Raw genomic sequence first — 56965 nt, 5'->3', positions numbered from 1 at the left:
GCCACGGCAGCGCCCAGCCCGTGACGAAACCCTCCACCAGGCCCGACAGGAACAGGGCGAAGACGAGCCCGATCGCGACCGTGGCGAGGGCCCGCCCCTCCTCCGCGAGCGCTTCACCGCGCGACCGGCGACCCGGCGCCACCCACGCCCAGAACACGTGCAGCCCGGCGGCGGCTGCGACGAAGATGCAGGTCATCTCGAGCATGCCGTGCGGCAGGATGTAGAGCACCATCAGGTCGGCCTTGTCGTGGGCCGCCATGACCGCGCCCGACGTGCCGAGCCCGAGGGCGTTCTGCAGCAGCATGTAGATCGGCCAGATGCCCGTGACGCCGAACAGCACGCACTGCATCGAGATCCAGGCGTTGTTCGTCCACACCATGCCCATGAACACGGCAGCGGGGTTCTCGGTGTAGTACCCGGTGAAGCTCTCGTCGGCGTACTGCTCCAGGGCGTCGGGCGGGCCGAGCGTCGCCACCAGCGCCGGATCGCTCGCGATCCAGCCCGCGACGCCCACGGCGACCGCGATGAACGCGACCGCGATGATCAGGGTGGTCCAGCGCAGCCGGTAGAGGGCGGCGGGGAGCTGGAGCCCGAAGAAGCGCCCGACCTGGGTGAGGATGCTGTCGGAGGCGCCGGTGAGCCGCAGTCGCGCGCGCACCAGGATCGTCGAGAGGTAGGCGCCCTGCGGCGAGTCGCCGACGGAGGTCTTGAGCTCGGCGAGGTCGGCGGATGCGGCGCGGTAGCGCACGATGAGCTCGTCGACCCCCGCGCCGTCGAGGCGAGCGCGGCTGAGCTGATCCAGCCGCTCCCACTCGGACCGGCGGACGTCGGTCAGGGCATCGGCATCCACCTGATTTACTGTACTCATGTCCGCGCAGATCGACGTCTCCGACGAGGTGCTCTCCGGTGAGGCGGTCGCGATCGACGTGCAGCCGGTCGGGTTCGTGCTCCGCGCCGCGGGAGCGATCATCGACATGCTCGTGGGCTACGGCGTCTTCGTGCTGTGGATCTTCCTGCGCATCTGGCTGCTCGACGCCGGCGTGCTCGACGAGGCGACCGACCGCATCGCCACCGTCGCCGCGCTCGTGGTGAGCTTCGTCGTCCTGCCGATCACGATGGAGGTCGCCCTGAAGGGACGCAGCCTCGGCAAGCTCGCGGTCGGCGGGCGCATCGTGCGCCTGGACGGCGGCGCCGCCGGGTTCCGGCACGCCTTCATCCGCGCGCTCCTCGGCGTGCTGGAGATCTACCTCACGTTCGGCGGCCTGGCGGTGCTGGTGGGCGCGTTCACCTCCCGCTCGCAGCGACTCGGCGACCTCGTCGCCGGCACGTACAGCCAGCGCGTGCGCACGCCACGGCTGACCGGGCACGCGCCCGTGCTTCCGCCGCAGCTCGCCGGATGGGCGCAGATCGCCGACGTCGCCCGGCTGCCCGATCGCCTGGCGCGCCGCATCTCGCAGTTCCTGGAGAGCGCGCCGCGGATGATGCCCGCCGCGCGCGAGCGGGTGGCGCAGGGACTGCTCGCGGAGGCGGCGCCGTTCGTGTCGCCGGTGCCCGCCGCCCCCGCCGAGCTCGTGCTCGTGGGCATCACGGTGCTGCGGCGGGAGCGCGAGCGGCGGGCCCTGGAGAACGCAGACCGCCGCGCCGAGCGGCTGACGGGTCGCCGCGTCGGCGTCTGACCTCGCCTCTCCGCCGCGCTCAGTAGCGGTAGTGGTCGAGCTTGTACGGCCCCTCGACGGGCACCCCGATGTACGCCGCCTGGCTCTCGGTGAGCGTCGTGAGCCGCACGCCCAGCGCGTCCAGGTGCAGACGCGCGACCTTCTCGTCGAGTGCCTTGGGCAGCACGTGAACCCCGACCGGGTACGCCGCCGCGTTCGTGAACAGCTCGAGCTGCGCGAGGACCTGGTTCGTGAACGACGCGCTCATCACGAACGACGGGTGCCCGGTCGCGTTCCCGAGGTTCATCAGCCGGCCCTCGCTGAGCACGAGCACGCTGCGACCGCTCGGCAGGCGCCACTCGTGCACCTGCGGCTTGATCTCGACCTTCTCCGCACCGTCGAGCGCCTCCAGCCCCGCCATGTCGATCTCGTTGTCGAAGTGGCCGACGTTCGCGACGATCGCGAGGTGCTTGAGCGCCAGCAGGTGCTCCACCGTCACCACGTCGCGGTTGCCGGTCCCGGTCACGACGATGTCGACCCCGCCGGCCACGTCGATCAGACGCGCCACCTCGAAGCCGTCCATCGCGGCCTGCAGCGCGCAGATGGGGTCGACCTCGCTCACGATGACCCGGGCGCCCTGACCGCGCAGCGCCTCGGCCGCTCCCTTGCCCACGTCGCCGTAGCCGCACACGAACGCGACCTTGCCGCCGATCAGCACGTCGGTCGCCCGGTTCAGCCCGTCGGGCAGCGAGTGACGGATGCCGTACTTGTTGTCGAATTTGCTCTTCGTGACCGCGTCGTTGACGTTGATGGCCGGGAACAGCAGGTCTCCCGACACCGCGAGCTCGTACAGGCGGTGCACGCCCGTGGTGGTCTCCTCGGTGACGCCGATCAGCCCGGCGGCGACCCGCGTCCAGCGGTCGGGCGACGCCGTGAGGGTCCGACGGAGCAGGTCGAGGATCACACGGTACTCGTGCGGGTCGCCCTCGGCGGCATCGGGGACGACGCCCGCCCGCTCGAACTCGACGCCCTTGTGCACCAGCAGCGTGGCGTCGCCGCCGTCGTCGAGGATGAGGTTCGGGCCGTCGACGCCCGACGACGACCAGTCGAAGATCCGCTCGGTGCACGCCCAGTACTCCTCGAGCGTCTCGCCCTTCCACGCGAACACGGGCACACCGGCGGGCGCGTCCACCGTGCCGTGCGGGCCGACCACGACCGCCGCGGCCGCCTCGTCCTGCGTGGAGAAGATGTTGCAGCTGGCCCAGCGCACCTCGGCACCGAGCGCCACGAGCGTCTCGATCAGCACGGCCGTCTGCACGGTCATATGCAGCGATCCCGCGATGCGCGCGCCCCTGAGCGGCTGCGCCGCGCCGAACTCCGCGCGCAGGGCCATGAGCCCTGGCATCTCGTTCTCGGCGAGCCGCAGCTGGTGCCGTCCGGCGTCGGCGAGGGACAGATCGGCGATGCGGTACTCGAGCTCAGGCATGGGCCCATTGTTCCATCAGGTCGCGGACGCACCGCCCGTGTGTCAGAACCGGATGGCGTCGATCACCTTGACCCGCAGCGCCACGAGCGCGGGGATGAAGCCCGACACCGCGCCGACCACGACCGAGGCGACGAGACCGACCAGTGCCGCCCGCATGGGGAACGGCGGGATGTCCTGGATACCGGGGAACATCGAGCCGATCAGCCACTCGGAGCGCAGCACCGCCACGACGATCGCGATGCCGATCGCCCCCGCCACGGTCGTCGCCACCAGACTCTCCAGGAACACCGCGAAGAACACCCGGCCGGAGCTCGCGCCGAAGGCCCGACGCACCCCGATCTCCCGCACCCGCTGGCGCATCGCGACGAGCTGGATGTTGATCAGGCTGAGCGCACCGAGCGCGAGGATCAGCGACGCGATGCCGCCCGTGACCATCTCGAACGTGGCCTGAGCGTCGGCGGTGCCGGGTTGCGCCGCCCAGTCCGAGCGGCTCACCGACACCGTCTGCCCCTCCGGCAGCCCGGCGCGGAGGTCCATCGCGAGCACCGGCGCGATCGCGTCGACCTCGTCGGGGCCGAGCCACACCTCGTACTGGGTGAACGTCTCCTCCGGCAGCGCGTCGACGCGGTCACGGTAGGCGTCGTACAGCAGGTCCAGACGGAGCTCCTCGTCGCCGAAGCCCTGCCGCGGCACGACCCCGACCACCTGGTAGGTGCCGCCGGCGTCTCCGGTGACGGTGATCGTGGGGTGCTGGGCGACCGGGACCCGCCCGATGCGCTCCCACAGCGGCTCGCTGATGACCACCGCCGGTGCGAGCGCCTCGAGGTCGCCGTCGTGCAGCCACCGGCCCTCGAGCAGCTTCTCCCGGTGGATCTGCGAGTACGCAGGGTCGACCAGCCGGGTGTTCACCGGGGTCACCCCGTCGGGCAGCGCCACGCCGAGCGAGAGGCCCTGGGCGATCCGGGCGGTGTGACTGAAGCCGAAGCGCTCCGAGGCCCTGCGGAAGCGCTCGTCCACCTCGTCCGCGTCGACCGGGGTGCCGTCGTCGGCCGACACCGCCACGACCACGGTGGCCGCACGGCCGCCCCAGCGGTCCGACTGCTCCTCCTGGAACTGGCGCTGGTACTCCGAGATCGCCACGACCGCGGTGAGCGCGCCCACCGACACGGCGATGCCGATGAGGCTGAGCAGCACACGGAGCTTGTGCACCCGGATCTCGGCCCAGGCGTCGGAGAGCGCTCCGAGGAACCCGGTCACGACGCGACCTCCGCGGCCCCGGGCACCGAGGCGGCGAGCGTGGACGCCTCGAACGCCTTCGTGAGGTCGGCCGGCTCCAGCCGCCCGGCGTCCAGGCGGTAGTGGCGGCGCGCGCGAGCCGCGACGTGCAGGTCGTGCGTGATCGTGACGAGGGCGGCGTCGGTCTCGGTCGCGACCTCGTCGAGCAGGGCCATCACGGTCGCGCCGGTGTCGATGTCGAGGGCGCCGGTCGGCTCGTCGGCGAGGATCAGCACCGGGCGGCGTACGAGCGCGCGGGCGATCGCGACGCGCTGCTGCTCGCCGCCGGAGAGCCGGTCGGCGACCTGGTCGACGCGGTGCCCGAGTCCGACGCGCTCCAGCATGTCGGCGGCGATGCGGCGGCGGTCCCAGAACAGCCGTCCGCGCGCGTGGCCGAGCGGCATCATGACGTTGTCCAGCGCGGTGCGACCGGGCAGCAGGTTGAACTGCTGGAACACGAAGCCCACGTTCTCACCCCGGAGACGGTCGAGGCGACCGGAGCGCATCCGGCGGACCTCCCGCCCCTCGAACGACACCGTCCCGGACGTGGGGGCATCGAGCATGCCGAGGATGTTGAGCAGCGTCGACTTGCCCGAACCCGACCGTCCCACGATCGACACGTGGTCGCCCGCGCCGACCTCGAGGTCGACGCTGCGGAGGATCTCCAGGCGTGAGTCGTCGGGCAGGAGGACGCTCTTGGCGACGCCCTCCAGCGCGACCAGCGTCACCAGCTCATCCCGCTGTCGCACTGCTCGACGCCCGGGGAGATCTCGTAGCAGAACTCCTCGACGGGTGCGACGAAGCCCGGGACGAACTGGCGGATGCTGTCGCCCTCCGCGAGCCCGTCGGTCACCTCCACCATCGAGCCGTCGTTGACGCCGAGGGCGACCTCGCGCTCCTCCGGCTCGCCGCCGTCGCCCGCGTCGACCCACACCTTTCCGGTGCCAGCGCCGCCCTGCACCGCCGTGACCGGGATCACCAGCGCATCGTCGACCTGTCCGAGCGCGAGATCCATCGTGGCGGGCAGGCCGGCGAACACGGTCTGATCGGCGGGGATCGCGCAGCGCACGCTCGCGGTGCCCTCCTCGCTCACCTGCACCCGCACGCCCGTGCACGGGAACGGGGCGGGGCCGCCGGTGATGGTCACCGTGGCCTCGGTCGGCGCGTTGACGAGCCGGTACAGCTGCACGGGCTCCACGGTCGCCTGCAGGTGGTAGCGGGCCGGGGTGAGCGTGTACGTCTCCGTGCCCACCGTGGTGGCCTGGCCCTTCACGATCGCGAGCTCCGACACGTCGCCGGCCTCGGGCGCCAGCACGTCGATGTCCTTGCGCGGGTCGTCCTGGCGCACGGTGAACAGCTTCTGCCCGGCCGCGACGCTCGCACCGTCGGCCACGTGCACCGCCGTGACCGTGCCGTTGAGCTCGCTGCGCACCGGATAGCTCTCGTCGCGCGCGACCGTGCCGTCCAGGCTGAGCGCGTTGACGACGGCCCCACGCTCGACCGCGACGACCGGATCGGTGATGCCCGCCTCGGGGCTCACGATCGCCTCAGACCGGTCGGGGAAGAAGGCGATCTTCACGAGTGCGGCGGCGCAGGCGCCGAAGATGACCACGAGCAGCAGGGGCAGGACCCAGCGACGCCAGACGAGCACGGTAGCCTTTCCGGCCGCGCCGCCGTGACACCGCCGCCGTCAGAGTACCCAGGAATCGGCAGGGGCCACGGGGCCTCCGCCCGCGTGTCGGATCAGGCGCGCAGGGCCTCGTGGCGGATCACGAGCCAGCCCGCCGGCACCGAGAGCCGGTCGGCGTGCGGGGCGCACAGGTCGTGCGCCTGCGGGTCGTTCGCCGTTCCGAGCGGTCCGAGAGCGGCCATCTGGTCGCCGTAGTCGTAGGTGAGGGTGGCCACGGCCTCACGCGCGCAGCCGACCTTCGAGCAGAGTCGTCCGTCCATCCCCTTCACGCTACGACCCCCGTCGCGAGCGGAGCGGATGCCGCGCCGAGCGCGAGCGCAGCGCCTAGACTTTCGGCATGCCCCGTCGTCGCGCCCACGCCCCCACCGCCCGACGCGGCGCGAGGCACGGACGCCACGGACGACTCGGGCGCAGCGAGGTCGTCCGCCCGCCGCTCGCACCGCTCGACGGGCGGCTCGACCGGTTCGACCTCACGGTGGGCACTGCGGTGGAGTTCCTCCGCGGCACCTGGCCCGAGCTGCAGGAGGTGCGCTTCGAGATCGGGGCGCTGCCCGCGGCCGAGGGCGACGGGGAGGTGCCGCGCTGGCACCTGGACCGCGAGGGGCGGCGGATCGTGCTGTTCCGCATCCCGATCGAGCGGCTGCTCCCTCCGGGACACGACGACGCCGCGCACCGCCGCATGGCGATCGAGAGCGCGGTGTTCCGGGCCGCCGCCGAGTACGTCGGCCGCGAGCCCTGGGACCTCGGCCACGACCACTGACTGCGCGCCCCGTCCCGGGGTCAGGGGTAGACCGTGATCGACTTCTCCACGCCGGGCGACGGCGGCACCGGCAGCACGCCGAGCGCACCGGCCGCGGTCAGGGTCACCGCGGCGTGCACGGGTCCGGTGGTGCGCAGCAGATAGGTCGTCCGCGCGGTCACGTCGATACCGCGGGTCTGCCCCGCCGGCACCGACACCTCCTGCGGCTGACCGCCGTCGATCCGCTCGACCGTGACGGTCGCGTCCTCGTCGCCCGTGTTGGCGAGCTGCAGCCGCGGGGCGGGACCGGCGGGCACGGCGACCGCGGCCTGGTCGTCGAGCTGGGCGGCCGGAGTCACCCACGCGAAGTCGGTGTCGCGTCCGAAGCCGTCCTGCTGGCGGACGGCGGCGACGACCGGGGCCTCCGCCTCGATCTCCACGGTGTAGCGTCCCGGCTCGAGCCCGCTGAGCGCGACCTGCGCGGGGACGTCGGGGTCGAGCGGGACGGAGAACTCGTCCGTCGTCGGCGAGGAGCCCTCGCTGTGCACCGTGACCTTCGCCATGGCGTCGGCGCCGGGTGCCAGCAACCGCAGCACGGTCATGTCGGCCTCGTCGCCGTCGGACGTGAACGTCTGGACCCCCGTGATGACCACGTTCTGCTGCGCGCCGGCCACGGCCTCCTGCAGGTCGATGCCGGCGGGGTCGAGCACGCGCACGAGCGACGACTGCAGGACGGCGCGCACCGGAGCCCCGACCGCGCTCACCTTGACGACCGGCGCCTCGTTGCCGGCGGCGATCGAGGTCAGCGGAAGAGCGGTCTGCGTGCGCGCCGGGATGATGACGGTGCGGCCGCCGCGCGTCTCACCGTACACGGTGAGGGTGACGGTGGACGGCACCTCGGCCGCGTTGGTGAGGATGACGATGTCCTCGGTGCCGGTGCCCACCGCACCGCCGACGAGCCAGGACTCCAGGCGCGGCACCGTGCACGGGGTGGCCGCGAAGCCCGCCAGGTCGTCCGCGGCGAGGGTGAACGACTCGGCGCCCGCGATGAGCGGAGCCGTGCGGCCCTCCACGGCACCGGTGAGCACGGCGACCTCGTCGCCGTCGGCGAGGTCGGGCGTCGCCACTCCCGACGAGGCCGGGTCTCCCGACGTGCCGCCGGTGGTGAGCGTGGGGGCTGCGGCCGCTGTCATGTCGAGCGGTGCGGACGAGTCGCGTCCGAGCGCCCGGAAGTCGCCGTTGCAGACCAGCACGCTGTCGCCGGGGAGCGGAGTGACCTGCTCCTGCGCGGGCTCGTGCGCCACGGTGGGCCAGGGCGCGTGCACGGCCGCGACGACCCCGATCACGCAGGCGGCGGCCACGGCCACGCCCGTCACGACGCGGGCGCTGGTCGCGGCGACCCGGAATGCGCGGTTGCCGCTCATCGGCGCTCCTCCTCGGGCTGCGGTGCGGGGGTGTCGTCGTCCGATTCCGCGGCGTCCGCGGGCTCGACCTCGGCCTCGGGAACCGGTTCGGCGATGGGCGCCAAGGCCTCGTCCGTCAGAGCCGGTTCGTCCTGCGGATCCTCGACCGCGCCGACGGGCGGGTCCTCCACGACCGCGGCCGGGAGATCTTCGGCGTGGCGCGGCAGCACCATCGGCTCCTCCGGCGCCCGCCCGACGATGCGCGACTGCGCCCTGGCGGCACGCCGCGACGCCCTGGTCGGGATGGACAGCAGCAGCGCGGCCAGCACCACGAGCAGCTGCAGGGTGATCACGAGCCGCGCCGTGCCCTCCTGCGCCGCGGTGAGCGACGCCGGTGCCGCGGCCTCGCCCTCGAGCCGCCACAGCACTCCGCGCTCGGTGGTGCCCGCGTGGACGAGACCCGGGCGCTGGTCGATCGCGGCGATCGAGGCCGTGCGCAGCGCACGGGCCCGGTCGCCCTCGCCCGCGACCTGGGCGATCAGCACGTAGCTGATGCCCTCCGCGGCGAGTTCGGCCGGTGCATCGAAGTCGCGGGCGGAGATCAGGTCGACCGCGAGCGTGCCGGTGTCGGTGCCCTGGGGCTCGACGGCGGTCGAGAGCATGGTGGTCTGGGCCCCGAGGGTCTCGCTGGCTCCGCGGACCACCTCGACCGCGAGTCCGCCGTCGTTCTGCGGGGTGAGGATGAGCGTCGAGATCGCGCGGTCGCCCGCCGCCTGCGCGGCCACGTAGGCGGGCAGCGTCGACTCCGGCCCGTTGGTGAGCACGGATCGATCGGTGTGGAACGCGGTGAGGGCGGGCAGGGCACACACCAGGAGCGCGGCCGCCGTGACGGTGGTCGCCACGGTGCGCAGCCGCGGCAGCGGGAGCGCCGTGTCGAGCGTGACGGTCGCCGCGCCGAGCACTCCGATCCACGCGAGGCTGAGCCCCGTGCCCGGCCAGATCGGCACGGGGGTGCCCTGCGCGAACGAGACGCTGACGCCGACCGCGAGGAAGGCCGTCGCGACACCGGCGACGGCGACCACCAGCAGCGTGATGCCCGCGCGCCACCGCGGTGAGACGGCCGAGGCGAGGGCGAGCAGCGCGAGCGGTGCGCACAGGAGGGCCGCCCACGTGCCGAGACCGCCGGGCGCGACGGTCGCCCAGCCCGCGAGGTCGGTCGTCGGGAAGCCGAGGGCGATCGCGAGGCGGCCGACCGCGTCTGCTCCGGCCTGCGGTGCCGCCCACGTGAGTCCCGGGTCGGCGAGCAGTGCCAGGGGCGTGCCGTGCAGAAGCTGCCAGGAGATCAACGGCCCGAACAGCACGGCCGTGGGCAGCGGGAGCCACAGCAGACGACCGGCGCCGCGGAACTGGGCCGTGCCGATCACGATGCCCAGCGTCACGAGCCACAGCAGAGCGAGCGCGGGGGCGAGCGAGGGCGCACAGGCGAGCACCGCGGCCAGCAGCAGCGAGGCGCTGCCCGCGGCACCCCACGAGCGGTGCGCGACGACCGCGGAGTGGAACAGCCACGGCAGCAGGAGGTGGGCGAGCACCGCGGCGGGGCGGCCGTCGACGAGCGCGGTGAGGAACGTGGGTGCCAGCGCCCAGGCGATCCCGGCGAAGATCCGCAGTCCGGCGCGATCAGTCACACGGGTCGCGGCGAACCACCCGCCGAGCACCGCCAGGGGCAGCGCCAGGATCCACAGCAGCACGAGGGTGAACGAGGGGCCGGCCGGCCACAGCGAGCCGAGCACCGCGACCACGGCGGCGAAGGGATCGGCGGGGCCGACCACGTCGACGCCCAGTCCGCGGGTGCCCCAGGCCGCGTCGCCCCACAGCGCCGCGACGGTCTGGCGCAGCGGCAGCAGGCCACCGCCCCCGATGGCCGGCCAGGCGAGCAGCGTGGTGAAGGAGGCGATGCCCACGACCAGGGCGGCCAGCACGACCCATGCGCCGCCGCCGGAGAAGAAGCGCAGCTCGCTCACCGCGCCGTGCTCGCTGCCGTGCCCGTCGTCGAGCCGTCGGCGCAGTTGCGCCGAGGTCACCCGGAGCGGGGCGATGCTGGCCCAGGAGGACGTGCGGAAGGCCCGGATGCGTGCGCGCGAGCGGGCGACGGCCCCGAATCGCAGCATCGCGGCCAGCGCGGCGCCCCACTCGGGCAGCACGGCCTCGGGTCGCTTGCCGATCAGGTGCGTGATCGACCGCCACAGCGCGAGCGGCAGCAGAGACAGCCAGTGCAGCGGCACGGCCGGAAGGGGCGCATAGGCCAGACGGCGGTGCAGCTGCGCGAGGCGCGTGACGTACGCGCGGCGGGAGCGCCCGGAGGGCAGGGCGGCGGGGCCGTCCGGCGCGGCGGAGACCCGGGCGCTCGGCGCGAGCACGACGCGCCCGCCGCCCAGGCGCGCGCGCACCCCGAGGTCGAGTCCTTCGTCGGCGCCCGCGAGTGCCGGGTCGGGCCGCAGCGCGTCGCGCACCTCCCCGCGGATCAGCAGGCCGCGGATGTCGGCGCCGAGCGCATCGTCCATGCGGTCGTGCTGGCCCTGGTCGAGCTCCCCGGCGGCGAGCTCGACCGATCGGCCGAGCGCGGTCATGCTCACACCGAGTGACACGATCTCCCGGTCGTTGTCGGTGGCCACGACCTTGGGGGCGACGATCGCGGCGGACGGCGAGCGCTCCAGCGTGCCGACGAGTCGTTCGAGCGCCCGCGGGTGGGGGGCGGTGTCCTGGGCCAGCAGCCAGATCGCAGACCCCTCCGGCACCCGAGGCCTGGCGAGATCGATCGCCTCCGCGAACGAGGTCGACGGCCGCGCCTCGATGATGCCCTCCACCGTGTTCGCGACGGCTTCGCTCTCGCGAGCGGTCGCCGCATCCCCGCACAGGACGAGCGTGACGGCGTCGGGGGCGAGCGTCTGGGATCGCACGGCGTCGAGTGTGCGGAGCAGCTGCGCGCGGGCCGAGGGGCCGGGGCGCGCGACGATGATGGCGTGAACTCGGGCTGGCATGACGTGGTCAGCCTATGCGCGCGATCGTCGGCGTCGGGTCAGGGACCCCGGCGCGCCCGCGAAGCCGCGCGGCGTGATCGCCTCAGCTGGCGCGGCGCTTGAGCTTGCGGCGCTCGCGCTCGGAGAGACCGCCCCAGATGCCGAAGCGCTCGTCGTTGCTCAGCGCGTACTCGAGGCATTCGCCACGGACGTCGCACGCGGTGCAGATGCGCTTGGCGTCTCGCGTCGAGCCGCCCTTCTCGGGGAAGAAGGCCTCCGGGTCGGTCTGCGAGCAGAGCGCGTCGCTCTGCCAGGCGAGGGCGTTGTCGTCGTCCGGGTCGGACCGGCGAACCCCGGGAACACCGAGGTTGACCGGATCGACGAACCAGTTCTCCGGCACATCGGAACGGTAACCCGTCATGTCGACCTCCAACCCTTCAAAAACCGCCCCCCTGGCGGGCCGTGCTCACCTAATTACACCGGTGTGATTCGCTCGGGTCAAGTCGCGGATCGTAAACCCTCAACGGATTCTTGAAGGTTCATGGACGCCCGTCGGCGTGTCGCGGTCGTGTCAGCGCCCGGGCGTCGCCACGAACGCCTCGCCCGCACCACCGAGGGTGAGCGTGCGCTCCTCGGCGTCCGCGAACACCGCCGTGCCGACCGCCGCCGTGAGCTCCTCCCCCGTCGCCGTGGCCACCCGCACCGCACCCGAGGTCGCGAGCACCATCGTCGGGCCGTCCACCGCGAGCGTCACCGGCTCGCCGTCCAGCGCGACCCGCCGCAGCGCGAAGTCCGGCACGGGCACCGGGTACTCGGTGATCGCCTGGCCGTCCTGCGGACGCAGCACCGGCACCTCGCCCGTCGTCGTGTCGAGGATGTGCAGCAGCTCGGCGACGTCGATGCGCTTCGGGGTCAGTCCGCCGCGCAGCACGTTGTCGCTCGCCGCCATGATCTCCACACCGAGACCGGAGAGATAGGCGTGCAGCAGCCCGGCCCGCAGGAACACGCCCTCACCGCGGCGCAGCACGACGTGGTTCATCAGCAGCGCCACCACCACGCCGGGGTCGCCAGGGTAGTGCCCCGCGATGCCGGCGACCGCCCGCACCGTCTCGGTCCACTCCCCCGCCTCGCCCGCGGCCGCGGCGATCACGGCGGCCGTGATCTCGTCGACCTCCGCCTGGGCGTCGCCGCCGAGCAGCCAGCCGATCGCGGAGCCCAGCGGGTCGGACTCCTGCTGGAGGAGCTCCCGGAGCCGGGAAACCCCCGGTCCCGGCGCGAGCGTGTCGAGGAGCCGGAGCGACTCGGCGACGGGGCGCAGTCCGCTCAGCGACTCGAAGCGCTCGCTCAGCGCGACGATGAGCTCGGGCTTGTGGTTGTCGTCCCGGTAGTTGCGCTCGGGGTCGTCGAGGGGCCGTGCGCTCTCCTTCGCCCACCCGGCCTTCGCCTGCTCGATCGTCGGATGCACCTGGATCGACAGCGGGCTCCCGGCTGCGAGCAGCTTCAGCAGGTAGGGCAGGGTGCCGCCCGTGACGCGGTCGAGCGTGCCGTCGCCCACGACCTCCGCCGGGTCGCCGGGGTGGTCGCCGAACCACACCTCGGCCTCCGGTGCGCCCGTCGGGGTGCGCCCCTCCAGATCGGCCAGCAGGGTCTCGGATCCCCAGGCGTAGTCGCGGGGGGCGTTCGTGAGCGCGAGCAGCATGCCCCCAGCGTAGAGCCCCGCTGCGGCGCTCAGGATCGCCGCGCGTCCGTCGCGGTAGCCTGAACGCGATGGCCCAGTACACCAAGCACCCGGTGGCCCCCCTTCCCACCGCGCCGGAGCGCGAGTCGACGGGGCACCTGCTGCTGCGCGGGTACGTCATCCTCGTGCTCTTCGTGGCCTTCGCGCACTCCGCCGTCTACAACCTGCTCGGCGTGGTCGGCGCCGCCGCCGTGCTGGGACTCTTCACCGTCGCGACCCTCGCGATCGGCATCCCGATGCTCGCGCGTCGTCGTCCGCAGCCCTTCCGCTGGCGACGCCTGCCGTGGGCCGCGCTGGGCTACACCGCACTCGCGCTGGTGTCCGTGGCATGGTCGCAGTGGCGCGGGCCGACGATCGCGACCGGGCTGCTGCTCGCCGCGGTCACCGTGAACGGCCTCTTCATCGCGCACGTGCTCACCTGGCACGAGATCGTGCGCGCGCTGTCCTCCGCCTTCAAGTGGATCCTCGGACTGTCGCTCGCCCTCGAGCTGTGGGTGTCCCTCGTGCTGCACGGCCCCCTGCTGCCGAACTTCGTCGACCTGCCGGACGGCGAGATCGACCCGCAGTGGTACTGGGTGCGCGACAACCTGTTCGACGGTGGCCGCATCCAGGGCATCGTGGGCAACGCGAACCTGCTCGCGATCGTGTCGCTGTTCGCTCTCATCACGTTCGGCGTGCTGTTCGCGGCACGGGCGCGGTGGCGCACCACCCTCGCGCTGTGGATGATCCTCGCGGCCTACTTCCTGCTGCGCACCTCCTCCGCCACGGCGCTGGTGTGCGCGGGCGCCGCTGTGGTGGTGCTGGTGGTGGCACTGGTCATGCGGCGGGCGTCGACCCCGAGCGCCCGCACGCGCGTGTACGTCGTCGCCATCGGCTCGACCGTGATCGTCGGGGCCGCCGTCTGGCTGCTGCGCGGGCCCCTGCTGTCGCTCCTCGGCCGCAGCGCCGACCTGACCGGGCGCTCGGAGAAGATCTGGACCAAGGTCCTGGAGCGCGCGGGCGAGCACCCCCTGTTCGGCAACGGCTTCTCCAGCCCGTGGGTGCCGAGCGATCCCGCGTTCGACCACTGGATCGTCGACCACGGCATCACGGTGTTCCACGCGCACAACATGTGGCTCGACGTGCTGCTGCAGCTGGGCGTGCTCGGCGTCGTGCTGATGGCCGTCGCCTACGGCAGCCTGCTGTGGCGCTCCTGGTTCTTCGCGGTCGACCGTCCGCGGTGGGACCTCGACGCGCACCGACCGTTCTCGCCGATCACCCTGCTGCCGAGCCTCTACACCATCGTGCTGCTCGTGCAGGGCCTGACCGAGTCCACGCCGATCATGCTGTGGGGCTGGCTGCTGCTGGTCCTGTTGTCGTTCAAGCTGAAGTCCGTGCCGCTCGTGGGCGTGGGTGAGCGCGACCTCGTGTTCGAGCGCGGGACGACGCAGCGGCGGGTGCCGTGACGCCGGGTCGCACGATCACCCGGCTCCTCGGGTCGGCGGAGTTCGCGCGGGCCTTCACGCTTGCGGTGCTGCTGGCGGTGTTCGGCTCGTTCCTGATCGAGCGGATGACGTCTCCCGTCACCCTCGCCACGATCGTCACGCTGCTCTGCGTGCTGGGAGCCGCGATCCTCTGGGTGCGCCGCGAGGAGCTGTCGCTGCTGCGCCTCGCGCCCTCGTCGCTGATCGCGTTCCTCGGCTGGGCACTGGTGAGCCTGGTGTGGACGACCGATCGTTCGGACACGTTCTTCGGCTGGCTCTCCCTGCTGGGCTTCGCGTTCCTCGCCATCACGGTCGGCCACATCCGCGACACCCTCCAGACCGTGCGGGCGCTGGGCGACGCGCTGCGGGTGCTCCTGACGCTCTCGCTGGGCGTGGAGATCCTGTCCGGCGTGCTGCTCGACATCCCGTTCTCGTTCCTCGGCGTGCAGGGCGACCTCGCGCTCGGCGGACCGGTGCAGGGCGTCTTCGGCAGCCGCAACATGCTCGGCTTCATCGCCGTGATCGCGCTGATCACCTTCGTGATCGAGTGGCGCACGCAGTCGGTGGACCCGCCGCTCGCGGTCGTGTCGATCGCCCTCGCCGGCGGGCTGGCGTTCCTGTCCTCCTCGCCGACGGTGCTCGTCCTGGCGGTGGCGGTCGGCATCGTGACGGTGGCGCTCACGATCGTGCGGCACACCTCCCCCGCGCGTCGCACCATGGTCCAGTGGGGCCTCGGGGCGCTGGTCGCCCTCGCCCTGGCGGTGGCGTTCGCGCTGCGGCACCAGATCATCGCGCTGCTGGACGCCGGCTCCGATTTCTCGATGCGGGCGACCCTGTGGAACATGATCCTCGACTTCGTGTCCATCAAGCCGATCACGGGGTGGGGCTGGTTCGGCGACTGGGCTCGCGGGGAGTATCCGTTCACGTTCATCAACTTCCAGCTGGGCGAGCACCACCAGAGCGCGCTGAACGCGTTCTTCGATGTGCTGCTGCAGCTCGGCACGGCCGGCCTCGTGCTGTTCCTGCTGCTGGGAGGAGTCGCCCTCATCCGCTCCTGGCTGGTGGCGAGCGTGCGCCGATCCGTGGTCTACGCGTGGACGCCGATCACGCTCGTGACGCTCGCCGTCGATTCGATGTTCGAGAGCTTCACGCTGGTGGGTGCCGGCTGGTTCCTGCTCGTGCTGTGCGCCCTGCGCGCCGGGCAGTCCCGCTCATGGCGCGAGAACATCGACGCCGCGCACACCGGGGCCATCCCGACCCTCCGCCCCCAGGGCTAGGGTCCGCGCCGGAAGTCAGCGCAGCGAGCGGAGCTTCTCCGACCAGGCCAGTGCATCGCGCACACCGTCGTCGACCGAGCGCTCGGCGCGCCAGTCCAGCACCGCGGCGGCACGGTCGACGATCGCGTACGCGCCCGCCTGGTCGCCCGGGCGTCGGCCGGTCTCGACCACCGGCAGCACCTCGCCCGTGACCCGCTCGAACGCCTGCACGAGCTCGCGCACCGTGACGCCGTCGCCCGTGCCCAGGTTGATCACCTGGTAGGGCTCGTCGGGCGTGGCCACGCGGTCGAACCGCTGCACCGCGGCGACGTGCGCGAGAGCCAGGTCCCAGACGTGCACGTAGTCGCGCAGCCCGGAGCCGTCGCGCGTGGCCCAGTCGGTGCCGGTGATGGTGAAGGGCTCGCCCGAGGCGTGCGCCTGCATGATCTTGCCCAGCGCGTGCGAGGGCGTGGGGTTCTGCAGTCCCGTGCGCAGGCGGGGGTCGGCGCCGATCGGGTTGAAGTAGCGCAGCGCGATCGCCCGGAAGTCGCCGGCGGCCGCTGCGTCGGCGAGGATCTGCTCCACCATGGCCTTGGTGGTCGCGTAGGGGCTCGCGGGCGCCAGGGCACCGCTCTCGTCGACGCCGTCACCCGACTCCCCCGCGTACACCGAGGCCGAGGAGCTGAACACGACGCGCGGGACGCCCGCGTCGCGCAGCCGCTGCAGCAGCACGATCGTCTTGCCCACGTTGCTGTCGTAGTAGCCCAGGGGGTCGGCGACCGATTCCGGCACGACCACGCGCGCCGCGCAGTGGACGACGGCGTCGATGTCGGGGTGGTCGGCCAGCAGCCGGTCCAGCACCGCGTGATCGGCGATGTCGCCGACGTAGAGGTTGCGTCCGTCGCCGAACACCTCGAGCCCCTTGGAGAGGTCGTCGAGCACGACGACCTCGATCCCGGCCTCGATGCATGCCGTCGCCACGGTCGATCCGATGTAGCCGGCGCCGCCGGTGATCAGTACCTTCATCGCGGTCAGTCTAACCAGGCGGGCTGGGCGCGACCGGGGAGGCTCTCCGCGGATCCCGAGGTGACGAACGGTAGGCTACTCACTGCTCGTCGAGTCGCGCGCTGCCCACCGGCGGCGTCCCGCGACACCAACATCGGAGAACCTCCCTGTGGCCCACGTCCTTCAGAATGTCGTCTTCCCGCTCGATCGCGACCCCGACCTGCTCCCGCTCTACGCCGACCCCGAGACCTGGTCCGTGATCGAGAACGAGCCCGTCCGGGTGTCCAACAGGGCGCACCTGGGCAACATCCTCGGCCGTCACCGCGCGCGCATCGTCGCCGGCCGCCGCGTCTCCCTCGGCACCTACTTCAACGCCTTCCCCGCGTCGTACTGGCAGCACTGGACGAGCGTGCGCGAGGTGCAGCTCACGGTCCGCACGACCGGACCCGCCACGATCCTCGTCTACCGCTCGAACGGCAGCGGCGTGCGCCAGCGGGTCGCCACACGCGAGGTCACCGGAGAGGCCACGACGTCGTTCGACCTGGCGCTGACGCAGTACAGCGACGGCGGATGGATCTGGTTCGACGTGGTCGCCGACGAGAAGCCCGCCGTGCTGGAGGGCGCTGAGTGGACCACCGAGCACGAGCCGGCCCGCACCGGCAAGGCCTCGCTCGGGATCACCACGTTCAACAAGCCCGACTACTGCGTCGAGACGCTGCGCGCCCTGGCCGCCTCGCCCGATGCCCTCGAGTTCGTCGACCGCATCTTCCTCGTCGACCAGGGCACGCAGCTGGTCCAGGAGCAGGACGGCTACGACGACGTCGCCGAACGCCTCGGCGAGACCCTGCAGGTGATCCGGCAGCCGAACCTGGGCGGCTCCGGCGGCTTCGCCAGGGCGATGCACGAGACGCTGCAGCGCCCGGAGAGCGACTTCGTGCAGCTGCTCGACGACGACGTGCGCCTGGAGCCGGAGTCGCTGCGCCGGTCGATCGTGTTCGGACAGTACGCGACCACGCCCGTGCTGGTGGGCGGCCACATGTTCGATCTGCTCGACCGGCCCAAGCTGCACGGGTGGGCCGAGGTGGTCGACCAGGCGCCGTTCATGTGGCGCAACCTGTACCAGGAGCAGATGCCGCACGACTTCGGGGTGTCGAACCTGCGCCAGTCGACGCTGCTGCACATGCGCATGGACGCCGACTACAACGGCTGGTGGATGTGCCTCATCCCGGTCGAGGCGGTCCGTGCGGTCGGCCTCGCCCTCCCCGCATTCATCAAATGGGACGACGCGGAGTTCTGCCTGCGCGCCGGGGAGGCCGGATTCCCCACCGTCTCGATGCCGGGCGTCGCCCTGTGGCACGTCTCCTGGGTGAACAAGGACGACACGATCGACTGGCAGGCCTACTTCCATGCCAGGAACCGCATCGTCGCCGGGCTCCTGCACTCGGAGGTCCCGCGCGGAGGTCGCCTGCTCCGGCACAGCCGGCGCGTCGACCTCAAGCACCTGATGATGATGCAGTACTACCCGGTCGCCCTCCGTGCCAGGGCGCTGCGCGACGTGCTGTCGGGGCCGGAGCACATGCGCCGGAACATCCGTACCGCGATGCCCGCCGCGCGGGCCCTCGCCGCCGAGTTCCCCGAGACCGTGGTGCACCGCGACCCGTCGCGCGTGCTCTACTCGCGTCGCGGGCGCCAGGTGTACAAGCAGGTGTCGAAGAACGACCTCGACAACCCGACCGGTCTGCGGCTGCGCTGGTTCACGCTGACCACGCTGGTGTCGCACTGGATGCACCGTCCGCACCCGGCGAACGTCGTGCAGCCGGAGGCCGAGTTCGGCAAGGAGGATGCCCAGTGGTGGCGCGTCCCCTCCTTCGACAGCGTGCTGGTGAGCACGGCCGACGGCTCCGGAAAGAACATCTACACGCGCGACCGCCGCCAGTACCGCCGCATGCTGCGCGAGAGCGTCCGGCTGCACGCCGAGCTCCGGCGCCGGTGGCCGGAGCTGCGGGCGCGCTACCGCGAGGCGATGCCCGATCTCGTCTCCCCCCAGTCCTGGCAGCAGATCTTCGAGGAGAAGGCATGACCGCGGCCCCCGCTGCATTCGACCCCACCGCAGCGACCATCGTCATCGTCACCTTCAACCGTTCGCACCTGTTGTCCGGGCTGCTCACCAGCATCACCGCGATGGACCCGAAGCCGGGCCGCGTGGTCATCATCGACAACGCGTCGGCCGACGACACCACCGACGTGGTCGAGTCGTTCCGTGACGACATCGGCACCGAGATCGTGTACCGGCGCCTGCAGACGAACACGGGCGGGTCCGGAGGCTTCAGCGAGGGCATGCGCACCGCGTACGAGCTCGGGTCCGAGTGGATCTGGATGATGGACGACGATGTGGAGGTGCTGCCGGACGGCCTCGCCAGGATGGGCCGCTGGGCGCCGCGCTTCAAGAGCATCCAGGGCCGCCGGTACGACTACGACGGCAGCGAGTTCTACTGGCAGTACCGCATCGCGGAGCGCATGGGCATCCCGATCCCGTTCGCCCCGGCCGGCTTCGACGAGTCGGGCTACAAGCACATGAACAGCGGCTGCTTCGAGGGCATGTTCATCCACCGCTCGATCGTGCAGCAGATCGGTCTGCCCGACCCGCGGTTCTTCATCTACTGGGACGACCAGATGTACGGCTGGCTGGCTTCGCGCCTGACCACGGCGGTCATCGTGGACGAGTTCGTGCTGCGTCGCACGCGCGAGATCAAGCAGTGGGACATGGGCATCCGGCACATGAACGCGTCGAGCAACGCCTACCGGTACTACATCATGCGCAACCGCGGCTTCATCAAGCAGTACTACCGCGTCCACGGCGTGTACAACCCTGTGCTGTTCGGCCTCGGCACCGCGGCGACGTTCGCGAAGGAGCTCATCCGGCTCGTCTTCGTCGAGCGCACGGTGCGGGGCACGAGCAACCTGTTCCGCGGGATCCGCGACGGCGGCCGCGTGGGCCGCGACCGGTCGTGGCAGCCGATGACCCCTCTGGAGGCATGACGTGACCGATCCGCAGGAACCGCAGCCGGAGCTCCGCTGGGCCCCGCTTCCGCCCACCCCTGAGCGCAAGGGGCGGGTGTGGCTGATCGTCGGCCTCTCGGTGCTCGCCCTCGCGATCATCGGTGCGCTGCTGTTCTTCCTCCTGCCTCGCGGAGACGGGCCGACGCCGGCACCGAGCGCCTCGCCCTCGCCGAGCTCGACCCCCACGCCGACCGAGACCCCGACGCCCACGGCCACGCCGACGGCGGGCCCGCAGCCGAGCCAGACGCCGATCGTGACGCAGCCGCCGGTCGTCGACCCCACCGTGGAGGCTTTCCGCGGACAGGTCTCCGGGCCGCTGGCCGACGCGCTGCGCGGGCTCGACATCGTCGCGGGCGCGAGTGGTCAGGACGCACTGCCCGTGGTGGACACGCTGCAGGAAGACGCGCGACGCCTGTCGGACCTCCCGGCACCGTCGTCGATCGCGGACAGCTGGCGCGACGGCACCGCCTCGTACACGCAGCGGCTCAGCGAGCTGCGGACGGCGATCACCGACGGCGGGAACACCGCCGGCGCGGTCGATGCCGCGCGCACGGCGGCGCAGAGCCTGCGGAGCCTCGTCGGCCTCTGAGCCCCGGCGACCTCGCCCCGACCGTGCGGGCGTGGAGGCTCAGACCGCGTAGTCGGCGTTGTAGCGGTCGAGCACCTCGCCGATCGGTGCGTCCAGCGCGAGCGCGCCCTTGTCGAGGTACAGCCCGCGCGTGCAGAACCGGCGCAGGTCGCGCTCGTTGTGGCTCACGAAGAACAGCGTGCGCCCCTCCGCGAGCAGCTCGTCGATGCGTTTGTAGCACTTGTCGCGGAACGCCTTGTCACCGACGGCGAGGACCTCGTCGACGAGGAGGATCGGCTCGTCGAGCTGTGACACGACAGAGAACGCCAGCCGCACCTTCATGCCGTTGGAGAGGTGCTTGTAGGGCGTCTCCTCGAAGCCGGCGAGCTCGGCGAACGCGATGATGTCGTCGTAGCGGCGCGAGACCTCGTCGCGCGACATGCCGTGGAGACCCGCGGTGAGACGCACGTTCTCCCGCACCGTCAGATCACCGACGAAACCGCCGGTGATCTCGATGAGCGGCGCCACGCCTCCGTTGACATGCACCGACCCCTCATCGGGGAGCAGCACGCCGGCGACCAAGCGCAGCAGCGTCGACTTCCCCTGTCCGTTGCGGCCGACCACACCGATCGACTCCCCCGGCTGCACCGTGAACGAGACGTCGCGCAACGCCCAGAACTCGCCGGGGCGCGAACGGCGCGATGCCCCGCTGAACAGGTCCTTGAAGCTGCGCCGCCCCCTCCGGTTGCGGCGGAAACGGACGCCGAGCCCCTGTACCTCGATTGCCGCGGACATCACAGCTCCCCCCTCGATGAGAGGACGGCGATGGCCGCGAGCGTGTGGGCATCACGGATCGTCCCGTCCTGCACGGCATGCGCCAGTTCCGCGAGCGGCAGCCAGCGCCGGTCGGAGACTTCCCCGTCCGGCACGGTCGCCGGCGCGTCCTGGTCGATGCGGCACTCCACGACGGCGACTTCCTGCGGGAAGATCGACGAGTCGGTCACGTACGACCCCAGCACCTGCGGGTCGCGGCCGCGCAGGCCGGTCTCCTCCCGCAGCTCTCTGAGGGCGGTCTCGGCGGCCGTCTCATCGGCTTCTCCCGCCCCGCGAGGGAGCTCCCAGAGCTCGGCCTCCGCGGCTTCCCGGGCGCTCAGCACGAGCAGCAGCCGATCCGCGTCGCGGGCCACGATCACCGCTCCTGCTCGCCCGTCGGAGACGACGAGGCGGTGGTGCGTGTAGGCGGACCCGTCGGCGGCGCGCCGCGCGGCGGCCTCGAGCCGCACCGGGAGCCCGTCGGAGCTCGCGTACACCGGGGTGAATCCATCGGTCATGAGCGCGCTCCCCTGTGCAGGACGAACCGTGCCTGCGGATCGCGGACGAGAAGCTCCCTGAGGGCACCGAGCGAGTCGAAGGGCACGGTCGTGGCGATGGCGCCGACGAAGGCCACCCAGGTCCAGACGTTGTCCACGGAGCCGAGCCCGAGGCCTGGCACGGCGAGGGCGACCACGCAGAGCGCGATGACGAGCTTCGCGATCGACGTCAGCAGCACGAAGCCCCGCGACGACACGGCCGTCACCTGGGTGGCGGCAAAAGCGAGCCCGCGCATGCGCGACCACGTCGGCCGCTCGCGCAGGCGGTGCCGCTGACGATGAGAGGCGTCCCAGGCGACCGCGATCGTGGCGGGGGTGGACTCCCGCGCCCACGCGACCAGCGTCGTCGACAGCGGCAGCTCCACGTCGTGCGCGGCGCGAGCGAGGTGCCCGTCGGCCTCGGCACCGAACGTCACCCAGTCCGCTCCCGCGTTCTCCGCGATCATGCGCAGGTACGCGTCGCCCCACCAGCGACGCACCGCCTCCCGATCGGCCTCCGCGAGCGGGAGCGCCTCGATGCGCTGCCACGCCACGCTGCGGAACCGTACCTCGTCGAGTCGCGCGTCGGCGATCACGCGCAGCGCCTCCGGCGACGAGGCCGGCGGGGTGCCCGTGCGCAAGGGTGCGTCGCCACCCGTCTGCTGCTCGTACCGGATGATCCCCGTCTCGACGAACCGCAGCCATTCGTCCCACCCGCGGCGGACCTCCGCCGGAATCCCGACCGCACCGCGCAGAGCGGGAAGCGACCAGTGGAACGCGTCGTTCGCGAGCCGAGCATCCAGACCTTCGCGCAGCGTCGGGTGCACGCCCGTGATCGTGAGGGGATACCGTCCCGGCGTCGCGCCGAGCTCCCGCATGACACCGTCCGGACCCAGCGTCAGGAAGTACGCCCCGTCGAGCAGCATGGCGTCGGTCACCAGGATCTCGCTGGAGACGAGCATGCCGATCCGGAGCATCCCCGTCAGCTCGGTGATCGCCTCCCGCGCATCGGCAGCCCCGTCGAAGAGCGCCGCCTGGGCGGGCGCGTCGAGCTCAGCGATGAGCACGCGTGCAGCCGCAGACATCACAGTTCCTTCAGCACCGGGCGCTCGAGGCTCCGGAACGTCCACACGCCGAGCGCCAGGATGACCACGCACATCACGACGCTCACGATCACCGGCATCGGGTCCCACAGATCGGGGAAGAAGCCCACGCGGTAGAGCGTGAAGATCCCGGCGAGCGGGTTGAACGCCCCGATCACGTCGAAGGGCGCCGGGAGGTCTTCGAAGCTGTAGATGACGGGCGAGGCGTAGAACAGCGCGCGGAGGATCAGCGCCGTCGTCCGCTCCAGATCCGTGTACAGCACGCACAGCGGCGCGACCAGCAGACCGAGCCCGACCAGCAGCATGATCTGCAGGAGGAGCGCGACCGGGAACCACAGCAGCATCACGTTCACCGTGGCTCCGCTGAACACCGCGAACAGCACCAGCACGGGGATCGAGAACAGGAACTCGATGCCCTTGCTCAGCACGATGCGGTTGACCCAGATCGACCGCGGGATCGCCGTCGAGCGCACGAGACGCGAATCCTTCTTGAACGCCCTCGTAAAATCCGACACCGAGGTGTTGAACCACACCCACGGCAGCAGCGCCACGATGAGGAACACGATGTACGGGTCCTCGCCCACGCTCCGATGGAACACCTGCGTGAACACGAACCAGTAGATGGCGCTCATCACCAGCGGATCTAGCACCGACCACAGGTAGCCGAGGGCGCTCGTCGCGTACCGCACCTTCAGGTCGCGGGCGGACAGCAGCCACAGCGAATGCAGATAGCGCCGGGGCGTCCCGGGCGCCCCGACAGCAGCGTGACTCACGGTTCCGAGTCTAGGAGAGAGTGTTGTTCCAGAGCGACAGCGCCGACCCGATGGCCATGTGCATGTCGAGGTACTGGTACGTGCCCAGACGCCCCCCGAAGTGCACGTCCTTCTCGCCCTTCGCCAGCTCGCGGTAGGCCAGCAGCCCCTCGCGGTCGGTCGGCGTGTTCACCGGGTAGTAGGGCTCGTCCTCGCGCTCGGCGAAGCGGGAGAACTCGCGCATGATGACGGTCTTGTCGGAGTCGTAGACGTCTTTGCGCTCCGGGTGGAAGTGCTTGAACTCGTGGATGCGCGTGTAGGGCACGTCCATGTCGGGGTAGTTCATGACGCTGGTGCCCTGGAAGTCGCGGACGTTCAGCACCTCCTGCTCGAAGTCGAGCGTGCGCCAGCTCAGGGCGCCCTCCGCGTAGTCGAAGTAGCGGTCGACCGGCCCCGTGTAGACCACGGGCACCTGGCCGACGGTCGCCCTCTTGTTCAGCGGCTGCGCCTCGTCGAAGTAGTCGACGCCGAGCTTCACCTCGATGCGGGGGTGGTCCGCCATGCGCTCGAGCCACGCGGTGTACCCGTCGGTCGGCAGGCCCTCCCACGTGTCGTTGAAGTAGCGGTTGTCGTACGTGTAGCGCACGGGCAGGCGGCTGATGATGTCGCCGGACAGCTTCTGCGGGTCGGTCTGCCACTGCTTGGCGGTGTAGTCGCGGAAGAACGCCTCGAACAGCGGACGGCCGACGAGCGCGATGCCCTTCTCCTCGAAGTTCGCGGCGGACTTCACGTCGAACTCCCCCGCCTGCTCCTTCACCAGAGCCCGCGCCTGGTCCGGCGTGTAGGCCGCCTGGAAGAACTGGTTGATCGTGCCCAGGTTCACCGGCATCGGGAACACCGTGCCCTTGTGGGTCGTGTAGACCCGGTGCACGTAGTTCGTGAAGGTGGTGAAGCGGTTGACGTACTCCCACACGGTCGCGTTCGACGTGTGGAACAGGTGCGCCCCGTAGCGGTGCACCTCGATCCCCGTCTCGGGTTCCGCCTCACTGTAGGCGTTGCCGCCGATGTGGGGGCGGCGGTCGATGACGGTCACCTTGCGGCCGGCTTCCGCGGCACGCTCAGCGATGGTGAGGCCGAAGAAACCCGACCCGACGACGAGAAGATCCATGCCTCAATCGTATCGGCGCGCGGCTGGGAGCTTCAGCCGCGGCGCCCGGTCGCGGGTCGTCAGACCGTGGCGGCGGCGCGGCCGGCGCCGACGACCATGCGCGGCGTGCCGGCCCAGGCCTCCGCGTCGGTCACGGCGCGGCCGTCGACCAGGAGCCGCACGCCCGGCAGCTGGACGGGACGGAGCGTGCGGTACTCGGCGTGATCGGTCTGCACGATCGCGAGGTCGACGCCCTCCCCGAGCGCGTAGGGCTCGAGTCCCAGGGCGCGCAGCTCGTCGTCCGTGTACAGGGGGTCGTGCACGCGCACCTCGGCGCCGCGGCGCCGCAGTGCCTCGACGGTGGGGAAGACACCGGAGAACGCGGTCTCCTTCACCCCGCCGCGGTACGCCGCGCCCAGCACGACCGCCCGGAGTCCGGACAGGTCGCCGAGCATGCCCTCGGCCTGAGCCACCAGGCGCTCTGGCATCGACTCGTTGAACTCGCGCGCCGTGCGCACGATGTCGGCGTCGGGGTCGGTCGACAGGTACAGCTTGGGGTAGACCGGGATGCAGTGGCCGCCCACCGCGATGCCGGGGCGGTGGATGTGACTGAAGACCTGCGAGTTGCACGCCTCGATCACCTGGTACACGTCGATGCCGTTGGCACCCGCGAAGAGGGCGAACTGGTTCGCCAGGCCGATATTCACGTCGCGGTAGGTGGTCTCGGCGAGCTTGGCCATCTCGGCCGCCTCGGCGCTCTGCAGGTCCCACACCCCGTTCGTGCGCGGCAGGTCGGGACGCTCGTCGAAGTCGAGCACCGACTCGTAGAACGCGACGGCGCGGCGGGCCCCCTCGTCGGAGAGCGCGCCGATCAGCTTGGGGTACTTGCGCAGGTCGGCGAAGATCCGCCCCGAGAACACACGCTCCGGGGAGAACACCACGTGGAAGTCCTCCCCCTCGCGCAGCCCGGAGACCTCCTCGAGCAGGGGCTTCCAGCGGCCGCGCGTCACCCCGACCGGCAGCGTGGTCTCGTACGACACCAGCGTGCCGGGGGTCAGGTGCTCGGCGAGCGAGCGGGTGGCCGCGTCCATCCACCCGAACTCGGGCTCCGCGGTCTCCTCGTTCACGAACAGCGGCACGACCACGACCACGGCATCAGCCCCGGGGATCGCCTCCGCGTAGTCGGTCGTCGCCCGCAGCCGTCCGGCCTCGAGCGCCGCCGTCAGCTTCTCCTGCAGCTGCGCCTCGCCGGGGAACGGCTCGACGCCCCGGTTGACGCTGTCGACGAGGGCCGCATTGACGTCGACCCCGACCACGTCGTGTCCCTTGCTGGCGAACTGGACGGCGAGGGGCAGGCCGATCTTTCCGAGGGCCACGACGGCGATACGCATGGGTTCGAGTATATTCCGGCGCGGGTACCCGGCTCCTCGCGGGTGGGCCTCAGCGACGCTCGGACAGCACCGCGATCACGCGCTCGGCGGCGTGCCCGTCGCCGTACGGTGCCGCGTCCGTGACCGCCGGTCGAGGACGCGTCACGGCCGCCGCGATCTCCTCGCGCGTGTTCGCGAGCACGTTCCAGCCCAGCTCCACCGTCTCGACCCACTCCGTCTCGGTGCGCACGGTCGTGCACGGCACGCGCAGCAGGAACGCCTCCTTCTGCAGCCCGCCCGAGTCGGTCACCACACCGGCACTCGCCGCCGCGGCCGCGATCAGGTCGGGGTAGGCGAGCGGCGGGCGGGAGGTGAGCGAGCCGCGGTCGAGGTCGATGCCGTGCGCGGCCGCCTTGGCCACCACGCGCGGGTGGGCCAGCAGCACGACGGGACGGTCGAGCCCCGCCAGGGCCTCGACCACCTGCCGCAGCCGCGCCGGGTCGTCGGTGTTCTCGGCGCGGTGGATCGTCGCCAGGTAGTACTCCCCCTCGGCGGCGTCCAGGCGCTCCCCCTCGTCGGCGGCACGCCGGGCGACACGGTCGCGCACGTCGAACAGCACATCGGTCATCACATCGCCCACCAGCACGGTGCGCTCGGCCAGCCCTTCGCGCGTGAGGTGGTCGACGGCGACCTGCGTCGGTGCGAGAAGAAGGTCGGCGGCGTGGTCGGTCAGCACGCGGTTGTGCTCCTCCGGCATGCGACGGTTGAAGCTGCGCAGCCCCGCCTCCAGGTGCGCCACAGGGATGTGCAGCTTGACCGCGCTCAGCGCCGCCGCCACGGTCGAGTTCGTGTCGCCGTACACCAGCACCCAGTCGGGGCGGTGCTCGTCGAACACCGCGTCGAGGGCACCCAGCATCGCTCCGGTCTGCACGCCGTGCGAGCCGCTGCCCACGCCGAGGTGCACGTCGGGGGCGCCGATCCCCAGATCCTCGAAGAACACGTCAGACAGCAGCGGGTCGTAGTGCTGTCCGGTGTGCACGATCACGTGCTCCACCCCGGCCGCGCGGGCGGCATGGTGGATCGGGGCGAGCTTGACGAACTGGGGGCGCGCGCCGACGACGCTGACGATCTTCACGAGCATCTACTCTACGGAGCCCGGCGGCTCACGCGTCGAGGAACGGCCGCAGCGCCTCCGCCGACATCGTCCCGTCGTGCACCGCGCGCACGAACGCCGGCCCCTCGGCGGCTCGCGTCGCAGAGCGCGCGCGATTCGCGGCGACCTCGCGCAGCACGCCCTCCAGTTCCGTTGCCCTGGCCTGCACCACGGGCAGCTCGTGTCCGCTGGCCGCGCGCACCGCCTCACGGGTGTCGTCCGACACATGGCTGACCACCAGGCGACCGGCCGCAAGCGCCTCGCAGACCGCGACGCCGTAGGCCCCGGCGAGGAACTGGTCGAGGACGACGTCGGCGCCGCCGTACAGCTCCGGCATCCGCTCGGCGGGGACGCCCCTGACCTCGGTGTACTCGATGAGCCCCTCGGCCTCGAGCCGCTGCACGGCTGCGGCGATGCGGTCGCTGCCCTTCAGGCCGGCGCTCGACGGGGCGTGCACGACGCGCAGTGGCCCGTCGCCGGAGAGCGCAGGGCGGTCCCCCGCCGCGGCCCAGGATCGCGGATCCACCACGACGGGGAGCCAGGTGGCACCCGGCGCGAACGGCAGCAGATCCGGAGTCGAGACGAACACGGGCACCCCGGCGGCCTCTGCGAAGCGCGCGTGCCGCTCGGCGATCTCCTCCAGCACGGCTGTCCCGGCGTAGCGATCACCGTGGAAGGGCGAGTCCGGCTCGCGCGCGGCGTGCGCACTCGGGAGACGGATGTCGCTCCCGTGCCACACGAGCGCCACGCGGACCCCCGCCGCCTGCAGCTCTCGCACCAGCTCCAGCGGGTCGCCGTCGAGCTCGGAGAGGTGCCGCCCGGATTCGATCAGCACGTGCGTGAAGCCTTGAAGGATCGCACGGTGCTGCGCCCGGCGCCAGCGAGCGTTGCCGACCAGTGCCGTCGCGGGGATGAGGTGATCGGCGTGGAACCCGAACACGTCGTCACCCCCGCGGAACATGGCGCTGGCGGCGGCGACGCCGGGCAGCGTCTCGGCGGCGCGCGCCCACGCGTACCCCTGCCCCGCCGAGTTCACCGGCGCGATGAGCAGTCGCCGCGGGGCGTCGCTGGCCACGGTGACACCGGTCTCGCGGAACTGGCGCACGTGCCCGGGGAGCACATACCCCGCGACCGACGAGGGCACCAGCTTCTGCGCGAGGCGATACGCCCGCGCTCCGAGGTCAGGCACGGCCCGCCGAGCCGGCGACGATCTCCTCCACGGCCCGCGCCCACACCTCGACCTGCCGCTCCGCGGAGAGCGCATCGGCCGCCCGCATTGCGGCCTGCTTGAACCCGTCGACGCGCTCGGGGGTGAGCGCATCGATGGTCGCGGCGATCGATGCCTCGTCGAAGCCGTCCGTGACGACGCCGAGGCCATGGTCGCGCACGATGCGCGCCATCTCGACCGACGGGCCGACCACGATGCCGAGGCGCGCCTGGACGTAGTCGAAGAACTTGTTCGGCAGTGCCATCACGTTGTTGGTGCTCACCGGCTGCAGGATGTGGATGCCGAGGTCGTACTCGTTGAGCGTCTCGATGAGCACGGACTGCGGTACGGGGTCGTGCACCGTGATCCGCGGCCCCAGCTCCTCGGCGAGCGCCACGAACTCGGAGCGCGTCTTCTCGGGCTGCCACGTGAGGTAGAGGTCGAAGGTGACCTCGACCGGGGACGCCGCCACCGCACGCATGATCTCGCCGAGGCTGCGCTCGTGGAACGGGTTGCCGCTGTGCACGAGCCGGATCGCGGAACCCACGGGACGGTACGGGAGGTCGCGCAGGTGCGTCGAGTTCGTCACCACCCCGGGCTGGAGGCCGTACTCGTGGTACCGCTTGGCGATCTCGCCGCCGACCGTCGTGGACGAGTGCGCCTGCGACACCAGGTGCTTCGTCATCCACGACCAGTAGCGCTGGTGCCGACGGCCGAGCGGCGTGTCCTCGAAGCCCATGTCCGGGAAGAACTCGTGCAGGTCGGCGTGCACGCGCTCGGCGCCGAAGAGCCGGCACGCGACGCCCACGGTCTCGGCGTCGTTGGCGATCACCGCGTCGAAGCGCCGCCCGCGCAGCAGGTGGATGGTCTCGAGCACGCCGGGCGACTGGAAGTACATCCGGCGGAACCCCTCGGTCCGCCGCGCGAACTCGTCGCGCACCCTGGTCACGATGTCCTGCTTGGGCGGGAGGTCGCCACGGATCTCGACGTGCGTGACGCCGGGGTGCGGCGACGGGCCGGGCGAGCACGTCGTCACGTCGTACTCGTCGACGAAGCGGCGCACCTGCTTGATGACGCGCGGGTCACCGTCGATCGGCACGAAGGACAGGATGAGGAGCGTCGGGCGCGGGGCGGAGGCGCTCACCACGTCGCGACCAGCCCACCCCAGGAGAGACCGACACCGAAGCCGAGGAGCATCACGCGCATACCGGGCACCAGGGCGCCCTGGCGTTCGGCGTCGGCGAGCGCGATCGGGATGGTGGACGACACCGTGTTGCCGGACTCGGCGAGCGACACGAAGAACTTCTCGGCGGGCACCTTGAGCTTCTTGCGCAGGTGCTCGAGCATGAAGGCGTTCGCCTGGTGGAACACGAACAGGTCGATGTCATCCTGCTCCAGCTGCGCCTTGGCGAGGATCTCCTCGACCGTCTCCGGCACCACGCGGAGGGTGAAGTTGAAGATGTCGGGGCCGTCCATGTACAGGTCATAGCCCGAGGCGACGAGCTCCCGCACGGCCGTGTCGGCCTTCGGCTGGAGCGCAGCGCCCGCGCGCAGACCCCCGTTCGGGACGATGAGGCTCTTGCCGCCAGAGCCGTCCGTGCCGTACGTCATGGCGGTGAGCGAGGTGTCGGAGCCGTCCGCGGTCACGAGGGTCGCGGCCGCGCCGTCGCCGAAGATCGTGCGCACGGACTTGTCGGCCGGGTTGATGAACTTCGTGTACGTGTCGGCCGTGACGACCAGGACGTTCGCCGCCTGGCCCGACTCGATCAGGCCCTTGGCGAGGCCCAGGGCGTAGATGTAGCCGGAGCAGCCGAGCGTGATGTCGGTCGCGCCCGCCGAGGTCGGGATGCCCAGGGCGTCCTGCACGATGCAGGCGGTCGAGGGGAGGTAGTAGTCGGGGCTCTGCGTGCAGAGGATCACGTAGTCGATCGACTGGGGGTCGATGCCGTCGCGCTCGAACAGACGTCGTGCTGCCGCGATGGCCAGGTCGGACGAGAACTCGTCGGGACCGGAGATGTGGCGGCGGTCGATCCCGGTCTTGCCGGAGATCTTCTCGACGCTCCACTCCGGGAACTCTCGGGAGAGATCCTCATTGCTGAGGACGGCCTCGGGCAGGTAGTAGTCGACGGCAGCGATGCGGGCACCCATGCCCCCAGTCTACGGGCCGGGAGCGGTCACCTCGCGGTGTACCCGCCGTCCACCACCATCACCGAACCGGTGACCCAGCGCGAGACCGGGGAGAGCAGATACAGCGCCGCCCCCGCCACGTCTTCCACGGTGCCGAGGCCGAGCGGGTGCGCCGCCTCGATCTCGTCCCAGGCCGCGGCACCCACCGAGGCGCGCAGCCGTTCGGTCAGCGCGGTCTCGACGATCCCGGCGGCGATGCTGTTGACGCGCACACCCTCCCGCGCCAGCTCGAGCGCGAGCGACTTGCCGAGGGACGCCACGGCGGCCTTGCTCGCGGCGTACGCGCTCACTCCGGCTTCCCCGACCAGGCCGACCGCCGACGACAGCAGGACGATGCTCGACGACTCGGCGCGCACCTTGGGGTGACGGAACGCCTTCGCGAGCATCAGCGCGCTCGTGACGTTGATGTCGAACACGGCCGAGGTCTGATCGGCCGTCGCGATCCGCAGCGGAGCGGTCACGTGGACGCCCGCCGCGTGCACCAGGCCGTCGAGCGGTCCGAGCTCGGCGGCGATCCCGCGGAGCAGCGCCGCGACGCCGGCATGGTCGGTCAGGTCGAACGGCGCCAGCAGGTGCCCCTCGCCCGCGAGCAGGTCGCGGGTCTCCTCCAGCTCGACCTCGCGGCGTCCGATCAGCGCGACCCGGGCGCCCTGACGCGAGAGGTGGATCGCGGTCTGCCGACCGATGCCCGAGGTTGCGCCCGTGACGACGACCGCGCGGCCGTCGAGGTGCAGGTAGTCGGAGGTCTCAGGCACCGGCACGGGTGAGTGCGTGCAGGTCGGAGACGGTCTTCGCGTTCGCGAGCTCGTCCGCATCGATCGTCACGCCGATCGCCTCGTCGACCTCCGCGATGAAGCTGATGTTCGCGAGCGAGTCCCAGCCCACCGCGTCCAGCTCATCGGTCAGTGCGACCTCGTCCACCTCGACCTCGAGGATCTCCGCCACCAGCTCCAGAAGCGCCTTCTCATCCATGCGTCGATCATATCGGCCGCCCCTCGCACCGCCGGGGCGCCCCGCCGTTCGCAGTAGGGTCGGAGCATGAACGCGCCCCACGTCACCGCCTCCGCCCTCGCCCAGCAGCTGTCGGGCGAACTCGTCGGCACGGATCGCTCCGTCACGGGTCTCGCCCCGCTCGGCGAGGCCGGCGAGGGAGACCTGACGTTCGTGGTCGATCCGGTCGCGGCGGCGGCCGCTGCCGCGAAGGCGCTGGAGGCCGGAGCCGTGCTCCTCGCCCCCGCCACCCTCCCCGACGACGCCCGCTCGGGGACGGCGGTGCTGGTGGAGAACCCGCGCGCCGCCTTCGCCCTGGCCGTCGCCGAGCACTTCGCCCGCAAGCCCGTTCCCGGGATCGCACCGACCGCTCGCGTCGACCCGACCGCCGAGGTGCACCCCGGCGCCCACATCGGGGAGTACACCGTCGTCCGTGCCGGCGCCGTGATCGCCGACGGCGCCGAGATCCGCGATCACGTGGTGATCGGGCACGACGTCCGCATCGGGGCGCACGCTCTCATCAAGAGCCACGCCGTGATCGGCGAGGAGGGCTTCGGCATGGAGCGCGACGCCGACGGCGACAACATCCGCATCCCGCACCTCGGCTCGGTCGTCATCGAGGACCACGTCGAGGTCGGCAACTTCACCACGGTCTGCTCCGGCACCATCGCCCCGACGCGCGTCGGCGATCACACCAAGATCGACGACCATGTGCACGTGGCCCACAACTGCCGAATCGGCCGCAACGTGATCATCACGGCCTGCGCGGAGATCTCCGGCAGCGTCGTGATCGAGGACGACGCCTGGATCGGCCCCAACGCCTCCGTCATCCAGGGCGTCACGCTCGGCCGCAACTCCCTGCTCGGCATCGGTGCGGTCGCGGTGAAGTCGGTGCCCGACGACGAGATCCGCATCGGCAACCCCGCCCGTCGGCTCGGCGACAACAAGCGCTGAGCCGGGGCGGCCGGCTGCGGACTCCGTCGTTCCGGCCGGATCAGTAGTTCTCGGCCGGAACCTTCTCGAACCACCAGAACGGGTGGGTGAGCACCTGCACCACGGGCACCTTGCCGACCCACTCGGCGAAGTGGCCCTCACGCCAGTTGCCGCTGCTGTCGCTCAGGTACTTCATGTTCGGCATCATGAACCGCGGCTCGTAGGCGTGGTAGCGCACCGTGTCGGACCAGCGGTCGAGGAGCTCCGCCGCGAACTCGAATCCGCCCAGTCGCGCCGGCTCGTGCAGGCTGAACCCGCCGACCGGTCGGCCGACCGCCGTCTCGAAGACCGTGCGCTGACGCTCGGCCCACTCGAAGTTGTCACCGCCGAGCACCTCGCCGATGCCGCCCTCGAGGTGCAGCTGGACCTCGTGACCCAGCTCCTCCATCTCGCGGATCATCATGAGCGACGGCAGACTCATCAGGCTGTAGCCGCGGGCGTGCACGCGCAGGAAGATGCTCGACGAGCACCCGGCCTCCGCGTCGACCCGCGCGACGCGCATGGCCTGCTCGATGCTGTTGTCGATGTCGTGCCGGAGGATGAGGTGCTTCTCCTGCGGGGCATCGAGGTACTTGTCGAAGCTCGTGACGGCGTACCCGTCGTCGAGATAGGCGTGAAGCGTCTCCGCATAGTCCTTGAGCGAGAAGCCCTTCTTGCCCGGCTCTGACGAGGCCATCGATCCCACCGTTCCATTCGGTCCCGGTCCACCGGAACGGGACCGCGGCAACCCCGCCCATGATAGTCGCCCGCCGTCGGACCGCCGTTGCGCCCCCTCGGTATACTGACGGGATGAGTTCCTGTCCCCCGGAGAATGCACGCACGACGTGAACCGGAACAGACTCCCCCGGTGGGTCAACGCCACGATCGACCGCATCGCCGACTCCCCCACCAGCCCCCTCGGGCGGATCGCCGCCCGCCGCTACGGGAAGCCCGTCCCCGGAGCCGTCGGCACGACCACGTTCGACGACCGACCCGTCCGCGTCCTCATCGCGCCGGTCAACTACTCCGGCCAGGCGTTCGCGTGGAGCAGGGCCCTGGAGCGCCGCTCGCCGCGCATCTCGGCGCGCACCATGGCCATCGAGGTCCCCGGCGGCTTCGACTACCCGTCCGACCTGCTCGTGCCGATCCCGACCTACCACAACGACACCGCGTGGCAGCGTGACCAGTTCGCCGCGGCGACCGCGGCCACGCACGTGCTGATCGAGGCGGAGGAGCCACCCTTCGGTCGCCTCCTCGGTCGCTCGGTGGCCGCGCAGGCGGCAGCGCTCGGCACGCGCGGCGTGGACGTGGCCTACCTCGCCCACGGCACCGACGTGCGGCTGCCGTCGCGGCACATGCGCGACCACCCGTGGTCGCACTACGCCGACCCCGAGGTCTACGCCGCGCGGGACGAGGTGGTCGCGGCGCGCAACATCGCACTCCTGGAGAGCAGCGGACGCCCCGTGTTCGTCTCCACCCCCGACCTGCGCGAAGACCTCCCCACCGCACGGTGGCTCCCGGTGGCCGTCGACGTCGCCCGCTGGGAGCGACCGCGCACGGCGCGCACGCCCGGCGCGCGTCTCCGGGTCGCCCACGCCCCGTCGGTGTCCGTGATCAAGGGCACGCACCTCATCCGCGACACGCTCGAGCGGCTGCAGGCGGAGGGGGTCATCGAGCTCGATCTGATCCAGGGCGTGCCGACCGCGCAGATGCCCGACCGCTTCGCCGCGGCCGACGTGGTGATCGATCAGCTGCGCATCGGCTCCTACGGCGTGGCGGCGTGCGAGGCCCTCGCGTCCGGCTGCGTCGTCGTCGGGCACCTGAGCGAGCGGGTGCGCGCGACCGTCCGTGAGGAGACCGGGCTGGAGCCGCCCATCGTCGAGGCCACGCCCGACACGATCGAGGGCGTCCTGCGCGAGCTCGCCGCACACGACGGCCTCGACGCCCTCCGCGCCACCGGCGACACGTTCGTCCGCGCCGTCCACGACGGCCGTCGCTCCGCCGCCGTGCTCGACGAAGCCTGGCTGCATGCCACCGCCCCTGATCCGCACGAGGAGGACACCGATGCATCCCCGCGTTGAAGCCGCCTGGAAGCTCGTCCCGAAGCCGGTGCAGGACGCGATCGCGTCGACCGTCGACCGGGCGAAGGGCGTGACCCCGCCCCCGCCGCCGCTGCCCGACCTCTCCCGTCCGATCCGGATGCTGGTGGGACCGGTGAACTACGCCGGCCAGGGGTACCGGTGGTCGCGCGCGGCCGAGTCGACGGGTGAGGTGTCCGCGGTCAACTACGTGCACGCGGGCAACAACCTCCTGCAGTACCCCGCCGACTACACCGTGACCTGGCGCACCGCGGAGCACTCCCGCGCATGGCAGCGCTCGATGCTCGATGCGATCGCGACGAACTACACGCACGTGCTCATCGAGGCGTGCTTCCCCATCCTCGGCGGGATGTTCTCCGGCGACCTGCGCCGTCAGACCGCACTGCTGCAGGAGCGCGGTGTGCGCGTGGGCATCGTCGGACACGGCACCGACGTGCGACTGCCGTCGACCCACCTGGAGTCGACGCCGTGGTCGCTGTTCGTCGACAGCGAGGACTGGGTGCCCTTCGACCTCGCGGAGAAGGCCGTGGCCGACAACCTCGCGGCGATCGCCGACCTCGACGTGCCCACGTTCGTCTCGACCGCCGGCCTGCTCGTCGACCTTCCCCGCGCGCACTTCCTCGGCGTGGTGATCGACCAGGAGCAGTGGATCAACGACGAGCCGCTCCTGGAGCGCGAGCGCATCCGCGTCATCCACGCGCCCACCAACGCGCACGTCAAGGGCACGCCGCTCATCGTCCCCGTAGCGCAGAAGCTGCACGACGAGGGGCTCATCGAGTTCATCCAGCTGGACCGCGTCCCCAACCACGAGATGCCGGCCGTGGTCGCGTCCGCCGACGTCGTGCTCGACCAGTTCCGGGTCGGCGACTACGGTGTCGCGGCGTGCGAGAGCATGACCGCCGGGCGGGTGGTGCTGGCCCACGTCACGGAGCAGGCCCGGCGCGAGGTGGAGGGGCACGCGGGCATGACCCTGCCGATCCCGGAGACCACCCCGGACACACTCGAACACATGCTGCGCGACATCGCCGTGCGACGGGACCACTACCGCGCGATCGCCGCGACCGGGAGGGAGTTCGTCCGACGCGTGCACAACGGCGACTTCTCCCGCGCGCAGCTGATGACGCACTTCCTCTCCGCATGAGCATGAGCATGCGCCTCGCGATCGTCTCGCGCATCTACCGCCCCGAGCCCTCGGCCGCGTCGTCGTTCCTCGGCGCCGTCGCCGACGAGGCGGTCGCCCGCGGGCACCGCGTCACCGTGCTCACCGTGCGTCCGCCGCACGGCCTCGACGAGGGGACACCCGTCGAAGACGTGCGCATGGCCCCGGTGCTGCGCGACCGCAGCGGCTACGTGCGCGGCTACCTCCCGTACGCCAGCTTCGACGTGCCGCTGTTCTTCCGACTCCTGTTCCTGCGGCGCCCCGACGTGGTGTTCATGGAGCCGCCGCCCACCACGGGGTTCGTGGTGCGGCTCGTGTGCGCGCTGCGGCGCATCCCCTACGTGTACGACGCCGCCGACGTCTGGTCCGATGCCGCGGAGCAGGTGACCTCGTCGCGCCTGGTGATCCGCGTGCTGCGCGCGACCGAGCGTTTCGCGATGCGGGGAGCGCGGCGCATCGTCACGATCTCCCAGGGCGTGCTCGACCGGATCGCCGCGCTCGGCGTGGACCGACCGGCCGTCGTGACCGGGTTCGGGGCGGACACCGGTGCCTTCCTCCCCCCGGCCGACGCCGAGGCGGAGGCGCCGACCGAACCCGTGTTCCTGTACGCCGGCACCTACTCGCACTGGCACGGCGCCGACATCGCCGTCGACGGGTTCGCCGCGTTCAGCCGCAGCACCCCCGGGTACACCCTGCGCTTCATCGGCAACGGCAGCGAGCGCGCCTTCCTGGAGCAGCGGGCCCGCGAGCTCGGGGTCGCCGACTCCGTGGAGTTCGTCGAGACCATGCCCAGCAGCGAGCTGGTCCCGCATCTGCACCGCGCCGTCGCGACCATCGCCACCCAGCGCCCCGGCACCGGCTACGAGTACGCGTTCGCCACGAAGGCGTACTCGTCGATGGCCGCCGGATGCCCCGTCATCTTCGCCGGTCCGCCGAACGGACCCACCGGCGCCTACCTCGACCAGGCGAACCTGGAGGTGCGCGGCGGCATCGTCAGCGGCTACGCCGCCGAGTCGGTCGCGGTGGCCATGGCCGCCCTCGCGGCCCGCCCGCTGAGCGCGGCGGAGCGGCGGAGCGTCGCCGACTGGACGGCGGAACGGCACTCGATGGCCGCGGTCGCCGGCCGCGTCGTCGACGTGATCGAGTCGGTCGGCCAGACGAGGGACGGACGCTGAAATGCGCGCGCGGCTGAACGCGATCGCCGGCTGGATCATCCGGCACCGCTCCCGACTGCCCCGCTGGGTCAACCGCGCCCTCGACTCGGCGGCGCGCGACCCGGACGGCCTGATCGGTCGGCTGGCGCATCGCGCGCTCGGCGGCGGCGACGCCCCGGTGGCCGACGTGCCGGATGCCGGGGTGCGGGTCTTCATCGGCCCGACGAACTACTCGGGCCAGGGGTATCGCTGGGCGCGCGCCCTGGAGCAGGCGGACCCGGAGATCGCCGCCCGCAACATGGAGGAGGTCTTGCCCGGCGGGCTCTCCTTCCCCGCGGACGTCCCGGTCCCGATCTCCTCCACCTCGTCCACCGAGTGGCAGCAGTCGGAGTGGGAGGCCGTCAGCCGGTTCTCGCACGTGCTGATCGAGGCGGAGCGCCCGCTGTTCGGCCGCCTGTTCGACCGGCAGGTCCGCGCGGAGGTCGCGGCGCTGGAGGAGGCGGGGGTGTCCGTCGCGTACCTGTGCCACGGCACCGACATCCGCAGCCCCCGCGACCATGCGCTGCGCACCCCGTGGTCGCCGTACCCCGACGATCCGCGCACCGCCGTGCTGCAGGCCGATGCGGACGCCAACCTCGCACTGCTGACGGAGCTGCGTCGCCCGACGTTCGTGTCCACACCCGACCTGCTGCACGATGTTCCGTGGGCGACGTGGTGTCCCGTGGTCGTCGACACCGCGCGGTTCCGGGCGCGGCGCCCCGCCATGGACCGCGACCGGGTGCGGGTGATCCACTCCTCCACCTCCGTCGTGCAGAAGGGCAGTCACCTGATCGAGCCCGCCCTCGCCTCCCTCATCGCGAGCGGTGACATCGAGTACGAGCTCGTGACCGGCGTCGCCGCCGACCGGATGCCCGAGGTGCTGAGCGACGCCGACATCGTGCTCGACCAGTTCCGCGCCGGCTCCTACGGAGTCGCGGCCTGCGAGGCCATGGCGACGGGTCGCGTGGTGGTCGGACACGTGCTGCCCGACGTACGCCGCGCCATCGAGGCGGAGGTGGGACTGCCGCTGCCGATCGTCGAGGCCACGCCGGACACCCTCGGCGAGGTGGTCGCCGGACTGATCTCCGACCGTGAGGCAGCGGCCGCCGCGGCCGCGGCGGGGCCGGTGTTCGTCGAGGCCGTGCACTCCGGGCGCCGGAGCGCCGCGGTCCTGCTCGACGGCTGGATCCGCGCCTCAGGCTGACGCGACCGCCTCTCGCGTGCGGCGGCGCGCGTCCCGGTCGTCCTTCCAGCGGCGCATGCGCTTCTCCAGCGTGCGCTCGACGAACGTGTGGAGGGCCCATGCGGCCACCAGGTCGACCACGAACAGGGCGGCGAACCAGAGCAGGTTGCTCCACGACGCGGGCTGGTAGCCGAAGACGCGCAGCGCCACGTAGATGAACGTCGCGTGCACGAGGTAGAAGGCGAAGGACCACTCACCCAGCCGCACCTGCCACTTCGACGCGAACCACAGCCGTCCGCCGCGCAGTGCATGCACGGCGAGCGAGACGATCGCGATGCCGCACGCGACCGTGAACAGCTCGTTGAGCATGCCACTGATCGCCGGGGTCACGCTCCAGGTCGGGATGAACCGCCCGGAGGCGTAGTGCGCCAGAATCACCGCCACGGGAGCGGCGACGCCGATGAGCGGGTGGATGCGCGGTCGCCAGCCGGAGCGGATGGCCCACGCGAGCGCCATGCCCAGCACGAACTCCGGAAGCCGCTGCACGGGCACCGGGAGCGCGGCGAGTCCGAGGTCCGGGGCGAACAGGGCCACCGCGCGGTACACGAACGCGTAGGCGACGACACCGACCGCCAGCAGCAGCGCCCCGCGCTTGGCCATCGGCACCAGGACCCGGGAGATCCACGGGTGCAGCGCATAGAAGAAGGCCTCGCAGGTGAGCGTCCACGCGGCCGGGTTGCCGGAGAAGAGGATGGCGGGGTTGGACCACCAGGCCTGGATCACGACGACCGACAGCAGGAGGATGCCGAGGTCGAACGGCTTCAGAAAGCTCCCCTCCGGAACCGGCGCCAACGTGTAGAACACGGGGATCGCGATCAGGAGCGCCACCATGTGCGATGGCCAGATGCGTGCGAAGCGACGCCAGTAGAACGTCGAGGTGGGCACGTTCGGCCGCGCCGACCACGTGAGCACGAAACCGGAGAGCACGAAGAAGAACGTCACGCCGAGATAGCCGTTCAGCAGCACCGACTGCACCGAACCCGGCAGAGGTGCGAACACATTCATGTGGTACAGGAAGACCGCGAACGCTGCCCACCAGCGCAGCCCGGTGAGCGAGTCCAGCCGCTGCGTGGGCTGAGCGAGGGTGGAGGCGGAGTGCACGCGACGAGACTCTCTGATCGAGGACAGGGCTCCGGAAAGGATACAGTGCCGACCCCCGCGCCCCGTCCGTCCGCAACGCCCGCGATAGGATCGACGACATGCCGTCGCCCGACGTGGACGTGGTCATCCCCGTGCACACGCCCGCTCGTCCCATCCGCCGCGCGGTCTCCTCCGTGCTCGACACGACCGCCGCCGTGCGGGTCACCGTGGTCGCGCACAACACCGATCCCGAGGCGATCTCCGCCAACCTCGGCGACCTGGGCACGCGGCCCGAGGTGCGCGTCGTGTCCCTGCAGGACGGCATCCCCTCCCCCGCCGGGCCGATGAACCACGGCATCGCGCTGGCCGAGGCGCCGTACTTCTCGGTCATGGGCTCGGACGACGAGCTGGAGCCGGGGGCACTCGACTCCTGGCTCGCCGTCGCCCGCTCGACCGGCGCGACCACCGTCATCCCGCGCGTGCGCGTGGACGAGGCGGCAGAGCCGACACCGCCGCGACGTCGCGGACGGGTGCGGGAGCTCGACGTCGACAAGGACCGCCTCAGCTACCGCTGCATGCCGCTCGGCCTCATCGACCGGACGCGCTTCCCCGACCTGCGCTTCACCCCGGGCCTCGAGTCCGGCGAGGACCTCGAGTTCACCGCGGAGCTGTGGTTCACCGGCGCGCACATCGCCTACGACCGTACGGGCCCGGCGTACGTCGGCCACGACGATGCGGTCGACCGTGTGACCCGCACCGTCCGACCCCTGTCGGCCGACTTCGCGTTTCTCGACATCGTCGCCGCCAAGCCCTGGTACCGGGCTGCCTCGCGCTCGGCGCGCCGGGGGTTCGGCGTGAAGAACCTCCGCGTGCACCTCATGGATGCCGTCGCCGCCCGGCTGGACGCCCCGGGCGGGATCGCCGCCTACCGCGCCGAGCTGCTCGACACCGCCGCGGCGATCGAGCGGATGTCCCCCGGCGCAACCGCGCTGCTGTGCCGCGCGGACCGGAAGGTGCTCCGTGAGCTCGAAACGAGCGCGCCGTCGGCCGACCGGATCCGCGCCCTCCTCTCGGCCCGCTGGGGCGGCGGGCTCGATGCGCGGCTCACGGCGAACCCGTTCCTCGCCCTGCACCGGCACGCCCCGTACCGGACCCTGCGCGACATGATGGCGTAGGCCTCCGCGGTAGCATCGATCCGGTATGGAATCCCCACTTGTCGACGTCACGATCGCCGTCCACTCCGCCACCCGGCCCATCGCGCGCGCCGTCGCCTCCGTCATCGAAGGCACGACCGCTCCGGTGCGCGTGAACGTGGTGGCACACAACATCGACCAGGAGATCATCCGCACGAACCTCGGCACCTGGGCGGAACACCCGGCCGTCCGGCTGCTCTCCCTCCGCGACGGCATCCCGTCGCCCGCCGGCCCGATGAACCTCGGGATGGCGGCGGCGACGGCACGCTTCCACACCCTGCTCGGCTCCGACGACGAGTTCGCCCCTGGCGCGATCGACTCGTGGCTGGCGCTGCAGCGCGCGACGGATGCCGACGTCGTGATCGGTCGCATCCGCCTGGTGACCGGAGGCCCCGACCCGTACCCGCCCGTGCGCCGCGGACGCCGCACGACCGGCCTGAGCGCCGACCGCGACCGCCTGCACTACCGCAGCGCGCCCCTCGGCCTCATCGACCGCGAGCGCTTCGGCGACCTGCGCTTCACCGAGGGCCTCACGTCCGGCGAGGACCTGCCGTACACCTCTGAGCTGTGGATCACGGCGACGAGCATCGCCTACGACCTCTACGGCCCCCCGTACGTGGGCCACGACGACGCGGACGACCGCGTCACCTCCGCTCCGCGCGACGTGGCGGCCGACTTCGCGTTCCTCCGCGTGATCGAGGAGGCGGACTGGTTCGCGGCCGCCTCGACCGCCGACCGCCGCGCCCTGGCCGTCAAGCTGCTCCGCATCCACTTCTTCGACGCCGTGGCCGCGCGCCTGGAGACCCCGGGCATCGCCGCGGTCGCCGCCGAGCTCCTCGCCGTGGTCGACCGCGTCAGCGCCTGGGCCCCGGGAGTGCTGTCGGTGCTGTCGATCGCCGACCGCCGGGTCATGGACGAGCTGCGCCGCGGGGCGCCCGATCCCGAGCGCACCCGCGCCCTGCTCGGTCGTCGGTGGATCTATCTCTCCCCCGCCGCTCAGCTCCCCCGGAACCCATTCCTGGCGCTGCACCGGCACGCCCCCTTCCGCACGCTCGCCGCGGGCGCCCGATCGCAGCGGGTGGGGCAGCTGTGACCGCGTCGCCCCTGGTCGACGTCACGATCGCCGTCCACTCCGCCACCCGACCGATCCGTCGTGCGGTGGCCTCGGTGCTCGACGCCACCGCCGCTCCGGTGCGCGTGCTGGTGGTCGCGCACAACATCGATCCCGCCGTGATCCGCGGCAACCTCGGCGAGTACGCGGAGGACGAGCGCGTGGTCCTGCTCGAGCTGCAGGACGGCATCCGCTCGCCGGCCGGACCGATGAACCTCGGCTTCGCGTCGTCCACCGCCCCGTTCATCGCGCTGCTCGGCTCCGACGACGAGTTCGCGCCCGGCGCGCTGGACTCCTGGCTGCGCATCCAGCGCGAGACCGGGGCGAGCGCGGTGATCCCGAAGATCACGCTCGTCGGGCGCCACAACAACCCGCTTCCTCCCGTGCGGAACGGACGTCGATCGCGGCGGCTCGACGCCGCGAAGGACCGCCTCTCCTACCGCAGCGCGCCGCTCGGCCTCATCGACCGCGAACGGTTCGGCCATCTGCGCTTCACCGAGGGCCTGTCGTCCGGAGAGGACATCGCCCTGACCGGAGAGCTGTGGTTCCGCGGGCGCGACCTCGCCGTCGACATCGACGGTCCCGCGTACGTCGGGCACGAGGACGAGGGCGACCGCGTCACGTTCACGGCACGCCCGGTGCGCGAGGACTTCGCCTTCCTCGACGGCCTCGAAGCCGCGCCCTGGTTCCGCGCCCTCGGCCGCCGCGCCCGCACCGCAGCGGTCGTCAAGCTGCTGCGCATCCAGTTCCTCAGCGCGATCGGCGTCCGTGCGACGACGACGCCGGAGCTGGTCACGCACCAGGCCGAGCTGCGGGAGACCCTGGACCGACTCGTGGCCCTGGCCCCCGGGGCCCTGCGGCTGCTGTCGCGGGTCGACCATCGCATCATCGACGAGACCTTCTCGGCGGCGCCCGACGTGGAGCGGATCCGCATCCTCGCGAACGACCGCTGGAACCAGCGGTCACTGGGGGCGCTGCTCACGCCCAACCCGCTGTTCTCCCTGCACCCGCAGGCGATGGCGCGGCTGTTCTACGCCGCGAACCGCACCGACCGGATCGTCTGACCGACCCGGTCGGGCGGCGGAGTCACGCCCGGCGCTCGAGCTCTCCGGAGAGTCCGGCCAGCAGCACCTGCTCGGCGAACGCCGGCAGCGAGGAGGCGACCTCCACGAAGGTGCCCTGCGCGGCGATCACGCCCTCGTCCATGTAGCAGATCCGGTCGTAGTCCTTGATGGTCGACAGGCGGTGCGCCACCGAGATCAGCGTGACCTCGCCCTGCAGCGACCGGATCGCCTTGGTGACCTCGTCCTCGGTCTTCGTGTCGAGAGAGCTCGTGGCCTCGTCGAGCACCAGCACCAGCGGATCGGTGTACAGCGCGCGGGCGATGCCCAGACGCTGCTGCTGACCGCCGGACAGGGACACGCCCCGCTCGCCGATGCGCTCGTCGATGCCGTTCGCCCGCGACGCGACGAGCGAGCTGAGCTGCGCGCGTTCCAGGGCGTACTCCACGCGGTCCCGGTCGATCTCATCCGTCCAGGTCAGGGCGACGTTCTGCGCGATCGAGGCGTCGAACAGCGCCACCCGCTGCGGCACGTAGCCGACGCGCCCGCGCCACTGACGGAGCACGCTCGAGAGCGGGTGCCCGTCGATCTCGATGTCGCCGGTCGTGGCCTGGCTGAGGCCGAGGAGCAGGTCGATCAGCGTCGACTTGCCGGCTCCGGACGGCCCGACGATGCCCAGCGAGCTGCCGAGGGGGATGTCGAGCGAGAGCCCGCGGATGACGTCCTCGTCGGCTCCCGGGTACCGGAAGTGCACGTCCGACAGGCTGAGCAGCCGAGGGTTCTCCGCCAGCTCCGCGGTGTCGGCGGGCGTCTGCGACACCTCCATGTCCTTCTCCGCGGCGGTGAGGTCACCGATGACGTCCTGTGCCGAGGGGATGCTCGCGACACCCTGCACGATGCCGCCCTGGATGCCGCTGATCGCCGGGATCAGGCGGAAGCCGGTCGCGGTGAACAGTGCGACGGACGACAACGCGGCCGCCAGACCGCCCTGCCAGTAGGAGACGCCGCCGATGATCACGACGCCGCCGATGAGGGCGGACTCGAACGCGAACGACGGGACGACACCGAGGAACGACGCGTTCGCCCTGGCGCGGACCGAGTGGTGGCGGCTGTCCGTCACCAGCTGTGCGACGTCGGCGAGCCGGTTGCGGAGGCTGAGCTCCTTCAGCGCTTCCATCATCTCGGTCATCAGGATCGCGACGCGGTAGCTGTAGTTGCGGTTGACGGTGGCGGCCTCCAGCGAGCGCTTCGTCACCACCTGGTGCACGATGAGCGCGACGAGGATCAGGTACACCATGGCGATGAGCGCGGTGATCGGGTCGACCACCAGCAGCACGACGATGATCAGCACGAACGTGAAGATCGAACTGGGGACGCGCATGAGCGGAAGGAGGAAGCCCGACATCGTGTTCGCGATGCCGCCGTCCGCGATGCGCGTGATCTCGGCGACCGTGCGCTTCGAGCGCTCCTCCCAGCTGGAGTTGATGTACGCCTTGAACATCCGGTCGCCGATCTCGAGCTCGTAGCGCGCGAACCGGCGCGTGGCGAACCAGTGCAGCGTGACCGAGAGCACCGACTTCAGGATGATGAGCGCGCAGGCGCCGAGCACCAGAAGCGGCGTCATGTCGGGTGAGACCTCGCCGATCAGCGGGAGCCGCAGCGCCCCACCGGTGAGTGCCGGGCCGATGATCACGGCCAGCAGCGACATCGCCACCACGTCGAGTGCGGTGATGAGCGTCGTGGCGATCATGTACCCGACGAAGTACCGCTGCGCGCCGGTCGGCAGCAGCGGGAGGAGATCCTTGAGGACCGGCCAGATGCGTTTCATGTTCTCGCGTTCAGAGGGCGACGGATGCGCCGTTGGCGGCGGAGGAGAGAGCGCCCTCGACGACCTCGAGCGTGCGCAGGCCCTGCTCCATCGTGACGACGTCGTTCGGCTTGCCGAGGACGGCGTCGCGGAAGGCTTCGTGCTCGACCCGCAGCGGCTCGCGCTTGGCGAAGGAGAACCGGGTGATGTCGCCCTCGGACACGCCGCGGAACGCGAGCATCGACTCCCACTCGAGCGGGATGGTGCCGTTGGCGTAGAACGTCAGGTCGCCGGTCGCGGTGTCGGCGATGAAGGTGCCGCGGTCGCCGGTGACGACCGTGATGCGCTCCTTCATGGGCGAGAGCCAGTTGACGAGGTGGTTGACGATCACGCCGTTGGCCAGCCGGCCGGTGACCGTGATCATGTCCTCGTAGTCGCGTCCGCTCTTGTGCGCGGTCTGCGCGAACACCGTGGTGTACTCGCTCTGCGCGACCCAGCTCGTGAGGTCGATGTCGTGGGACGCGAGGTCCTTCGCCACGCCCACGTCGGCGATGCGGGCGGGGAACGTGCTCTGGCGGCGGGTCGCGATCTGGTACACGTCACCGAGCTCCCCCGCCTCCAGGCGGCGTCGCATCTCCTGCAGCGCGGGGTTGAAGCGCTCGACGTGGCCGACGGCTCCGACCAGGCCCCGGGCGGCGAAGGCGTCCGTCATCCGGCGCCCCGCCTCGAGCGAGTGCGCGATCGGCTTCTCGACGAGGGTGTGCACCCCGGCGTCGGCCAGCTTGAGCGCCGCGTCCTCGTGGAACGCGGTCGGCACGGCGACCACGGCGATGTCGATACCGGCGGCGATGAGCGCCTCGATGTCGGGGAGGATCTCGAGCTCGCCCGCGACCTTGTGCGGGTCACCGCCCGGGTCGGCGATCGCGACCAGGTCGATGCCCTCCACGTCACGCAGCACGCGGGCGTGGTTGCGGCCCATCATCCCGACGCCGAGCAGTCCGGCGCGCAGATTCGCCGCCATCAGGCGCCTGCCCCCGCGACGGCGTTCACCGCGGTGACGATGCGCTCGAGGTCGTCCTGACTGAGCGACGGGTGCACCGGCAGCGAGGCGACCTCGCGGGCGGCACGCTCGGTCTCGGGGAGGTCGAGGCCCGGGGCGAAGCGCGTGAGCGAGGGCAGCCGGTGGTTCGGGATCGGGTAGTACACGCCGGCGCCGACGTTGTGCTCGTTCTTGAGCGCCGCCACGAAGCCGTCGCGGTCCTCCGGCACCCGGACCGTGTACTGGTGGTACACGTGCACGGCACCGTCGGCGACCGGGGGCACGACCACGCCGCGCAGGTTCGCGTCCAGGAAGGCCGCGTTCTGCTGACGGGTCTTCGTCCAGGCGTCGACCTTGTGCAGCTGCACCCGGCCGATCGCGGCGTGGATGTCGGTCATGCGGGCGTTGAAGCCGATGATCTCGTTCTCGTACTGCCGCTCCATGCCCTGGTTGCGCAGGAGCTTGACCTGACGGGCGATCTCGTCCGTGGCCGTGGTGACCATGCCGCCTTCGCCGCTGGTCATGTTCTTGGTCGGGTAGAGGCTGAACATCGCGAAGTCGCCGAACGAGCCGACCGGGCGGCCGTCGAGCGAGGCGCCGTGCGCCTGCGCGGCGTCCTCGTACAGGGCCACGCCGCGCTCGGCGGCCAGGGCCTCCAGCTCGCGCATGCGGGCGGGGTGACCGTACAGGTGCACCGGGAGGATGCCCTTGGTCTTGGGCGTGATTGCGGCCGCGACGGCTTCGGGGTCGAGCGTGAAGGTCTCCGGCTCGATGTCGACGAACACCGGGGTGCCGCCGGTGAGGGCCACGGAGTTGCCCGTCGCCGCGAACGTGAACGACGGCACGATGACCTCGTCGCCGGGGCCGACGCCCGCGGCGAGCAGACCCAGGTGCAGACCGGCGGTGCCGGAGTTCACGGCCACGGAGGGCCGCCCCGGCACGAAGTGCGCCGAGAACTCCTGCTCGAACGCGGCGACCTCGGGGCCCTGCGCGACCATGCCGCTGCGCAGCACCCGATCGACGGCCTCGCGCTCTTCGTCGCCGATGATCGGCTTGGCGGGGGGAATGAACTCGCTCACACGGTCTCCTTGGTCAGTGTTCCGTCTGTCTCGGTGTAGCGTCCGCCGGTCGCGGGGCACACCCAGGTCTTGTCGTCGTCGGCGCGCGTGAGGGGAACGCCCGCTTCGCCCACCCAGCCGATGCGGCGGGCCGGCACCCCGGCCACGAGCGCGTAGGAGGGGACGTCCTTCACCACGACGGCCCCGGCCGCCACCGTCGCCCAGGCGCCGATGGTCACGGGCGCGACGCAGGTCGCCCTGGCACCGATCGAGGCGCCACGCTCGATCGTGACGCCGACGGGCTCCCAGTCGTGCGCGCTCTTCTGCGTGCCGTCGGCGTTGATCGCCCGCGGGTACGTGTCGTTCGTGAGCACGACGGCCGGTCCGATGAACACGCCGTCGCCGAGTCGAGCGGGCTCGTACACGAGCGCGTAGTTCTGCACCTTGCAGTTGTCGCCCATGACGACACCGGTGCCGATGTAGGCGCCGCGGCCGACGATGCAGTTCTCGCCGAGCTGCGCGTCTTCCCTCACCTGGGCCAGATGCCAGATCGAGCTCCCTGCTCCGATCTTCGCCTCGGGGGACACATCGGCCGAATCGACGATCCGGACGTCGGTCGGTGAGGGCATGCGGGATTCTCCTCGCGGCTCGGGAAGGGGACTCGGTCATCCTATCTGCTCGCACAGGCGTTTCCTGAGAGGATAGGGGTGTGACCAACCCAGCCACTCCCGACCCGCATACCTGGGTTGTCGTACCGCTGTACAACGAAGCAAGCGTCATCGCCGGCGTCATCGCGGGGGTCCTCCCCCACTTCCCGAACATCGTGTGCATCGACGACGGCTCCACCGACGGCTCCCTGGAGGTGGCACGACGCGCCGGAGCCCACATCGTCGAGCACCCGATCAACCTCGGTCAGGGTGCGGCCCTGCAGACGGGCATCGAGTACGCCCTGTCCCAGCCGGGCTGCGAGTACATCGTGACCTTCGATGCCGACGGCCAGCACCGCATCGACGACGCGGTGGCGATGGTCGCCGCGGCGCGTGCCAGCGGCGCGGCGATCGTGTTCGGCTCGCGCTTCCTCGACGACCGGACGAACCCGGGCTGGATGAAGCGCGTGATCCTGAAGACCGCGGTGTGGGTGACCAACATGACCACGAGCGTCAAGCTCACCGACGCGCACAACGGCCTTCGCGTCATCCGCGCCGACGCCGCCGCGCGCCTGCAGCTCAAGCAGGACCGGATGGCGCACGCCACCGAGATCGTGCTGCAGCTCGGCGACACGGGGCTGCCGTGGATCGAGCACCCGGTCGAGCTCCTCTACACCGACTACTCCAAATCGAAGGGCCAATCGGTGCTCAACTCCGTCAACATCCTCGTCGACCTGATCGTGCGGTGAACGCCATGTGGATCCAGATCCTTCTCATCGCGGCCGTCATCGCCATCGGCGCCGTGTTCATGCGCCGGACCGGTGCGGACAGCCACCTGGCGATCCGCCGTCTCCTGTACGGCGGCTTCGTGCTCGTGGCGATCGTGTCGATCCTGTTCCCCCAGTGGCTCACCTGGGTCGCGAACCTCGTGGGCGTCGGGCGCGGCACCGACCTGCTGCTGTACGCGCTGGTGGTCATCTTCATGGTCTTCGTCTACACGCAGTCGAGGAAGAACGCCGCGCAGCAGCGCAGCCTCACCCTGCTCGCGCGCAAGCTCGCGCTCCTGCAGGCGTCGCAGGACCCGCAGGACGGCGCGCGTCGTGCCGCCCCGGACGACGGCCAGCCCGAGGATTAGCCGCAGGCGGTGATCCGCCAGAGGCTCGCGTCACCCTCCGAGGCGACCTCCTCGAATCCCGGCCGGTCCTCGAAGTCGGTCATGCCGGGCATGAGGTACTCGCCGGGACCGGTGCCGCCGATGCCGAAGTCGAGCACGTACTCCGGGTCGCCGTAGGCGGCGAGGGCCTCGCACACCGCGGGGTCCTCCGCAGCGTCACGCAGGTGCGCGGCGATCACGTCCCACGCGGCGGACTGCGGCGGCGCCCACGTGCGGGGGACGATGTCGCGCTCCCCGAGCACGTAGGCGAAGCCGGCTCCCGTGGAGGGGTTCGCGATGATCAGCGAATCCCGCGACACGAGGTCGGGAAGCTCGGTGAGCAGGCGGTACTCGTCGTCGGAGAGGTAGCTGTCGGCGTTCATCGCGTAGCGGGACTGCTCGTCCGTCTCGTCCGCGACGCGCAGTAGCACCACCGGGGAGAGCGCGACGTTGACGATCCCGACCACGGCGACGACCGCCAGCGAGACCAGCGCGACCGCGTCGCGACGCGCTCCCGTGAGCCTCGGGATCGCGGCGGACACCATCCGCACGATCATGGCGAGGCCGAAGGCGGCGAGGGGGACGACGACGATCGGCACCATCGCCGCGAGCCGGAAGGAGTCGCCGTACCAGGGACCGGTGAGGGCCCTCTTGATGAAGGGAAGGTCGGTGCCGACGCTCACGATGTAGAGCAGCGAGAACCCGGCCCATCCCACCGCCAGCCACCGCAGTCGCCGGTCGCGCACGGCGGCGATCAATCCGGCCAGCAGCAGCACGCTCATCCCCCACGCCGCGGGCAGCAGCGAGTGGCTGTTCACCAGCACGTCGGCGATCGCGCCGAACACGCCGCGGTACGACCGCCACAGCACCGGTCCGGCGAGGTAGGCCAGGACGAGCCACACGACGCCCACCGCGGCCCAGCCGACCACGATCACGCTCCACCGCAGCACAGGGCGCGCGCCGGGGCGGCGGATGCCGAGCAGCAGGCTCCCGGAGAACCACAGCATCACCAGCGCACCCCACGTGAGCACGGACGACGGCTGCGACAGCGTGGCCGCCGTCACCGCCAGGAGCGCGGCGACGCCCGGACCCGCAGCGGCCAGAAGGCGTTCACCGCGCCGTGCGCCCCGCCACGTCCGCACCGCGACGATCGTGAGGGCGACCGCGGCGGGGACGACGGCGAGCGAGAGGGCGTAGGGGTACAGGACACCCCACTCGAACATGAGCTGCGGGAACGCCATCAGGCCCGCCGACAACCCGGCCGCCAGCGCCGTGACCAGTGCATCCCCGCGGCTGACGACGTGGGCGAGCAGCGACACGCTCAGCGGCCACACCACCGCGGCGATCACCAGCGCGACGATGTTGGCCGCGACCGGGATCGAGCCGATGTCCAGAGCCACCAGGGAGGTCATGGCGTGCCAGGCCGCGGGATAGAAGGTGGATCCGCCCAGCAGGCCGGAGAGGTCGAGCGACGAGACCGTGCCGGACTCGGCGGCCCAGCGCAGCGCGTTCAGGTGGAAGACGGCGTCGTTCGTCTGGGAGATCGCGGTCGGGGTGCCGACGTACGCCATCAATCGCGCCGCGTTGAGGCCGCCGCCGACGATGAGGCCGACGGCCAGGAGCGCGAGGTGCCGGGGCTGCCGCCGTGGCACGTCGGCCACGCTGCGACCGCGACGAAGCAGCAGCGACACCGCGAACACCACCGCCACGACGACCGCGACCGCGATGCCGACAGAAGCGAGACCCCAGTGCACCCCGAGGAACGGGAAGACGATGGCCAGCACCGCGAGCGTGCCGACCGAGAGGCTCGGGGCCGACGCCCAGAGCGTCAACCCGCGCAGACGGAGAGCGGCGCCCAGCAGAAGACCGGGGACGAAGAAGACGAGGAGCGTCAGGGCGATCAGCCCCGACTGCGCGACCCAGTCGCCGATCATTCGTCGACCAACGCGATCGCGCCCTCGATCTCGCCGTCGTACACGACCTCGCCCTTGTTGATCACCACGCCTCGGGTGCAGAGCTCACGCACCATCTCCATGTCGTGGCTCACGACGACGAGGGTCTTCTTCTGCGCGATCAGCTCGCCGAACTTCTGCCGGCACTTCTCCCGGAAGGGCGCGTCGCCGACCGACAGGATCTCGTCGACGAGCAGCACGTCCAGCTCGACGTGGATCGCCACGGAGAACGCGAGCCGCATGAACATGCCGGAGGAGTAGTGCTTGACCTCCTGGTCGATGAACTGCTCGATCTCGCTGAACGCGACGATCTCGTCGTAGCGCTCCTCGATCTCCTTGCGCTGCATGCCCAGGATCGCCGCGTTGAGGAACACGTTCTCGCGCCCGGACAGCTCGGGGTGGAAGCCGGCACCGACCTCGATGAGACCCGCGACCCTGCCGCGCGTGAGCACCTCGCCCGCGTCGGGTTCCATGACCCCCGAGATGAGCTTGAGGAGAGTGGACTTGCCCGAGCCGTTGAGCCCGAGGATCGCGACCGACTCCCCCTCGTTGATGACGAGGTCGAGCCCCTTGAGCGCCTCGAAGGTACTGGAGGTCTTGCGACGTCGGATCCAGGCGACCACGGTGTCCTTGAGCGACAGCGCGTGGTTCAGCGTGAAGTTCTTCCGCACACCGTCGACGACGATGCTCGGGCGGGGGGCGATGGCGGTACTCATAGGTCCTGCGCGAACCTTCCCTCGAGTCGGCGGAAGACGAGCTGCCCGATCAGCAGCGTGCCCAGGGCGATCAGGAACGTCCACAGCGTGTTCCAGCCGAGGCCGGGCGGCAGCGGCATGGTCGTCTCGGTGACCGGACGCCAGAAGGCGTAGTGGAACAGCTCGACGCCCTGCGTGATCGGGTTCAGCATGTAGAGCTCGAGGATCCAGTCCGGCCAGCCGAGCGTGCGGACGGCCTCCTGCACCATCGTCCACGCGTAGAGCACGGGCGAGGCCCAGGTCGCGAGCAGGAGCAGCAGTTCGACGATGTTCTCCGCGTCACGGAACCGCACGTTGATCGCGCCGAAGAACAGGCCGAGCCCCAGCGCGAACAGCGTGACGATGACGATGCCCGCCAGCGCGGCGAGCACCGAGAGCACGGTGATCCCGGGGATCCAGCCGAGGAAGAGGCACACGATCAGCAGCAGGGCCAGCTGCGGGAGGAAGTGGATGAACGCCACCAGCACGGCGGAGACGGCGAAGAGCTGCCGCGGCAGGAACACCTTCCGCACGAGCGGGGCGTTGTTCACGATCGACGTCGTCGCGTTCTTGAACGCCTCGGAGAAGAGGTTGATGACGACGATGCCCGAGAACAGGTAGACGGGGTAGCTCTCGATGTTCCTGTTCAGGCTGAGGAACAATCCGAGGACCACCCAGAACACCAGGAACTGCGCCCCGGGTCGCACGTACGACCAGGTCCAGCCGAGCACCGAGTTGCGGTAGCGGGTGGTGACGCCGGTCCGCACGAGCAGATACAGCAGATACCGCCAGCGCACCACATCGATCAGACCGCGACTCGTGCCGGGGGTGTCGAAGGAGGAACGCGGGACGACGGCGAAAAGATCTCGGGTATCTGTCACGGCCCCACTCATTCAGCTGCGGCGGCGGTCGCCGCGGCGCACTCCAGTATCCTATGGCACCCGTCCGGACGCCTTCACGGCACGCGCTCAGCCGAGGGCGGTGAGCGTGTTCCAGCCGTTCCCGATCACGCCGCTCGCGCCCCAGCCGCCACGGCCGTCACCGCGGAACAGGTAGAGGTTGCCGTTCGTGTGCCGCCCGAGGAGGTCGGAGGTGCCGTCGCCGTCGAAGTCGCCGGGGCTGAACAGGGCGTTGAAGCCGCCCCACCCGACACCGATCTGACGCGGCGTGCCCCAGCCGCCCGTGCCGTTGGTCGGGTACACCCACAGGCGCGCGTCGGTCGTGCGCATGATGAGGTCCGCCCGACCGTCGCCGTCGAAGTCGCCGCCGTTGACGGCCATGTCGAAGCCGCCCCAGCCGTAGCCGATCTGGATGGCCTGGCTCGCCCAGCCGCCCCTGCCGTCACCGCGGTAGTACACGAGGTGGCCGGCGGAGTTGCGCGCGATCATGTCGGTGTTGCGGTCGCCGTCGAAGTCGATGCCGCCCACGAGGAGCGTGTGGTTCTGCCAGCCGTTGCCGATCACGACGGGCTGCCCGTAGCCGCCCGCGACGCCGGGGATCAGCCAGAGCCGTCCGTCGGGAGTCACCCGGCCGAGGTCGCGGTACCCGTCGCCGTTGAAGTCGCCCATGGGGATCAGTCGGTCGCCCGCCGTCCACCCCGAGCCGATCTGCTGGGAGCCGCGCCAGGCACCGGCGCCGTTCCCGCGGTAGAGGTTGAGGTTCCCCTGTGCCGTGAGCCCGAGCACGTCGGGTCCGCCGTCACGGTCGACGTCGCCCACGCCCGATGGCATGGCCCGCGGCTTGGTGACGAGGTCGCCCGAACCGGTCAGCGCCGACAGGATCTGCCAGCCGTTGCCGATCTTGCCGCTCGACGTGATCGCTCCCCGTCCGTCGCCGGGGTACATGTAGAGGTCGCCGTTCGCGGTGCGCGCCGCCACGTCGTTGACGCCGTCGCCCGTGAAGTCGCCCGGCACGAAGATCGCGGTCATGCCGCCCCAGCCCTGCCCGAGCTGACGGGAGCCGGTCCAGCCGCCGCCGCCGTCTCCGTAGTAGGCGAACAGTCGACCGGCGGCGTCCCTGCCGATGAGGTCGGGGTTGCCGTCGCCGTTGAGGTCGATGTTGCCGACGAGCATGTTCATGCCTGCCCACCCCCAGCCGACGCGGATCGCAGGCAGGAGGCCGCCCTTGTCGTTGCCGCGCCACAGCATGAGGTCGCCGTTCTTGGCGGTGGTGAGCACGTCGGGGATGCCGTCGCCGTCGAGGTCGCCCGCGGCGGTGGAGAGCACCACGCCGCTCCAGTCCAGGTTCAGCGACTGCGGTGCCGAGAAGCTGGCGCCGCTGCCGCGCATCACCGAGACGCCGTTGCCCTGGCGGATGATGAGGTCGCGCGTGCCGCTGCCGTCGAGATCGCCGACCACCATGGCCGCGCTGACCCCGGTCAGGCCGCTCGCGAGCTGCTTGCGGTTGCCCCACACGTTCTTCGCGAACGGGTATCCCCACAGCACGCCGGCACTGTCGACGCCGACCATGTACGACGAGGAGCTGACCGAGGCGAGCGAGGGCACCTGGGGCGCCTGGGTGGAGCCGAACCAGTCGGTGAAGTAGTTGTAGAAGTTGCGGTTGCCGTAGGCCGAGCAGGTGTCGCCGTCGCCGTATCCGGCGCGCAGCGCCGCGGCGTTCGGCTGGTACGGCGTGTAGTAGTAGAGGGCCGAGGTCGCCTTGTTGGCGATGTACACCGGCGAGGAGCCGCACGCGCGGTTCGGGTTGAAGAGGATGTTCCAGGTGCGGCCGGGCGCGTAGTACTGGAACCACTTGCCCTCCATGTAGATCTGCATCTGGCGGGCGGCGCCGTAGATCTGGTGGAAGAAGCCGACGTACTGCGGGTCGCAGGGCGCGTCGTCCGGGCAGCCCTGTCCGAGCGCGATGTCGTAGCGCCAGGCGCTGGGCCACGTGTGGTTGACCAGGCTCTGCTCCTTCTGGAGCATCACGATGAGCACCTGCGGGTTGATCCCGCACGACTGCGCTGCACGGTAGATGATGCGCGCGGCACTCTCGTTCGCGGCGCCGGTGTATCCGTCGCAGTACTGGTCGGCGGCCCGAGTGACCGTGGTCATCTTGAAGTCCTTGATGCACACGATGGGACGACCGTCCTCGTCGGTGCCGCCGAGGCACCGCGAGACGCGCGCGTTGAAGAAGGCCTGGATCTGCGCCTCCGTCATCGTGTCCTTGTTGGTGAAGACGGCGTCGCTGATGATGTTGCCGGGCGTGAAGCCGGCGAGCGTGCTCTTCGCGATCCCCGACGCCGCGGGGGCGCCGACCGCGCGGGCGACGGGCGCGGAAGCGGAAGCGGCGGCCGTCGCGGCGGTGGCCGGCACGACGGTGCCGACGAGGAGGGCGGAGACGGCGAGGAAACAGGTGAGGAGTCGGGAGGTCCTCAGGGTGTTTCGCGAGCGTGGGGCACGTCGAGACATGTGACCAGTGTGACGGAAGTTGCGGGATGATGCCACTGTTGCGACGTTTCCACCAGGGGAATTCGGCGTGTCGCCCGATTGTGCAGCGTCTTCCCAGCCGTTCACAGGTCGGCGTGCAGGCTCCACACCCTCTCTGCCGCGCCCGCCCAGGAGAACGCGCGCGAGCGGTCCGATGCAAGCACCCGCAAGCGCGCAGAACCGTTGCCCGCCGCATCGGCGAGCGCGTCGGGCAGGTCGTCCGGCGCGGCGAACATCCCGCCGTCCGCGATCACGTCACGGTGGCACCCGGTATCGCTCGCCACGACGGGCACCCCGACGGTGAGCGCCTCGACGGCGCGCCACGGCCACCCCGCGACCGTCCTCGTCGCCGCGTAGGCGGACGCCCCCGAGAGCACGGCAGCGCGGTCCGCTGCCGACAGCGCACCGCGCACGTGCGCGCGCCGTTCGGGCAGGCCTGCGGCGGAGGCGACCTCGGCCAGCCGCGGCTCCGAGCCCTCCGGGGCGTCGAGCACCACGGCATCGACGCCGGCGGCGACGGCTCCACGGAACCCCGCCGCGAGGGTGTCCGCCGATCCGGTCAGGACGATGTACTCCGACGGCAGGGACAGCGCGCCCCGCCGGGACTCGGCGTCGGCAGGCACGGCGAAATCGTGCGGCGGTGCGCCGGCGATGACGCGGATCCGGTCGCCGAGTCGGGCGATCTCGGCCAGACGCTCCCCCACGGCGTGGGTCGGCACGACCACGGCGTCCGCGTGCCGCGCGGCACGGCGGAGCATGCCGCGCTGCCAGGCCACGGCCGACTTCGACAGGGCGCCCGGGTCGTCCCAGGCGCACAGGTCCCACACCGTCACGGTGGTCTGATCGTGGTCGTGCACCCTGTCGTGGCGCACGAGCGGCGCCATCAGCGTGGGCGCATGGATCATCCCGCCGCCCACACCCGGAGCGATGCCCAGCTGCCACGAGGCCGCCAGTTCCCGGCGACCGAGACCGAGCGTGCGCACCTCGTCGACCCCGGTGACGTCCACCTGCGCGCCCGCCGGTACGATCGCGTCGACCGCGCAGCCGGACGGGGCCGTCGCGACGAGCGCCGCCGTCAGCTCACGTGCCGCCGTGGCCTGGTCCTGGTCCACGACGTGCACCAGTTGATCCAGAACCACACGCAGCCGAGCACCCATGGGTTCAGGCTAACCGCGGCATGCTGCGGAGCCGTGGAGCGCACCGCCCGCCGGTCCGCAATTTCAGCGTTCCCACAGCAACGCATGACCTCACGTGCGCGCTCCATGGCCTCGCGCGTACCCACCGTGCTTGAATGCTCGAGTGAGCGATGGCCGACTTCCTGCCCGACGCCGATGGATCGGATGGACCATCGGCATCCTCCTGACGCTGCTCGTGATCGCCATCGGCTGGGTCACGGTCCGCGGCATCGGCGCGGTGGACGATCTGCGTCAGGTCGCGAAGGGCGCGACCCAGCTGAAGCAGGCGATCGCGGAGGGCGATCTCGACGGCGCGGAGCCCATCTCCGATGCCATCGCCCGCAACGCGGCCTCCGCCCATGACCTCACCTCCGATCCGATCTGGCACGCGTTCGGCGTCCTGCCGTGGGTCGGTCCGAACTTCCAGGCCGTCAGCGAGATCGCCGAGATCGCGGATGACGTATCGACCGAGGCGCTGCGACCCCTGCTGCAGGTCGGCGCCGATCTCGACCTGTCGAGCCTGGGCTTCACCGACGGCGCGATCAACCTCGCGCCGTTCGCCCAGGTCGAGGAGCCCCTGGCCGCCGCCGCGGCGTCGCTCACCTCCGCCGACGACCGAGCCAAGCGCATCGACGCCGATGCGACGCTGCCCCCTCTCGCCGATGCCATCCGTCAGATGCGAGGATCCGTCACGCAGGCGGCGACGGTCGTGGGCTCGCTGCACGGCGCTGCCGTGCTCCTGCCCACGATGCTGGGCGGCGACGGGCCGCGCACGTACGTGCTCGCGATGCAGAACAACGCCGAACTGCGCTCCTCGGGCGGCATCATCGGCTCGATCGCCCTGCTGCACGCCGAGAACGGGCGGGTGACCCTGCAGAGCCAGGCATCCACGCGCGACTTCCCCGCCCTCGATGTCCCCCTCCCGGTGAGCGAGTCCACCACGGCGCTGTTCGAGGATCGCCCAGGACGGTTCCTGCAGAACATCACCAGCATCCCCGACTTCCGCGAGGCCGGCGAGACGATCGCGGCACGGTGGGTCGGGCGTTTCGGCGGCCAGGTCGACGGGGTGATCGCCGTGGACGCCCTGGTCGCCGAGCATCTGATGGAGGTCACGGGCGACCTGACGTTCGGGCCCTTCACGGCGACGTCCGACACGATCACGAGCATTCTGCTGTCGGAGATCTACGCGGCCGTCCCCGACCCCGTGGCACAGGATGACATCTTCGCTCTTGCGGCCGGCGGCCTGTT

Annotated in this window: 52 protein-coding genes (2 of these 52 cut by a window edge); 18 read left to right on the top strand and 34 right to left on the bottom strand. The window is 71.3% G+C overall.

Going from position 1 to position 56965, the window contains the following annotated elements; all coding sequences use genetic code 11:
* A protein-coding gene (locus KZC56_RS11635) for a stage II sporulation protein M (protein ID WP_247638608.1) crosses the window boundary here: on the bottom strand, positions 1-850 show its 5' portion. The gene continues 143 nt to the left of window position 1, outside the view; 850 of the gene's 993 nt are visible here — the first part of the coding sequence; its start codon is at positions 848-850; its stop codon lies off the left edge, out of view.
* 16 nt (positions 851-866) lie between these two features.
* On the opposite strand from KZC56_RS11635, the gene KZC56_RS11630 reads away from it, so the two are divergent.
* Positions 867-1676, top strand: a complete 810-nt coding sequence (locus KZC56_RS11630) for an RDD family protein (RefSeq protein ID WP_247638607.1) — start codon at positions 867-869, stop codon at positions 1674-1676.
* A 19-nt stretch (positions 1677-1695) separates the two neighbouring features.
* Here KZC56_RS11630 and ahcY read toward each other — a convergent pair whose 3' ends face one another.
* From ahcY to KZC56_RS11605, 5 genes are all read right to left on the bottom strand, one after another.
* Complete coding sequence (ahcY, locus tag KZC56_RS11625) at positions 1696-3141, bottom strand: adenosylhomocysteinase (RefSeq protein WP_136036381.1); 1446 nt, start codon at positions 3139-3141, stop codon at positions 1696-1698.
* Positions 3142-3183: 42 nt separating this feature from the next.
* Positions 3184-4398 (bottom strand): ABC transporter permease, encoded by a 1215-nt coding sequence (locus KZC56_RS11620; protein WP_136032264.1) that lies wholly within the window; start codon positions 4396-4398, stop codon positions 3184-3186.
* Positions 4395-5144: an ABC transporter ATP-binding protein gene (locus KZC56_RS11615; RefSeq protein ID WP_136032267.1), complete on the bottom strand. Its 750-nt coding sequence runs from the start codon at positions 5142-5144 to the stop codon at positions 4395-4397. The genes KZC56_RS11620 and KZC56_RS11615 overlap by 4 nt, the downstream gene beginning before the upstream one ends.
* Positions 5141-6067 carry an efflux RND transporter periplasmic adaptor subunit gene (locus tag KZC56_RS11610; RefSeq protein WP_136036380.1) on the bottom strand — a complete coding sequence of 309 codons (927 nt, stop codon included), beginning with the start codon at positions 6065-6067 and terminating at the stop codon, positions 5141-5143. Before KZC56_RS11610 ends, KZC56_RS11615 begins: the two co-directional genes overlap by 4 nt.
* Positions 6068-6159: 92 nt before the next feature.
* Positions 6160-6366 carry a DUF3499 family protein gene (locus KZC56_RS11605; RefSeq protein WP_136032271.1) on the bottom strand — a complete coding sequence of 69 codons (207 nt, stop codon included), beginning with the start codon at positions 6364-6366 and terminating at the stop codon, positions 6160-6162.
* Between the two features lie 77 nt (positions 6367-6443).
* Here KZC56_RS11605 and KZC56_RS11600 point away from each other — a divergent pair, with 77 nt between their 5' ends.
* Positions 6444-6866 carry a hypothetical protein gene (locus KZC56_RS11600; protein WP_240744592.1) on the top strand — a complete coding sequence of 141 codons (423 nt, stop codon included), beginning with the start codon at positions 6444-6446 and terminating at the stop codon, positions 6864-6866.
* Positions 6867-6886: 20 nt separating this feature from the next.
* Here the strand turns inward: KZC56_RS11600 and KZC56_RS11595 are convergent, their stop codons facing one another.
* From KZC56_RS11595 to manA, 4 genes are all read right to left on the bottom strand, one after another.
* The gene (locus KZC56_RS11595) at positions 6887-8269 is read right to left on the bottom strand and encodes a DUF5719 family protein (RefSeq protein WP_206251478.1); all 1383 of its coding nucleotides are present in this window, start codon (positions 8267-8269) and stop codon (positions 6887-6889) included.
* Positions 8266-11286: a glycosyltransferase gene (locus tag KZC56_RS11590; protein WP_247638606.1), complete on the bottom strand. Its 3021-nt coding sequence runs from the start codon at positions 11284-11286 to the stop codon at positions 8266-8268. The genes KZC56_RS11595 and KZC56_RS11590 overlap by 4 nt, the downstream gene beginning before the upstream one ends.
* Before the next feature lie 82 nt (positions 11287-11368).
* Entirely contained in the window at positions 11369-11686 is a 318-nt protein-coding gene (locus KZC56_RS11585) for a WhiB family transcriptional regulator (RefSeq protein WP_136029858.1), read from the bottom strand.
* A 150-nt stretch (positions 11687-11836) separates the two neighbouring features.
* Entirely contained in the window at positions 11837-12964 is a 1128-nt protein-coding gene (gene manA / locus KZC56_RS11580) for a mannose-6-phosphate isomerase, class I (RefSeq protein WP_247638605.1), read from the bottom strand.
* A gap of 68 nt (positions 12965-13032) precedes the next feature.
* Between manA and KZC56_RS11575 the strand changes: the two genes are divergently transcribed.
* Together KZC56_RS11575 and KZC56_RS17815 are read left to right on the top strand one after the other, a co-directional pair.
* Positions 13033-14448: an O-antigen ligase family protein gene (locus tag KZC56_RS11575; protein WP_136029863.1), complete on the top strand. Its 1416-nt coding sequence runs from the start codon at positions 13033-13035 to the stop codon at positions 14446-14448.
* On the top strand, positions 14445-15743 hold the full coding sequence (locus KZC56_RS17815) for an O-antigen ligase family protein (RefSeq protein WP_136029864.1): 1299 nt from the start codon (positions 14445-14447) through the stop codon (positions 15741-15743). The genes KZC56_RS11575 and KZC56_RS17815 overlap by 4 nt, the downstream gene beginning before the upstream one ends.
* A 15-nt stretch (positions 15744-15758) precedes the next feature.
* Here KZC56_RS17815 and galE read toward each other — a convergent pair whose 3' ends face one another.
* Positions 15759-16748 (bottom strand): UDP-glucose 4-epimerase GalE, encoded by a 990-nt coding sequence (galE, locus tag KZC56_RS11565; RefSeq protein ID WP_136029866.1) that lies wholly within the window; start codon positions 16746-16748, stop codon positions 15759-15761.
* Between the two features lie 148 nt (positions 16749-16896).
* Between galE and KZC56_RS11560 the strand changes: the two genes are divergently transcribed.
* Genes KZC56_RS11560 through KZC56_RS11550 form a run of 3 tightly spaced genes read left to right on the top strand, consistent with a single transcriptional unit; the run spans position 16897 to position 20376 of the window.
* Positions 16897-18807 carry a glycosyltransferase gene (locus tag KZC56_RS11560; RefSeq protein ID WP_136037059.1) on the top strand — a complete coding sequence of 637 codons (1911 nt, stop codon included), beginning with the start codon at positions 16897-16899 and terminating at the stop codon, positions 18805-18807.
* Complete coding sequence (locus KZC56_RS11555; RefSeq protein ID WP_136029870.1) at positions 18804-19766, top strand: glycosyltransferase; 963 nt, start codon at positions 18804-18806, stop codon at positions 19764-19766. The genes KZC56_RS11560 and KZC56_RS11555 overlap by 4 nt, the downstream gene beginning before the upstream one ends.
* Before the next feature lies 1 nt (position 19767).
* Positions 19768-20376, top strand: a complete 609-nt coding sequence (locus tag KZC56_RS11550) for a hypothetical protein (protein WP_247638604.1) — start codon at positions 19768-19770, stop codon at positions 20374-20376.
* Between the two features lie 39 nt (positions 20377-20415).
* Here KZC56_RS11550 and KZC56_RS11545 read toward each other — a convergent pair whose 3' ends face one another.
* Genes KZC56_RS11545 through KZC56_RS11490 form a run of 12 tightly spaced genes read right to left on the bottom strand, consistent with a single transcriptional unit; the run spans position 20416 to position 31595 of the window.
* Positions 20416-21150: an ABC transporter ATP-binding protein gene (locus KZC56_RS11545; RefSeq protein ID WP_136029875.1), complete on the bottom strand. Its 735-nt coding sequence runs from the start codon at positions 21148-21150 to the stop codon at positions 20416-20418.
* Positions 21150-21686, bottom strand: coding sequence for an NUDIX hydrolase (locus tag KZC56_RS11540; RefSeq protein ID WP_247638603.1), 537 nt, complete (start codon positions 21684-21686; stop codon positions 21150-21152). Before KZC56_RS11540 ends, KZC56_RS11545 begins: the two co-directional genes overlap by 1 nt.
* Complete coding sequence (locus KZC56_RS11535; protein ID WP_168387290.1) at positions 21683-22789, bottom strand: hypothetical protein; 1107 nt, start codon at positions 22787-22789, stop codon at positions 21683-21685. The genes KZC56_RS11540 and KZC56_RS11535 overlap by 4 nt, the downstream gene beginning before the upstream one ends.
* Entirely contained in the window at positions 22789-23580 is a 792-nt protein-coding gene (locus tag KZC56_RS11530) for an ABC transporter permease (RefSeq protein WP_136029877.1), read from the bottom strand. The genes KZC56_RS11535 and KZC56_RS11530 overlap by 1 nt, the downstream gene beginning before the upstream one ends.
* Positions 23581-23590: 10 nt before the next feature.
* Positions 23591-24727, bottom strand: a complete 1137-nt coding sequence (gene glf, locus KZC56_RS11525; RefSeq protein ID WP_136029879.1) for a UDP-galactopyranose mutase — start codon at positions 24725-24727, stop codon at positions 23591-23593.
* A gap of 59 nt (positions 24728-24786) precedes the next feature.
* On the bottom strand, positions 24787-26097 hold the full coding sequence (locus KZC56_RS11520; RefSeq protein WP_247638602.1) for a nucleotide sugar dehydrogenase: 1311 nt from the start codon (positions 26095-26097) through the stop codon (positions 24787-24789).
* A gap of 49 nt (positions 26098-26146) precedes the next feature.
* Positions 26147-27211: a non-hydrolyzing UDP-N-acetylglucosamine 2-epimerase gene (gene wecB, locus KZC56_RS11515; RefSeq protein ID WP_136029883.1), complete on the bottom strand. Its 1065-nt coding sequence runs from the start codon at positions 27209-27211 to the stop codon at positions 26147-26149.
* Between the two features lie 28 nt (positions 27212-27239).
* Entirely contained in the window at positions 27240-28418 is a 1179-nt protein-coding gene (locus tag KZC56_RS11510) for a hypothetical protein (RefSeq protein WP_247638601.1), read from the bottom strand.
* Positions 28411-29580 carry a glycosyltransferase family protein gene (locus tag KZC56_RS11505; protein WP_247638600.1) on the bottom strand — a complete coding sequence of 390 codons (1170 nt, stop codon included), beginning with the start codon at positions 29578-29580 and terminating at the stop codon, positions 28411-28413. Before KZC56_RS11505 ends, KZC56_RS11510 begins: the two co-directional genes overlap by 8 nt.
* A complete protein-coding gene (locus KZC56_RS11500; RefSeq protein ID WP_136029889.1) occupies positions 29577-30584 on the bottom strand; it encodes a 3-oxoacyl-ACP synthase III family protein in 1008 nt (335 codons plus the stop codon). Before KZC56_RS11500 ends, KZC56_RS11505 begins: the two co-directional genes overlap by 4 nt.
* A gap of 26 nt (positions 30585-30610) precedes the next feature.
* Positions 30611-31378 (bottom strand): SDR family NAD(P)-dependent oxidoreductase, encoded by a 768-nt coding sequence (locus tag KZC56_RS11495; protein WP_247638599.1) that lies wholly within the window; start codon positions 31376-31378, stop codon positions 30611-30613.
* Positions 31371-31595 (bottom strand): acyl carrier protein, encoded by a 225-nt coding sequence (locus KZC56_RS11490; RefSeq protein ID WP_136029893.1) that lies wholly within the window; start codon positions 31593-31595, stop codon positions 31371-31373. The genes KZC56_RS11495 and KZC56_RS11490 overlap by 8 nt, the downstream gene beginning before the upstream one ends.
* A 66-nt stretch (positions 31596-31661) precedes the next feature.
* Between KZC56_RS11490 and KZC56_RS11485 the strand changes: the two genes are divergently transcribed.
* A complete protein-coding gene (locus tag KZC56_RS11485) occupies positions 31662-32567 on the top strand; it encodes an LpxD N-terminal domain-containing protein (RefSeq protein ID WP_136046075.1) in 906 nt (301 codons plus the stop codon).
* Positions 32568-32607: 40 nt separating this feature from the next.
* Here KZC56_RS11485 and KZC56_RS11480 read toward each other — a convergent pair whose 3' ends face one another.
* The gene (locus KZC56_RS11480; protein WP_136029897.1) at positions 32608-33282 is read right to left on the bottom strand and encodes a GCN5 family acetyltransferase; all 675 of its coding nucleotides are present in this window, start codon (positions 33280-33282) and stop codon (positions 32608-32610) included.
* A 148-nt stretch (positions 33283-33430) separates the two neighbouring features.
* Between KZC56_RS11480 and KZC56_RS11475 the strand changes: the two genes are divergently transcribed.
* Genes KZC56_RS11475 through KZC56_RS11460 form a run of 4 tightly spaced genes read left to right on the top strand, consistent with a single transcriptional unit; the run spans position 33431 to position 38240 of the window.
* Complete coding sequence (locus tag KZC56_RS11475) at positions 33431-34666, top strand: glycosyltransferase family protein (protein ID WP_247638598.1); 1236 nt, start codon at positions 33431-33433, stop codon at positions 34664-34666.
* Positions 34650-35825, top strand: coding sequence for a glycosyltransferase (locus KZC56_RS11470; protein WP_247638597.1), 1176 nt, complete (start codon positions 34650-34652; stop codon positions 35823-35825). Before KZC56_RS11475 ends, KZC56_RS11470 begins: the two co-directional genes overlap by 17 nt.
* On the top strand, positions 35822-37018 hold the full coding sequence (locus KZC56_RS11465; protein WP_168442798.1) for a glycosyltransferase: 1197 nt from the start codon (positions 35822-35824) through the stop codon (positions 37016-37018). The genes KZC56_RS11470 and KZC56_RS11465 overlap by 4 nt, the downstream gene beginning before the upstream one ends.
* A 1-nt stretch (position 37019) precedes the next feature.
* On the top strand, positions 37020-38240 hold the full coding sequence (locus KZC56_RS11460) for a glycosyltransferase family protein (RefSeq protein ID WP_247638596.1): 1221 nt from the start codon (positions 37020-37022) through the stop codon (positions 38238-38240).
* On the opposite strand, the gene KZC56_RS11455 is transcribed toward KZC56_RS11460, so the two are convergent.
* Positions 38232-39380, bottom strand: coding sequence for an acyltransferase family protein (locus KZC56_RS11455; RefSeq protein ID WP_247638595.1), 1149 nt, complete (start codon positions 39378-39380; stop codon positions 38232-38234). The genes KZC56_RS11460 and KZC56_RS11455 overlap by 9 nt on opposite strands.
* Before the next feature lie 98 nt (positions 39381-39478).
* Here KZC56_RS11455 and KZC56_RS11450 point away from each other — a divergent pair, with 98 nt between their 5' ends.
* The 3 genes from KZC56_RS11450 to KZC56_RS11440 are packed head-to-tail and all read left to right on the top strand — an operon-like array spanning position 39479 to position 42727.
* Positions 39479-40534, top strand: coding sequence for a glycosyltransferase (locus KZC56_RS11450; RefSeq protein WP_247638594.1), 1056 nt, complete (start codon positions 39479-39481; stop codon positions 40532-40534).
* A gap of 25 nt (positions 40535-40559) precedes the next feature.
* Complete coding sequence (locus KZC56_RS11445) at positions 40560-41645, top strand: glycosyltransferase (protein ID WP_241115033.1); 1086 nt, start codon at positions 40560-40562, stop codon at positions 41643-41645.
* On the top strand, positions 41642-42727 hold the full coding sequence (locus KZC56_RS11440; RefSeq protein ID WP_136036563.1) for a glycosyltransferase: 1086 nt from the start codon (positions 41642-41644) through the stop codon (positions 42725-42727). Before KZC56_RS11445 ends, KZC56_RS11440 begins: the two co-directional genes overlap by 4 nt.
* Positions 42728-42749: 22 nt before the next feature.
* Here the strand turns inward: KZC56_RS11440 and KZC56_RS11435 are convergent, their stop codons facing one another.
* From KZC56_RS11435 to KZC56_RS11420, 4 genes are read right to left on the bottom strand one after another with little or no spacing between them, the layout of a single operon-like run.
* Positions 42750-44552 (bottom strand): ABC transporter ATP-binding protein, encoded by a 1803-nt coding sequence (locus KZC56_RS11435; RefSeq protein WP_136029914.1) that lies wholly within the window; start codon positions 44550-44552, stop codon positions 42750-42752.
* Positions 44553-44562: 10 nt separating this feature from the next.
* Complete coding sequence (locus KZC56_RS11430) at positions 44563-45552, bottom strand: Gfo/Idh/MocA family protein (protein ID WP_136029915.1); 990 nt, start codon at positions 45550-45552, stop codon at positions 44563-44565.
* Positions 45552-46649, bottom strand: a complete 1098-nt coding sequence (locus tag KZC56_RS11425) for a DegT/DnrJ/EryC1/StrS family aminotransferase (protein ID WP_136029917.1) — start codon at positions 46647-46649, stop codon at positions 45552-45554. The genes KZC56_RS11430 and KZC56_RS11425 overlap by 1 nt, the downstream gene beginning before the upstream one ends.
* Positions 46646-47257 (bottom strand): acyltransferase, encoded by a 612-nt coding sequence (locus tag KZC56_RS11420; protein ID WP_136029919.1) that lies wholly within the window; start codon positions 47255-47257, stop codon positions 46646-46648. The genes KZC56_RS11425 and KZC56_RS11420 overlap by 4 nt, the downstream gene beginning before the upstream one ends.
* 80 nt (positions 47258-47337) lie before the next feature.
* On the opposite strand from KZC56_RS11420, the gene KZC56_RS11415 reads away from it, so the two are divergent.
* Both KZC56_RS11415 and KZC56_RS11410 read left to right on the top strand, forming a co-directional pair.
* Positions 47338-48024, top strand: a complete 687-nt coding sequence (locus tag KZC56_RS11415) for a glycosyltransferase family 2 protein (protein WP_136029921.1) — start codon at positions 47338-47340, stop codon at positions 48022-48024.
* A 5-nt stretch (positions 48025-48029) separates the two neighbouring features.
* The gene (locus KZC56_RS11410) at positions 48030-48410 is read left to right on the top strand and encodes a DUF2304 domain-containing protein (protein WP_136029923.1); all 381 of its coding nucleotides are present in this window, start codon (positions 48030-48032) and stop codon (positions 48408-48410) included.
* On the opposite strand, the gene KZC56_RS11405 is transcribed toward KZC56_RS11410, so the two are convergent.
* From KZC56_RS11405 to KZC56_RS11385, 5 genes are all read right to left on the bottom strand, one after another.
* Positions 48407-50362, bottom strand: a complete 1956-nt coding sequence (locus tag KZC56_RS11405) for a DUF6541 family protein (protein ID WP_247638593.1) — start codon at positions 50360-50362, stop codon at positions 48407-48409. The genes KZC56_RS11410 and KZC56_RS11405 overlap by 4 nt on opposite strands.
* The gene (locus tag KZC56_RS11400; RefSeq protein ID WP_136029927.1) at positions 50359-51096 is read right to left on the bottom strand and encodes an ABC transporter ATP-binding protein; all 738 of its coding nucleotides are present in this window, start codon (positions 51094-51096) and stop codon (positions 50359-50361) included. Before KZC56_RS11400 ends, KZC56_RS11405 begins: the two co-directional genes overlap by 4 nt.
* Positions 51093-52007 (bottom strand): ABC transporter permease, encoded by a 915-nt coding sequence (locus KZC56_RS11395; RefSeq protein ID WP_136029929.1) that lies wholly within the window; start codon positions 52005-52007, stop codon positions 51093-51095. Before KZC56_RS11395 ends, KZC56_RS11400 begins: the two co-directional genes overlap by 4 nt.
* A gap of 75 nt (positions 52008-52082) precedes the next feature.
* Positions 52083-54524 carry an FG-GAP repeat domain-containing protein gene (locus KZC56_RS11390; protein WP_136029931.1) on the bottom strand — a complete coding sequence of 814 codons (2442 nt, stop codon included), beginning with the start codon at positions 54522-54524 and terminating at the stop codon, positions 52083-52085.
* Between the two features lie 101 nt (positions 54525-54625).
* On the bottom strand, positions 54626-55699 hold the full coding sequence (locus KZC56_RS11385; RefSeq protein ID WP_247638592.1) for a glycosyltransferase: 1074 nt from the start codon (positions 55697-55699) through the stop codon (positions 54626-54628).
* Positions 55700-55841: 142 nt separating this feature from the next.
* Between KZC56_RS11385 and KZC56_RS11380 the strand changes: the two genes are divergently transcribed.
* Positions 55842-56965: the 5' portion of a DUF4012 domain-containing protein gene (locus KZC56_RS11380; protein ID WP_136035337.1), read on the top strand. 640 nt of this gene lie beyond the right edge of the window; the window shows 1124 of its 1764 coding nt (coding positions 1-1124); its start codon is at positions 55842-55844; its stop codon lies beyond the right edge, outside the window.

This window comes from Microbacterium sufflavum, assembly GCF_023091155.1.
Classification (GTDB): Bacteria; Actinomycetota; Actinomycetes; order Actinomycetales; family Microbacteriaceae; genus Microbacterium; species Microbacterium sufflavum.
The sequence above is the reverse complement of the archived record's forward strand: the minus strand, read 5'-3'. Positions and strand labels throughout refer to the sequence as shown.

Excerpts from the sequence above, each read along its gene's own strand:
- KZC56_RS11460 (WP_247638596.1), top strand. The coding sequence starts at position 37,020 with ATGCGCGCGCGGCTGAACGCGATCGCCGGCTGGATCATCCGGCACCGC.
- KZC56_RS11630 (WP_247638607.1), top strand. The coding sequence starts at position 867 with ATGTCCGCGCAGATCGACGTCTCCGACGAGGTGCTCTCCGGTGAGGCG.
- galE (WP_136029866.1), bottom strand. The coding sequence starts at position 16,748 with ATGAAGGTACTGATCACCGGCGGCGCCGGCTACATCGGATCGACCGTG.
- KZC56_RS11500 (WP_136029889.1), bottom strand. The coding sequence starts at position 30,584 with ATGGGTGCCCGCATCGCTGCCGTCGACTACTACCTGCCCGAGGCCGTC.
- ahcY (WP_136036381.1), bottom strand. The coding sequence starts at position 3,141 with ATGCCTGAGCTCGAGTACCGCATCGCCGATCTGTCCCTCGCCGACGCC.
- KZC56_RS11405 (WP_247638593.1), bottom strand. The coding sequence starts at position 50,362 with ATGATCGGCGACTGGGTCGCGCAGTCGGGGCTGATCGCCCTGACGCTC.
- KZC56_RS11585 (WP_136029858.1), bottom strand. The coding sequence starts at position 11,686 with ATGACGGGTTACCGTTCCGATGTGCCGGAGAACTGGTTCGTCGATCCG.
- KZC56_RS11485 (WP_136046075.1), top strand. The coding sequence starts at position 31,662 with ATGAACGCGCCCCACGTCACCGCCTCCGCCCTCGCCCAGCAGCTGTCG.
- KZC56_RS11535 (WP_168387290.1), bottom strand. The coding sequence starts at position 22,789 with ATGTCTGCGGCTGCACGCGTGCTCATCGCTGAGCTCGACGCGCCCGCC.
- KZC56_RS11445 (WP_241115033.1), top strand. The coding sequence starts at position 40,560 with ATGGAATCCCCACTTGTCGACGTCACGATCGCCGTCCACTCCGCCACC.
- glf (WP_136029879.1), bottom strand. The coding sequence starts at position 24,727 with ATGGATCTTCTCGTCGTCGGGTCGGGTTTCTTCGGCCTCACCATCGCT.
- KZC56_RS11595 (WP_206251478.1), bottom strand. The coding sequence starts at position 8,269 with ATGAGCGGCAACCGCGCATTCCGGGTCGCCGCGACCAGCGCCCGCGTC.
- KZC56_RS11470 (WP_247638597.1), top strand. The coding sequence starts at position 34,650 with ATGCATCCCCGCGTTGAAGCCGCCTGGAAGCTCGTCCCGAAGCCGGTG.
- KZC56_RS11555 (WP_136029870.1), top strand. The coding sequence starts at position 18,804 with ATGACCGCGGCCCCCGCTGCATTCGACCCCACCGCAGCGACCATCGTC.
- KZC56_RS11465 (WP_168442798.1), top strand. The coding sequence starts at position 35,822 with ATGAGCATGAGCATGCGCCTCGCGATCGTCTCGCGCATCTACCGCCCC.
- KZC56_RS11605 (WP_136032271.1), bottom strand. The coding sequence starts at position 6,366 with ATGGACGGACGACTCTGCTCGAAGGTCGGCTGCGCGCGTGAGGCCGTG.
- KZC56_RS11540 (WP_247638603.1), bottom strand. The coding sequence starts at position 21,686 with ATGACCGATGGATTCACCCCGGTGTACGCGAGCTCCGACGGGCTCCCG.
- KZC56_RS11480 (WP_136029897.1), bottom strand. The coding sequence starts at position 33,282 with ATGGCCTCGTCAGAGCCGGGCAAGAAGGGCTTCTCGCTCAAGGACTAT.
- KZC56_RS11600 (WP_240744592.1), top strand. The coding sequence starts at position 6,444 with ATGCCCCGTCGTCGCGCCCACGCCCCCACCGCCCGACGCGGCGCGAGG.
- KZC56_RS11400 (WP_136029927.1), bottom strand. The coding sequence starts at position 51,096 with ATGAGTACCGCCATCGCCCCCCGCCCGAGCATCGTCGTCGACGGTGTG.
- KZC56_RS11520 (WP_247638602.1), bottom strand. The coding sequence starts at position 26,097 with ATGCGTATCGCCGTCGTGGCCCTCGGAAAGATCGGCCTGCCCCTCGCC.
- KZC56_RS11435 (WP_136029914.1), bottom strand. The coding sequence starts at position 44,552 with ATGAAACGCATCTGGCCGGTCCTCAAGGATCTCCTCCCGCTGCTGCCG.
- KZC56_RS11430 (WP_136029915.1), bottom strand. The coding sequence starts at position 45,552 with ATGGCGGCGAATCTGCGCGCCGGACTGCTCGGCGTCGGGATGATGGGC.
- KZC56_RS11390 (WP_136029931.1), bottom strand. The coding sequence starts at position 54,524 with ATGTCTCGACGTGCCCCACGCTCGCGAAACACCCTGAGGACCTCCCGA.
- KZC56_RS11385 (WP_247638592.1), bottom strand. The coding sequence starts at position 55,699 with ATGGGTGCTCGGCTGCGTGTGGTTCTGGATCAACTGGTGCACGTCGTG.
- KZC56_RS11410 (WP_136029923.1), top strand. The coding sequence starts at position 48,030 with ATGTGGATCCAGATCCTTCTCATCGCGGCCGTCATCGCCATCGGCGCC.
- manA (WP_247638605.1), bottom strand. The coding sequence starts at position 12,964 with ATGCTGCTCGCGCTCACGAACGCCCCCCGCGACTACGCCTGGGGATCC.
- KZC56_RS11490 (WP_136029893.1), bottom strand. The coding sequence starts at position 31,595 with ATGGATGAGAAGGCGCTTCTGGAGCTGGTGGCGGAGATCCTCGAGGTC.
- KZC56_RS11575 (WP_136029863.1), top strand. The coding sequence starts at position 13,033 with ATGGCCCAGTACACCAAGCACCCGGTGGCCCCCCTTCCCACCGCGCCG.
- KZC56_RS11395 (WP_136029929.1), bottom strand. The coding sequence starts at position 52,007 with ATGAGTGGGGCCGTGACAGATACCCGAGATCTTTTCGCCGTCGTCCCG.
- KZC56_RS11450 (WP_247638594.1), top strand. The coding sequence starts at position 39,479 with ATGCCGTCGCCCGACGTGGACGTGGTCATCCCCGTGCACACGCCCGCT.
- KZC56_RS11420 (WP_136029919.1), bottom strand. The coding sequence starts at position 47,257 with ATGCCCTCACCGACCGACGTCCGGATCGTCGATTCGGCCGATGTGTCC.
- KZC56_RS11590 (WP_247638606.1), bottom strand. The coding sequence starts at position 11,286 with ATGCCAGCCCGAGTTCACGCCATCATCGTCGCGCGCCCCGGCCCCTCG.
- KZC56_RS11545 (WP_136029875.1), bottom strand. The coding sequence starts at position 21,150 with ATGTCCGCGGCAATCGAGGTACAGGGGCTCGGCGTCCGTTTCCGCCGC.